The following is a 57,671-nucleotide window of genomic DNA, read 5'->3' on the forward strand; positions in this document are numbered from 1 at the left end:
TTCCATGCCGATGCCTGGTTCAACTTCTAAAAACTGTTTGCTGTCCTTACCAATGAGTTCAAGCCATCCTGTATTAAAAAGGACAACGTCCCCTTTTCTAAGGCTAATTCCCTGTTTTTTTAATACTGCTTTAATATCGGATGCTGTAAATTCTGTTCCTCCGGGAACAATGGATTTTCCGTAATAAGAGGTCATATCCAGTACAACCCCGCGGGTTACAAATGGAGGGACTTTTTCAATACCTAATTTTTTCACGCCCTCTACGGTTACAAAATCAGCAGCTTTATTTCCGTTGTAATAGGTATTGTTGATTCCGATATGTCCAATTCCATTAAGCTGTGTTCCGACACCAGTCCAGCCATTGACCAATTCATCATTGAATGTGAATTTATTGGTGCCAATACTTTGGCCACCCTGTTCCCCGGGTTGGATATTGTACAAATTAAAACTTCTATGGCGGAAAGCAGGAAGGTTTTTATCAATAGCAACAGCTAGTGGTAATGTTTTACCTTGTTTTACCAATGTAATAGCTCCTTTTACCACATCAGGAGTTAAAAGATTAGCTGCTCCTATTTCGTCATGAGCACCATATGAAGATGGATACCATGATTGATCTTCAGGGTTGATATATTGGTTTTGAGCTTTAATGGATATTGTATTAAAAGCCAATAAAGCTGCCAACCCGAACATTGTGATCAGATTATTTTTCATTTTCTGTAAATTGAGTGATTGAGAAGAAAGAAAAACTCTGCCAACATTTTCTGAGAAAAGAACCTGTTGACAGAAGTTTCTATATTATATTTTATTTAATGCTGAATTGATGGTATTCAATTCTTTCTGAGAAAGATCAACAGACATTGCCTGTGCATTTTCAATAGCTTGCTGAGCATTACGGGCTCCGGCTAATACAACACTTATAGCAGGCTGTAAGCTTGTCCAACGTAATACCAATTGAGAAACGCTGGCATTTTTTTCCTCTGCCATAACTTCCAGAGTTTCTAAGAAGGTTTTTACTTTTTCAAGATCAAACTGGGCAAAATACCCATTACGGTGATCATCAGCTTTTAGCTGAGCCTTTTTAAAATATTTACCGGTTAATAAACCTCTCTCCATTGGACTGTAAACAATAATTCCAGTATTGTTTTCCAAAGAATAAGGTACAATATCTTTTTCTATAGCCCTGTTCAGCATACTGTATGAAACCTGATTGCTTGCCAGTTGAATTGTTTTGGAAGCCTCTTCCATTTGTTCCACAAGGTAGTTACTAACTCCCGCAGTACGGATTTTTCCCTGTTGGATCAAAAGCTCTAAAGCTTCCATTGTTTCGCTGATAGGCGTAGAGTTATCTGGCCAGTGCAATTGTAGAAGATCAATATAATCTGTTCCCAAACGTTTTAAACTTTCTTCAACTTCTTTGATTATGTTTTCTTTAGAAGCAAATTTATATACCGGAAGTGTTTTACCAGCTTCTTCGGCATTAAAAAAGAACTCTCCTTTTCCATTATTACTTCCATCCCATACCAAACCAAATTTAGTTAATAACTGAATTTTTGAACGGTCTTTTCCTTTAATGGCTTCCCCGATCATTTCTTCACTTAATCCAAAACCGTAAAATGGGGCAGTATCAATAGAGGTTACTCCGTTATCCAAAGAAGCATGGATAGAGTTTATAGAATCTTGTTTTTCATTTCCACCCCACATATTTCCACCGATGGCAAAAGCACCGTGAGTAATGACTGATAATTCAAGATCAGTATTACCTAATTTTCTATATTCCATTTGTTGTCTTAAAATTTTTGAAATTTATTTGTTTAATTCTTTTAAAATAGCTTCACCAACAGCTTTTGCAGATTGCGGATTTTGCCCGGTAATGACTCTTTGATCTGTTACAACATGCGTCTGCCAAAGCCCTGATTTTTCGAATTTTGCGCCTCTTGCTTTTAACTGTTCTTCCAGAAGGAAAGGAACAACGTTCGTTAATTTTACTTCAGCTTCTTCCTCATTGGTAAAAGCGTTGATCTTTTTACCATCAACAAGGTATTTACCATCATTCAACTTGATATTTACCAAACCAGCCGGACCGTGGCATACTCCTGCTACAATTCCGCCGTTCTCATAAATTTTCGAAGCAATGGAAGCGAGTTCCGTATTGTCTGCAAAATCCCACATAGCACCATGACCGCCAGCATAAAAAATAGCTGAATATTCGTTTGGTTTTACCTGAGAAGGAGTAAGAGAATGGTCAATTTTGTTTTTGTATTCTTTATTTTCCCAGAACTCCTTATTTACAGGATCTTTAAGATCAAATCCATCAACTGGAGGAGTTCCTCCCTTAGGACTTACAAAATCGATATCATATCCTGCATGGTGAAGAACTTCCCAAGGATGAGAAACTTCTCCTAAATAATATCCGGTATTTTCTCCGGTATCTCCTTTTTTGTCATGACTTGTCACAACGAATAAAATTTTCTTTTTCATTTTAATTGATTTTTTTGTTTGTGAATTGATTAATCCTATCATGAATAGGCTAAGTACCAGAAACGCAAGTTTTTTCATGATTACAAAATGTTGGTTTTATAAATTTGAGGAATTTCCTGCAACTTTTCATCAATCAGAGCTCCAAAAGCCTGGATATAGGGTTGCTGATTGTGCTGTTGAAGTCCTGCAGCATCTTTCCATATTTCGTAGAATACAAATTCATTCTTATCCTCTATTCCCTGATGTAAACTGTAGAGCTCGCAGGACTCTTCTTTACGGGTTTCTTTTACCATATTTTGAAGAACTTCCAATACTTCTGCCTGATGTTCTTCTTTTGCTTTTATAATTGCTGTAAGATATATTTTCATAATAATTTAATTAAATAAAGTTTTCTATTGAAGAATATTGTGGATTCCAACCCAATTCTGTTTTTGCTTTATCAGCACTACATAAACTGTTAGAAGCAAAACCAAAATATCCTCCTGCAGGACCAAATTTATTGACTGCTTCCTGTACGTTTAAAGATTGTGCCGGGTTTAGATTATGTTTTCTACTGATGTTCTCAGCAATGTTTTTTATGGTTGATGAACCGTTCTCTGCATAGTAAATAGAACCCGCCTTTGCATTTTTTAAAGCTAGTACATATAAATCTGACAGATCTTCAATATGTACGTTTGACCATATATTCTCTCCTTTTCCGAAATAAATGCCAAATCCTTTTTCTTTTGAAAATTGAGTTAAGGCCGGAATCTGGATGCTGTCTTTTTTTAGACCTAAGCCTGTACCATATACCATTGTGGGTACAATAACAATACTTCGGATGTTTTTTTGAGCAGATCGTAAAACATAATCATTAATAAGAACTCTTGAAGCCATTTCCAGCCTGGGATTTAAAGGAATATCTTCAGTGAAGACAAAATCGCTTTTTTCTCCATTTTCCTTTCCGCCGAGAATTGCCGAACCTGAGGTGAAAATTAAGGTCTTACCACTTCCTTCCAAAGCATTGATGATACTGTCCACTGCATAAGCATCATCTGCAGAATCTGCGTTGTGGATAATGGCATCAGCATTCGCAATAGCAGATTTTAAAACCGATTCATCATGTATATTTCCTATAATGGATTCGATTCCTAATGATTCCAGTTCTTTTACTTGTGCGTTGTTACGAACTAAGCCAATTACATGATAGCTTTTTTCTTGTAGCTTCTTGGCAATTGTTCCACCAATATAGCCTGTAATTCCTGTGATCAGTACCTTTTTCATTACACGTATTGTGGTTTTAGTTCTTTTTCAAAAACATTTTTAATATGACTTTGGTAAAGTTTCATATCACGTTCTATATTAGCGTTCTTTTCTACATCATGGAAGTGGAAACTATCCATTTTTTGTAAAGAAACAAAGGCATTCATTCTATGAAACCCAAATAATGGTCCATCATCTACACTTGTTTCGCTGAAGAATTCTCCGGGTAATGTAAATGCAGTTTCAGGCGCATTCCAACTTGTTGTTACCATATATTTTCTTCCGCCAAGCATTCCTCCGGTTCCATAATTGATCTCAGGATTCTCTGCTGTTCTGCCATCACTCAGATAAATACCTTTGGCATGACCTGCAGTAAAAACATCATCGATGTATTTTTTAAATCCATTAGGAAGCTGAAACCACCAGATCGGAGTATGGTAAATAATATAATCTGCCCACACGAATTTCTGAACCTCTTCATTATTGTCATAACCTTCTGCAACATTAGTTACCTTAACTTCTACATTTTCAAAATATTTTAAAGCTTCTAATGTGTTGTCAGCGATTGTTTTATTATATTTTCCTCCAGAATGTCCAAAGTTTTGACCACCATTAATTATTAATACTTTTTTCATTGTTTTATGATTGTTTAAAATTGATAGTGCAAAGTTAGTTCCTGTCGTTCTATGATAAAAATAGTATAAATTATAGTTTAGTATCAGAATAATGATATATTAAATTTAAAGAATTATGGGTGAATATCATATTGTCCTTTAATCTTATTACGGTATTTCTCCAGTAATTTTGTTTAGCAAATTGAATGAAGTATGATACAGATAGCTATCTTTAGTGATGTCCACGGAAATCTTCCCGCTCTGGAAGTCGTATTGAATGATATTAATGAAAGAGGAATTACACAGAAATTCTGTTTGGGTGATTTGGTAGACTTTGCTCCATGGGGAAATGAAGTGATTGAGCTCATTAAAGAAAAAAATATTCCATGTATACTGGGAAATCATGACGAAAGGATTGCTTTTGATCTTCCTGTTGTTCCTTTAAATAAGCATTCTCAAGAAGAAACCATAGCCAGATTTTCAGCTATTGATCATTCTAAAAAATACATTACAGATGAAAATAAATCATTTCTGGCAGAGCTTCCTTTTCATTTAAAACTAAACTACAAAATAGGAAAGAAATATTGGAACATTCAATTGGTGCACTCGAGTTTACAGAGCAATGATACCTACTTGTATGAATCTGAAAATGATGAAGTTTTTATGGAAATGCTGAATGCTTCTCAGTCTGATGTTCTTGTAATGGGGCATACCCACTTATCCTTTAAAAAACAGATGGAAGGTAAATGGGCAATTAATAGCGGTTCTGTAGGTCGCTCGAAAGAAGAGAATCGATTAGCCTCTTATCTGATTCTTACCTTAGATGAAGAAAAAATAAATCCTGAAATTATTCAGCTGGAATATCCTATAAATGAGGTTATTCAAAAAATTGAAGCCAGTGAGATTCCAGATTATTATGCTTTTTTTCTAAGAAATGGGAACGTTTTATTATCTCAATAAAAAAGGAAACAAAATCTAAAAATTGATATTCTTTCTGATCCGGCTAAGAGATTGTTGGGTGATTCCCAAATAGGATGCAACATCACTTAATGGAAGTCTAAGCATAAGATCGGGGTACTCAGAAATGAATTTATGATATCTTATGGATGCTTCTTCACCCATTAAACGGTTTCGTACCTTTATTTTCTCCAGTAGGGTTTGCTGCGTAATGCTTTCCAGCATATTTTTAAAATAAGGAAGCTTTTCAAACAATTCATTTAATTTTTTCTTTGGAAAAACAAGTACTCTCACGGGAGTGGCAGCAATAATTTCCTCCCTGGAAATAACCTCTTCTGTGAAACTATATAAGATTGTACAAAACTTATTTTCTTTAATAAAAAATTGGATGACTTCATTTCCTTTTTCATTGGTAGAAACAATTTTTAAAATGCCATCTGCCACAAAGAAAAGTTCCTTTGCAATTTTACCTTCATGCAGCAGAATCTCTCCTGATTTGATTTCTCTGATCTCAGTATAATGATAGATAAGATCAAAGTCTTCTTTAGAAATTTCTCTGATGGAATTTAGAAACTTGTGAAATGTGTGAATGTCATCTTTCATTGTATAAGAATAGCCTTTATACAAAGATATTATAATTGTTAATTCGAAGCATAGGTATCATCTATCTATTAGTATTCTAATTATTTTGTAATTTCGCATTATAATTTAAATACTTTAATATGGTTAATTTAGAATGGTATCGCACCTTTAAAGAGATCTATAAGACTGGTACTTTGACCGGGGCCGCAGAAAGTTTATTTATTTCTCAGCCTGGGGTAAGTTTACATTTAAGTTCTCTGGAAGCCTATGTAGGATATAAATTATTTGACCGTACAGGACGTAAAATGATGCCCACAGAAAGAGGGAAAGTTCTTTACAATGCGGTTTTCGAGCCTCTTCAGAAACTTGAAAATGTAGAGAAGAATTTTCAGAAATCTACTGAAAAACATACCCCAACAATAAGTGTAGGAATGTGTTTTGAGACTTTTCAAACCACTTTAGAGCAGTATGTTTCTTCACTGCCTTTTAATTTGATTATCAGCTTTGGGCAATATCCTGAAATGATCGATCAGCTGGATAAAGGGATTTTAGACCTTATTATTACCCCTAAAAAAGGATCTTCTATAAATATTGAGCATGAAGCTTTTTCATCGGAGCAGATTATTTTGGTAGGGGGCAAAGATGTAGATGTGGAGAGCTTTAAAAAAGTATTAAAGACGAAGGATTTTACGAAGATCGAAGACTGGCTTAAACAGGAGAAATGGTATGGAACAACTGGTGATATGGAGCATCTGTTTCAATTCTGGATCTTAAATTTTGGACATAAACCGAATTTTCGCCCTAATTATATCGTTCCCAATCTTAATTCTATTATTCGCTGTCTGAAAGGAGGAACAGGATTAGCCGTAGTTCCTGATTTTTTATGTAAAAATGAAATTGAAAACGGTGATATTCAATTGATCTGGGAAGGAGATAAGATGTTAGAAAATACATTATACTTCGGATGCCGTAAAAAAACCAGCTACCAGTCAGAGATAGGTCATATTAAAAAATTATTCAGAGAAGTGATGAATTAAAAATTCTAAAACGATCATATCCCGCATCTGAATTCCATTTTCAAAAATAGGGGTAGAGTAGTTTTCAATAAAGAAATCTTTGCGTATTTCTTTTTTAACAAAATCATTTTTCTCGTAAAATCTGATCTGTTGGAAACCCGTATCTGAGGTGCCCACCAAGAGTGATGAAAAGTGGTTTTGCTTAGCTATTTCTTTTGCTCTATCAATTAAAAAAGTACCAATACCCTGACTGCGAAAGTCACTGATGACGGCCATATTTTTGATTTCTAATTCAGCATCATTGTTTTTATATAAAGCCATAACAGCGATATCCCTGAGGTTATCATGTAATATATAAATATCAGATTTGAAAATATATTGATCAATAGCTTCTCTTGTTTCATCAGCAAGCAATAACAGTTCATAAGGAATATCTGATTCCTGATCAACTTTATAGAATATAAAATCACTCATTTATAAACCCATATGAGTGATGGGGTAGTCTTTACCTGAACCGTCTTTTTCAGACCTCCCCACCTTGTTAAACCCCATTTTTTCATAAAAACCGATCGCTTGTGGGTTCTGTTCATTGACGTCCAGCTTAGAGAATCCTATTTGGTCTTTCATAAATTGATAAAGCTTTTTTCCATAACCTTTTCCACGAAAATCGTCATGAATGAATAGCATTTCTAAGGTATCTTCGGCTACAGATGCAAATCCTTTAGTTTCATTATTTTCCGTTATCAGATAAACATCCAATCGGGGAAGATAATCTTTTGGGATTACTTCTTTAAAATAATCAAAGTCCTTTTCACTAAGAAAATCATGCGTCGCCTTCACTGAAGATGTCCAAATTTCCATGATTCTAGGATAATCTTTTTTCCCCGCTTTTACAATGTGATAAGACATAATTTATAATTTCACACAAAAATAAACAAATTAAAAATTTCATAAAGGCGCGATGTATGGAGCAAAATTTCAATTTTTTGTTGCAAATTTGTTTAACCTTTACATTAAAATTAAAATAAAGAATTATGCAGAAAAAAACGTACATCGGGCAGCCAGTTGTTACTTTGAACAACGGAGTTGATATACCGGTATTAGGATTTGGTGTTTGGCAGATTGATGATTTAAAAGTTTGTGAAGATGCAGTGATAAAAGCAATTCATACAGGATATAGGATGATTGATACGGCATCTATTTACCTTAATGAAAAAGCAGTAGGAAGTGCTGTGAAAAATAGTGGTGTAAATAGGGATGATCTCTTTATCACCTCAAAACTTTGGGTACAGGATCACGGATATGAAAAAGCTAAAGCAGCATTTCAAAGAACATTGGACAGACTGCAATTAGATTATCTGGATATGTATCTTATTCATTGGCCATATGGAGATTTCTTAGGAGCATGGAAAGCACTGGAGGAATTATATAAAGAAGGAAAAATCAAAGCTATTGGGGTTTGTAATTTTACTGCTGAAAAATTGGACGAATTAAAAGCAAATTCCACCGTTCTTCCTGTGATCAATCAGATTGAATTACATCCAATTTTCCAGCAAAAAGAAATGCAGGTTTACGATCGCGAAAATAATATTGTGACTCAACCCTGGAGTCCTTTAGGGAATGGAAATGCAGAACTTTTACAAAATACATCATTGAAATCGATTGCTGAAAAATACCACAAAACGGTTGCTCAGGTGATTTTAAGATGGCATTTACAGGAAGGATTTGTGATCATTCCAAAGTCTGTAACTCCATCCAGAATTGAAGAGAACTTTAACGTTTTCGATTTTGAATTAACGGAAGAAGAAATGAATGTAGTACGATCTTTAGATACAGGGAAGAGATTGTTCTTTGATCCGAAAGATCCTGAATGGGAACAAAAAATGCTGAAATCTGTGGCTGATATTTAATTTTAAAAATTATAGTCATCGTTTTTAATTGAATGTGAAGATTCAGTTACAATAATGGGACTTAAAATTGTCTATCGAGATAAGATAGGATTAACCAGAAATAAATAAGATGAAATTTGGCAGGTTAAGGTAATTATGATCTCCTTCCTTTAAGGATTCAAATATATTTAGGTAATTTTAAATAAAAATATTCAATGGAATGGCCTACTATAATTGCTGAAAAACTAAGTATAAAATACCCTATTATTCAGGCTCCTATGTTTGGAGTAAGTACACCGGAAATGGTTGCCGCTTCAATGAATATCGGTTGTCTGGGAACTCTTGCTTTGGCAGATTTATCTGCTGATCAATCTGCTAAACTAATTCAGGAAACAAAGAAATTAACAGATCAGCCTTTTGCGGTTAACATTTTTGCCCACTATATTCCTGAAATAACGAATGATCTGCAACAGAAATTTATAAAAACCAAGCTCTTTATCGAGCAGCTGGCAAAAGAAAGCCATTTAGAAGTTAATCTTCCGGATCTTGAAAATATTAAAATAAATAGCTATCATGAGCAAATCGATGTGATTATTGATGAAGGCTGTAAGATCCTAAGTTTTACTTTTGGAAATCTGGATGGTGAGAGTATTCAAAAGCTAAAAGAAAATGGAGTACTGCTTATTGGAACCTGTACATCAGTAGAAGAGGCTCTGTTATTGGAGAAATCAGGAATAGATATTATTTGTGTACAGGGAATTGAAGCAGGAGGTCATAGAGGGACCTTTGATGCTGAGGACGTACCACAAATTGGTGGCTTGTCTTTATTGTCACAGGTATACGATCATGTTGCTATTCCACTCATTTATGCTGGAGGTCTTTATAATGCAAGAACATTATATGCTGCAAAAGAGCTCGGTGCAAAGGGATTTCAGGTAGGCAGTATTTTATTGGCTTCCCAGGAAAGTGCCTTGCGGCTATTTGAGAAAGAAAAGCTAAAAGCTGTAAACGAAAGAGACATTGTTTTAACCAAAAGTTTTTCAGGTCGCTATGCAAGAGGAATTAAGAATAAATTTATTGAAACATTAGATAATTCAGAATATGTTTTACCTTATCCTTATCAGAATAAATTGACCAATGAGTTGCGTAAAGTGGCCAAAACAATGTGCAATACAGATTTTGTAAACATTTGGTTAGGCCAGTCAATCCACAATTACAGTGAACTTTCAACAGTTGATATCTTAAAAAATCTTATTCTCGAAGTCAAGGAAATATAAGAAGAAATTGTTTTATTTTTGCAGGCTTTAAAGGAGAGTATATATGAAAAAAATATTTTTACCATTCGCTTTATTTTCAATGGCAGCCTGTGCGAGTGATAGTGAGGATTTTAATACTTCAAATGATGCATCGATAATCGGAAAATGGTATATTGAAAAAGTTGAAGTGTTTAAATCTAAAAATCAACAAACACAAACCATGACTTCAACTGAATGTAAGAAAAAAAGTACCCATGAGTTTAAGTCAACAAACATGACCTCTATAACCTTTGCCCCACAAGGTAATAATTGTATCCAAACTGATGTAGTAACCAGAAATTATACTTTTAATACGGCTAATAAGAAGTTTTGGTATGAAGGAGAGCAGGATTATCCTTACTATATTACTCAGTTGACACAGACAGACATGGTGATGGAAGATAGACTTGAGGATTTTGATAATGATGGAATCAATGATGTTATCACAAGATTTTTTAAGAGAATAGATTAAAACAAAAACTCCTTTCAAATCTGAAAGGAGTTTTTTATTATTTCGTTAAATCTAAACCACCAAAGTTACCTGAGCTCATCATCAGGAAAACACCTTGGGTCTTATCTAAGAGATCCCAGTAGGCGTGAAGCTCTTCAGCATTGGTAAAGACCTTTAAATGGTCGTTTTTAAATTTTTCCTTGATCAGGTCCGGTGAGATAGGGTCCATTCTTTTGATCTTTAAAGCATCTTCAGAATAGAAGACTATAGCTTCATCCAAACCATCCATTGCATGGTCGTATTGCTCCAGAAAAGCAGGGTTTAAGCTTGAATAAGTATGAAGCTCCAAGAAGCCATATTTCTTATCTTTCCTAAATTGTTCATTAAAGGCTTTTACAGCCGCTTTTACTTTGCTCGGAGCATGTGCAAAATCCTTATAAAGAGTAGCTTTATCTGCTCTTTCTACTTTTTCAAGACGTTTAGAAGCTCCTTTAAAGCTCATAATTGCTTCATAAAAATCCTCATCCATTATACCCAGTTGTCGGCAGATGTTTCTTGCACCCTCCATATTCAATAGATTGTGTGCTCCAAAAACAGAAAGAGGGATATCACCCATTTCAGTTTTTAGTAAAACTTTACCATTGCTGATTTCATATTCTGGAGTTTTATAAGGTATTTTTCTGAAAAAATTCTCTGCATTTTCAACGACTTTTACTACTTCTGGATCTTCCTCATTGTACACTAAAACACCACCAGGAGTTATGCTTGCTACGAATTTTCTAAACTGTTCTATATAATCATCGAATGTTTTGAAAACATTGATATGATCCCATGCAATTCCACTTAATAGAGCAATATTAGGCTGATATAACAAGAATTTGGAACGAAGATCAATAGGAGAGGAAAGGTATTCGTCCCCTTCCAATACCATAAAGTCATTGTCTTGAGTTAATTTTACCATACAGTCAAAACCTTCCAATTGTGCTCCTACCATAAAATCTACCTCTTTCTGATGGAAATTTAGAACGTGAAGAATCATTGAAGTAATTGTCGTTTTTCCATGTGATCCGGCAATAACGACGCGGGTTTTATTTCTTGACTGCTCGTAAAGGAATTCAGGATATGAATATATTTTTAAACCCAATTCTTTTGCTTTTGCTAATTCAGGGTTATCCTGATGAGCATGCATTCCTAAAATGATGGCATCAATATCAGAAGTGATTTTTTCAGGAAACCAGCCCATCTCCTGGGGAAGAATTCCTTTATTTTCAAGTCTTGATTTTGAGGGTTCAAATATAGCATCATCTGAACCTGTCACCTGATATCCTTTATCTTTTAATGCAATAGCAAGATTATGCATGGCACTTCCGCCTATAGCAATGAAATGGGTCTTCAACTTTACTTATTGTTTTTTAACGTTGTTATTAATGATTTCCTGGAAAGCATTGGTAATGTTTATCCAATTGGTCTTAAAATTTGGCATAATAAGACTTGCATCTGTTCTGCTTCCTTCGTTAGGACCTTTTTTTATATTAATAGAAGTTGTCACAGCATCGTATAATTTTTTGTGATCTTCCTGTATTCTTCTAAAATTATTTTGAGAAAGAACGTTATCAAGTTTTTTTAAGTCCTCATTTGAAACCTTAAAATCCTGTTTGATCTTTTTTCCTTCACCCTCAAAAGAATAATGTGCTGTATTATCTTTAATAAGCAAGTTTTCATAGACAGGAGCATATCCTCCGCTTTTAGAATAGCTTATATCGAAATCCGAATATACTTTTTGACTGTTACATGAAACTAATACTATGATTGTGAATAAGATCCCTATTATCCTTTTCATATTTAATTTGCCTTTTTTTAATTATCTGAATCCTTTTGTTCCAATTTTTTAGCTTTTAATTCTTCATCATATTGGTGCAGTAAATTAAAATCCTCCGTTTGTTCAATAGCTGTCATGATTTTTAAAAGAATCTGGTGGGCATTTTCTTTATCATAATCGATATCAAGCGGTGCTTTAAATTCCATAGTTGGTTTTACACCTGTTACTTTTACACGTAGTCCTTTTTTATCAAATGCTCTTCTAAAGCCATTGATCTTAATAGGAATTACAATCGGACGCTGGTTTTTTACCAACTTGGCAGTACCTCTTCGTCCCTGAGCAAAAGCAGATGTAGTACCTTGAGGGAAAGTAGCTACCCAACCATTATCCAAAGCTTTCATTATATTATCAACCTCTGTAAGGTCTACCATTCTGTTTACATTTTTCCCCTCAGCTCTCCATGTTCTTTTTACAGTTACAGCTCCGGCTATTTTAAAAATCTTAGGAAGAATACCTTTATTCATGGTCTCTTCTGCTGCTACATAGTAAAAATCGATCTTCGGATTAAGCAGATAGATCGGATTTTTAATAGTGTTTAAATAACCATTGTTTACAGCACAAAATGCGTGATACATTGCTGCTACATCTGCAAAATAGGTCTGATGGTTGGATACAAATAACACATTAGAATCAGGAAGATCCACAAGGTGTTCAGTACCCGTTATCTTTAGTTTATTAAAACCATTGAATCTTCTATAAGATACAAATCCTAAAATAAAAATAATTAACCTTTTCAAAAAGTAAGGTGTTCCGAATGCATCGGTGAAAATATTTTTCTTCGCCATCTCTCAATTAAACACGGTAGTGCAAAGTTACATTTTTTTCAGTAACTGACTGAATTCACTTAATATCATTGCTGTAGCGCCCCAAATAATGTATCCATTAAAATTGATCACCGGAACTTCTTGTCCACCAGCGCTGTCCAAAGCCATAATTTCTGGTTGATCCGGAAGATTTAAAAAAGAAGTGATGGGAAATTCGATCGTTTCTACAGCTTCACTTTGCTGTAAAATGAAAACAGGGTTCTTTTTGGTATATGAGATGTAAGTGTAAACGTAAAAGTTGCTTGGTGGAATATAAATAGGTGATATCTCTCTTATAACTCTTACATAATGTTTATCAATTCCTATTTCTTCCGAGGTTTCACGAACTGCTGTTTCAGCAAAATCTCTATCCATTTCTTCTCGTTTTCCACCAGGCAAAGATATCTGCCCGCTGTGTCTGTCATGTTCGTTTACAGTTCTTTGAATTAATGGGAAATACCATTCATCATCTTTTAAATATAAAACAATATTTACTGCGGCAAATTTTGGATTCTTTTTTAAGATTTCATCGTGGTTGAAAATAGGACGTGAGGGTATGGAAAATACCCCATGAGCATGCTCTCCAGGTAGCTCTACATTTTTAATTTTTCTTAATAAATCTTTTCCAAAACTTTCCATAGCTCAAATTTAGCAATATATCTTGAAGAAAAGAATAGCCATTAACATTAATTAACCATTGTTTTAAGCTTATTTTAGCATATAGGTTTATGATTTGCTTATGCTGTGGCTATCATAAATTTTATTTAACCGACACAGTTGGAACATGTTTTACTTCGAAGTTGACAGAGTTGGCAATAAAACAAAATTCATGTGCCTTTTCGTGAAGTTGTTTTGCTTTTTCTATCATTGATTCCGCCGTAATAATCACTGCAGGATTTAATATAACTTCTTTAAAACGACCACTGCCGTTCGCTGTTTCCTCCATAATTCCGGTTGCATTATCCATATAATCTGTTACAATGATTCCTGCCTCAGAACAAAAATGCAGATACCAGAGCATATGACACGAAGATATAGACGATAAAAGCATATCCTCAGGGTTATGCTTGGTCTTATCTCCCCGAAATGCAGGGTCAGAAGATCCTTCGATGATTGTTTTGTTGGCTATTGAAATAGTATGACTTCTTTCATAGCTACGATAATTGCTCGTGCCTGTTCCTTTGTTTCCTGTCCATTGGATGGTGGCTGTGTAGTGATGCTCTTTCATAGACTATTTTTTAGTGGTTTTGCTAATTTAAAAATAAAAAAGCCCCTAGAAAACTAGAGGCTATAATTTCGTATTAATTAGAATATCCTGATACTTCTTCTTTTTTAGAATTGTAAATTTTGTATTCTAAGTACTTAAAAGAATCCCTTGGGACGATGGTTACCCATTTTTTATATTTTACAAACCATTTCATCTGGATGCTTTTAATACCTTTAGTAAGGTAAGCTTCTACGAATGGGTGTACATGCAGATAAAGTTTCCCTTTATCCTTTTGCATAATATTTCTGATGGTTTCTTCCATCCTTTCCACAATAACAATAGGAGCTATTATTTCTCCGTCTTTATTAGGGTTTTCTTCTTTGGTTTCGATTTGTTTTTCCGGACGATTTCTCTGTCTGGTAATCTGTATCAATCCAAATTTACTTGGAGGTAAGATTTTGTGGCGAGCTTTGTCGCGCTTCATTTCTTCTTTCAGATGTTCATACAAATCTCTTCTGTGATCGGCGTTTGGCATGTCGATGAAATCGATTACGATAATTCCGCCCATATCACGAAGACGTAATTGTCTTGCAATTTCTGTTGCTGCCATTTTATTCACGTTGAGAGCGTGTTCTTTATTGGCTGCATTTCCGGTAGTAATATTATTTCCGGAATTCACGTCGACTACGTGTAAAGCTTCCGTATGTTCAATAACAAGGTAAGCTCCCTTAGAACTTGGAATGTTGACGTGTTTTCCAAAGCTTTGTTTAAGCTGTTTTTCAACATTGTAATATTCCAGAAGAGGAATGTGAGAATCGTAAAACTGGACAATATTTTTTCTTTCAGGAGCAATTACCTCTACATAGTTTTTCATTTCCTCTACCATCTGTTCATCGTCACAAATGATGCTTACGAAATCCTGATTGAAATTGTCCCTTAAAATAGATGAAGCTTTATCTTCTTCGCTTAAGACCTTAGATGGAACTTTATTTTTTTGAATATTTTTAAAAGTGCCTTCCCATTTCTGAATCAGCTGATTCATATCGTTGTGAAGGTCTGCAACTTTCTTTCCTTCTGCAACGGTTCTTATAATAACACCAAATCCTTCAGGTTTGATACTTTCAATAAGAGTCCGCAATCTTTCCTTTTCCTCAAAACTTCTGATTTTTTTAGAAATGGAAACTTTATTGTCAAAAGGTATTAAAACCAAAAAACGCCCTGTTAGGGAAATCTGGGTAGAAATTCTGGGCCCTTTAGTAGAGATAGGTTCTTTGGTAATTTGTAGCAGAACAATGTCATCTTTAGCAATGACTTTCTCTACCGTTCCGTTTTTGTCTATTTCGGGCTGTATCTCGAAATTTTTTAAGCTTGAAGTGCTTTGCTTTTTAGAAATAGTATCTTTTAAAAACTTTTTATACGTAAGATATTGTGGACCTAAATCCTGATAATGCAAAAAAGCATCTTTATCATAACCGATATTTACGAATGCGGCATTAAGATTAGGTGCCAGTTTTTTTACTTTTCCTATAAATAAGTCTCCAACTATAAAATCACTTTTGTCCTCTTCCTCATGAAGTTCACATAGTCTTCCGTCTTCCAGTAATGCAATCTTTGTAAGTTCATCCTCATGCGAAACTATTAGTTCTTTCTTCATTTTGTTATAAGATAAAATTGTTAAGATTATAGGGAATAGGCATGGTGTTTTGTAAATAAATTCATTTTTAAATTTAAGAATTAGTATTTAAAGTTATGCTATTTATTTCAATAAATAAAACCAATCCTGATTCCTTGGGAATCCTATAGTTACAAATAAAAATATAGTCGGTGTAAATTAAAAAATTAAAAACACCAACTATATTAATATATTATGAATCTCGAAAAAAGAGATTATTTTTTCTTATGTCTGTTCGCTCTTCTTCTTTTCTTTCTTTTGTGAGTTGCAACCTTGTGTCTTTTTCTTTTCTTTCCGCTTGGCATAATTTTAAATTTTTTAGTAACTAGTTAATATTCAGTTAATTTTTATTTTACTGCAACTTTAGTCTTTACTTTCTCAACAAAAGATTTTGATGGTTTGAAAGCAGGAATATTATGAGCAGGGATCTCAATTGCAGTGTTCTTAGAAATGTTTCGTCCTGTTTTAGCAGCCCTTGTTTTAATTATAAAAGAACCAAAACCTCTTAGATAAACGTTATCTCCATTATACATAGAAGTCCTGATCTCCTGCATAAAAGCTTCTACAACTTTCTGTGTTTCATTCTTTTCTGTTCCCAACTTATTTGAGATGGTGTTTACCAATTCTGCCTTTGTCATTTCCTTTTTTAATTTTAAATTTTAGGTGTGCAAATTTAGTTAAAAAAATTGAATACTAGCAAATTAGTGGCAAAAAAATTTCGATAAACGGTTGAGGTTTTTGTATTTACTCTATATGAATATTACGTTAAGATGTTTTTACATGCTGGAATTATAATATCCGTTTTCTACACAAAATCGGATCAGATGCAGTTTGGTTTTTAATCCAAGCTTCTCTGTTAGCCTGTTAATATAGGTGTCAATGGTTCTCGTACTTAGATTAAGTTTCTCACCAATTTCCTTATTACTAAAGCCTTCGTAGCAGAATTTCATCAATTGTATCTCGGTAGGAGAAAGCTCTTCCTGGCTCTTTTTCTGTCTGTCCATGTATTCCATTACAGCAAGAGGTTGCTGTTCCCATTCTTTGGAATACGCTTCGTAATTGAACGTATTTGAAGTAACCTGTCCTTTAATGATATCCCTTATTACGTTACTTTTTTTCTCGCAATAATAAAGGTTTGGGATTTTAGAAAGTATTTCAGCCATATCTTCCTGATAGGTCCCGGAATAGGTAATGATAGGCGTTTCAGTATTACTTTTTCTGATGTATTTTATAGCTTCAATTCCACTCAATATGGGCATGAAAAGCTCAATAATAAAGACATCTTCTTGTCTTCTGTAGATTCTGTTTACAAGTTCGTGCCCGTTATTACAATCATTAAGAAGCATGTAAAACGGATTTTCCAAAAGTGTTTTGACAAGTATTTTTTTAAAATAAAAATCACTGTCAGCTATTGAAAATCTCACGGTATTAGATAAAATTTTATTCACTTTAATATTTAATATCGATTTGGCCTATGATAATTAAATTTAGAGGCCTAAATTAAGAAAAACTTATGAAAGTTAAAATTAATCTTAATTTAAATGAGAAATTGGTGGGTATATCACGGAAAAGTTAGATATTGTGCAGGAATTTTTTTTTTTATACTTTCACAGACCCAAAACAAATCACAATTTATGTCTTCAAATAGAGAGAAAAAATTAAATAAGTCGGACGTCAGAGTAGGCATTTGGAAATTTGCTCTATCTTTTGTTGTCCTAGCCGCTGTTTCATTCACCAGCGTATTTTTCTTTTTTAAGAGTTACGATGAACAAACAGAGGGCGTGAGTCGAGATGCCGAAGCCTACAACGAATTATTGGGTCGTAGTGATATACTCAGAGTTCAGGTGGATACGATCTACAGTAGAATGGGTATGCTTAACAGAGCCGAAAATGATATTCTTCTAAGAAGAAATATTATTGATAACATAAATGATGTTAAAAACATCATGAAAAAAGATAGCATTGACAACTTTAAACAGTATGCTATTCTAATGAAGCAAATAGGTAGTATGCTTGCTTTGAAAAACCACATTGTAGATGTTTCCAATCATAAAAGGATTGCCATAAGAGACCTGAACAGCTGTACAGGTAAGGTAGGGCATGTGGAAAATATACTGAAAGAAGATCCTACCAGAAAGTTCACTGGAAGTAGAAGAAAAAGATAATAGTTATGCAAGGACAGATTACATTATCCAAAAAAGAAAAGCAGTATCAATTTTTCTATTTGATTTTAATGCTTTTAGCGGCACTTATATTTCTTGGAATCATCTTTTTGAAGAGGTTTAAATCACCTTTTTCGGAAGACGATATTATTTCAATTCAAAAGCTTGAACAAAAAGCAAAGTTTGATCAACAGCAAAAGGTTACCTTAAAATTACTGGATAGTACATTCGTTAAAATAACCCGACTTAAGGATGAAACCACTGAACCATTTGTTGAAAACGATATCCAGACGGGAATTCTGGATATTGATAACGTTTTTGGCAATGATTTTATTGATATCAGGAAAGAATCCTATTCCCAGATTTCTCTGTTTTACAAAATGTACTTTGATGACAAAAAGATTATTTCCACTACATCTGAGGATATTAAACTCTTTGAAAAAAAATATCAGGAATGCATGATCGGTCTTAAAGACAAAAAAGATCGGGTATTTCAACGGGAAAATGCATTAAAAGCAAGAAGCCAGTAAATCAAAAATTATTATTCACAAATCACATCACAATTATAACTATGAATTATTTTGAAAAGAACAAAAAGAACATTATTATCGGTGTTGTCGCGACATTGCTAATTGCGGCTCTTGTTGCATTATGGCTGCAGAAGAAAATCATTCATTCTGCAGATGATATTGTAGGAAGTGTTTATCCATCTACTTTAAGCGTAGGAGACACACTGGTATTTGAGGATACGACACAATTTGCCAAAAGTAAAAAATGGAACTTTGGAGATGGTCAAACTTCAGAAAAAAGCAGTGGTTTCCATTTTTACAGCAAACCGGGATATTATCCGGTAACGCTTATTATTGATAATAAATACTCCAAATCCTTTCCCGTATTAGTTTCTGCGAGAGCAATTCAGAAAGCAAAAGATACGGCGATGGTTAAAACAACAATAGAAGCTCCATCTCAGGCAATGCAGCATGAGAATGTGCAGTTTAGAGCAATTTCAGATGCAAAGGAGTTTAGCTGGAAATTTGGTGAGACTCAAAATACTGATTCCAGAGATAAACTGGCAATTTATTCTTATAAACAACCGGGTGATTATATCGTTACATTGTACACTAATCAAAGTCTGGAACCTGTTATTCACCATATCAAAATTCTTCCTTATTACGATGAGTTAGAAGATGGAGAAGTAAGTGTAGAAGATGCTTATGCCAAGATCGATGATGACTTTAAAAGACATTTGCAGCAAATTGCAAATGGAAGCAACTTCAATTCACACTATAATTATTTACTTCAAAAATATCTTTGTAATAACGAAAATACAGTAGTGAAAGTAAATGATAGTAAAGCGAACAACTTCTACATGTACTGTGCGGGACTTCAGTTTGACAAGAATACCATTATTCAAACTGTAAAAGTTAATTTTGATGATACACAGAACTGCGTAACCAAAGTTGATATCAACCAAAGTAAATAATTATAACCCTTTATTGGGAACACCAAATCATAAAAGAAAATTAGGATGAGAAATAAATTTCCTCTAGCAGCATATTATATTGGAGTTTCAGTTTTACTTATAAGTTGTCAAGTAAAATTACCATCAAAAAAAACTCCTGAACCGGCACAATACGGGCAAATTGATAATGCCTCAGTAATTAATGGCTATCCGAAAAAGTCAGCTCCTTGGATTGCCATTTCAGATCGATCCAGAAATACGGCGTATCTTGATAAGAATGATGAAAAATCATATAAAGAAGTTAAATTTTTAGAGCCTCTAATGGTTCTAAAACATAGAGATGGAATGGTAAAAGTAGCGGAATATGTTCCTGATGCTTTAATGAAAAAAATCTCATCAAAATCTATTAAAACCTACGGTTGGATTCCCGAATCCGAACTTCTGCTTTGGAACAGCTCACTAAAAGATGAGAAAACGGGTTATCCGGTAAGGGTGGCAGTAGTTCCTAGTAATAGTGATGTAATCAGAAGTGCTGAAAGATACTATAAAAATGATTCCATTATGGTTTTCAATTCTCCTAGTTTAATTGAAAATGCTAATGTGAAAATTCCTAATGGGCAGATCGTATATGTCTATAAACAAGCAGAGAATAATAAGAGATTTTTGGTCGGAAAAAGGCCAAATATTGATATTGACAGTATCAGCACAAGTTTATACGGCTGGGTAAGTTCAAACGTGATTTCAGCGTGGGGTGAGCGTTCTGCGGTAAAAATGAAAAATACAACAGAAGTTAAAGAGACTGCTTTAGGATTACACGAAGGCGCTCCTGGTGGGAGTGATGGAATAAACAGAACAGCAGTTCTTTTAACAGATGTTAATAAAAGAACACCGCTTGAAAATATTTACCCTGTTAAACTTGCATTAAAAGATACTCCGACTCCAGATTCGAAGACTAAATATTTCACTAATATTTTAGATTACAGTAAAAATTATGTTTTCAATGTACTTGGTGAGCCTATCTATTTTGATCGTTACCGAGAGATTACCGAGAGAAATAAAAGAATAAATATTGTATTTGTATTAGATATCAGCGGACCAAATACTCCGTATGCACCTATTGTGAAGTCTTTATTACAGGATTTACAGCTGAGATTTGAAAAACCTTCTTATTTCAATGCAGTAAAATATGGTGTTGTTCTATATAAAAACAATACATGTGGTGATAATGTAGCTGTATCTAATCTAAGTCAGGATTACAGTAAAATAACAACATTCATAGATCAAAAGTCTAATGAAATGAATTGTCCGACTAATAGTGGATATCAACCAGTTAGTGAAGGTTTAATAGCGGCGGGAGATCTTCTTTCTTCAGTTCCTGATGAGACCAACCTTGTAATTACAGTTGGTACATCTGCTAATCAGAGTGGAAATATGTTTGGTGTGATTAACTCTCTTACGCAAGCGCAGGCAAGGTTGATTATGTTCCAGACAAGTGCCAGATCTTCTGATACCTATAATGATTTTGTATTGCTCGGAGAAAATATTGTTGCGAATACTGCAAAAAATATTGCTGAACTTAAAAAACAAAAGATCATTAACCAGAGTGATGTTTTAACCAAAAATAACTTTAGTCTTATTGAAGGAGACGAAGGTTTCTTCTCTCTGGATTATCCAAAGCAAAGTATGTCACAAGGATTTGTAATTTTCCCTAAAAAGGGTGATATTGCAGCTCCTGGATATTTGAAAAAATCTGTTGACAGTTTAATTTCTCAGGTAACGCTTGACAATTCAACAATCGACCACTCTCTGAATGAATACTTCCATTCTTCAGTAGGAGCTGGAAAAACAGATGTAGATGCAAAATATAAATACTTATACACGGGACTTACGAATCCTGTTCCTGCAGGAATTGCTGCACAGTTGATCAATTATGGAAGTCCGTTCTTAGTGAAAGGTTATATTCCCAAAGAGTTAAAAGATTATCAGCCTGGCCTTGAAAAAGGTATTTTGATTTCTGAAACGGAATATGATAATCTTAAGTCTTTTTATAAAGAAGTTTATGAGAAAACAGGTGCTGAAAGATTAGATTTTAATCAGTCTAAAGCAGTTAAAGAATATGTTCGACTTCTCAAAAAGTATAATCCAACGACGAGATTTTTAGATAAAGGTGATCTGTATGAGCAGCCAATGTCTTATGCTGTGGGATTGACTACAGGTTTTGATAACTCAGATGAAGAGTTAATGTCTAAATACAAACTTAAAGGATGGAAAAAGTCTAAGATTGTTTTAAATGAGACGGTAAGAAAATATTTTCTGAATTATAAAAATTTGTCAGAAAGATTACTAACGCATAGAAATAATCCGGCGGTTAAGATTCAGCAAAATGGACAAACATTCTATTGGCTGAACGAATATTTCATGCCGACGATGCTTCCTGTGGAAGAACCGGAATATACTAAACATTAATCACTCACGATAGGTAAAAGGGCGGAAATTTATTTCCGCCCTTTTTTATGTTTAATTTAAAGGAAATTAGAGGCTTATATTTCGTAATTTGACTTAAAATGTTTCCTGGTATTAAAAATTTTTAAGTTGCTTTAAACTATTCATATGAGGCATATTTGAATATTTTGACAGGTCTTTTATCATATAATTAAAACATTGAATCGTAGAACTACTACAAAAAATAAAAATTGCATTTAAAAGCTTTTAAGAAAGGAATAAGGATGTTATCTTTGTTTCACAATCACTGAGTCACAAAATACTATTAACGATAAAAAATTTACAATAATGGCAGCAAATTCAAGAGGAATTTTAAAATTCAACGGAGGCGAAGGTCAAAAGTTATTAAAACTTAACTACAGTGTTTCCAGATCTACAGATGTATCAGGAAGAGTAGCATCCGATCCCTCAAACGCACTTATCAAAATTACAGTAGAAGCTACGGATAAATCTGATATCCTTGAAAGCTTGCTAAATGGGAAATATAAACCAACAACAGGAGAAGTTACATTTAATAAGTCTCACGAAGAAGGCACTCTGATTACTTTAAAGTGGGAGAATGGATATGTAATCCAACATGAAGTAGATTTTGATGCAGTAGACGAAAACAGCATGTTGATCAGCTTTGTAGTAAGTGCAGAGAAGATCGATTATGGTTTGGCTGCTTTCGAAGGTTTATGGCCAATGAGCTAATTAAAAGCGACACATTTAATCCACATTCATAAGAAAAAGACTGTCCATCAAAAGACAGTCTTTTTTGCCTGAGATGATGCATAGTCATGTTCACTATAGTCATAGTAATAGATATAATATAGATATAATATTTTTATAAAGTAATACTTTAAACAGATTAAATATTTTTTTTTACCTTTAAACTTCACCACAATCACAAAGTTATGTCAACCACACTTGAAAAAATGCACGGTTCATCTTTTAATATTTCACAGAATACAGATGACGTTCTGATGGATTTTCATATAAGTGACGGATATCCGATGCAGTTGCTGCTGGTGAAATTTAAGAGAGATTCTCTTCTAAGAAAGACTATCTTTTTACACTGAAATTATTTACACTAAACAACATATATTAATAAGAAAACTATCAATGGGAGTACTAGTAACCAACGAAACAGTAAAACAGCTTTTTCATATTGCACAATCGATAGCAAGAGAAAATTACAATGCCACTTATGGTGGTCCGCATCTTTTGCAAGCTTTAATGCATAAAGACATCGGACTCAATGAATTCTTGAAAAACATTGATAAAGATCCGGGTTATTTTTATGAATGGGCGGATGTACGTCTTGAAGATTATCCTAAGACAACTCATCTTCCTGACGAAGTGAGACAGGATGAGCATGTGGATCTAATTACAGAGGAAGCAGATGATATAAGGCTGAAACTAGGTTTAGATGAAATTACCCCCATCTGTATACTTACAGCTATCGTGAAACCTCAGGTTGCATTTTCATTACAACAGTTGAAATCTTTGCCATTAAGAGAGCATGAGATATTCAATTTATATAGAAAAGATTCGCCTTTCAGTACATCTGAAAATGGTGAGATTTCTTCACTTTTTTCTAATACATCAGATTTTACAGATTCCTCTTTTCCGTCCATCAAAAATTATTGTGTGGATCGGACAGCACAAGCAAGAAAAGGAACCCTGGAAAATATCATTGGCAGGGATAAAGAATTAAGAATGCTTGTTGAAATTCTTTGCCGTAGAAGTAAACCGAATGTTATTATAATTGGTGAACCGGGAGTTGGTAAAACAGCCTTGGTAGAAGGTTTTGCTACTGAAATTACAAAAGGGAATGTTCCTGAAATGCTTAAAAACGGAACTCTTTTGGAGTTGGATACCGGAGCTTTGCTTGCGGGAACTTCATATAAAGGCGAAATTGAAGACCGCCTGAAAAAAGTAATCAACGAATGTAAAAAGATAGAAAAAGCTATTTTGTTCATTGATGAAATTCATACCCTTTTAGATCCTAAAGGGAGTATTGGAAATGTTGCCAATCTTCTGAAACCTGAATTGGCAAGAGGCGAGATTACTGTTATCGGTGCCACAACGCAGGAAGAGTATAGAAAAATTATCGAACCGGAACAAGCCTTCAACAGACGTTTTGAAGTGCTTACCGTAAATGAACCTGATGAGAAGACGTGTGTAAAAATGATCGATGTTCTTTTAGATGGATATAAAAAGCATCATAATATTGAAGTTGAAAAAACAGCTATACCTGAATGTGTTCGATTGGCGAAACGATATGCAAAAGGAAAAAAATTACCCGATGCAGCAATTGACTTGTTAGACAGAACAATGGCTGCTATAAAAATGCTTGATGAGCTTTCTGAAAAAGAACTGGAAAGCTGGAAAACAATCTATGAAACAATTTTAAAAGAAGAATATCTGGATAGTAAAGATCAGGCTGACGAGCTGATCTGGAACTATAATTTATTAAGAGATAAGATCAGTCCTATTTTGTGGGGTTCTTTGAGCGAGCAACCTGCTATTGATAATTCAATGCCGGTTGATCAGATCAAAAAGATCATTGATGATACATTTACAGAGCTGCTTGAACATGCTTCAAAGAAAAGAGAGAGAGTAAGTAAGCTTGAGTTGGCAGCAGTGATGGCAGCAAAAACTAATATTCCGATCGGTAAGATCCAGGCTCAGGAAAAAGAAAAACTTCTGAATATGGAATCGCTTTTACTGAATAGAGTGGTAGGTCAGGACCATGCCTTAAAAATACTTTCCGATGCTATTGTTGAGAACCGAAGCGGACTTAACAAACCAGGTCAGCCAATAGGATCTTTCTTTTTACTGGGACCTACAGGAACAGGAAAAACAGAATTGGCAAAATCGATGGCTGAACTTCTTTTTAATGATGAAAAAGCCATGGTTCGTTTTGATATGTCAGAATTTAAAGAAGAACATTCAGCAGCATTATTATATGGAGCTCCTCCAGGATATGTAGGATATGAAGAAGGAGGAATGCTTGTCAATAAGATCAGACAGCAACCTTATACTGTAGTTCTGTTTGATGAGATCGAGAAAGCACATCATTCTGTTTTTGATGTATTTCTTCAGATTATGGATGAAGGAAAAGTACATGATAAACTTGGAAAAGAAGGAGATTTCAGTAATGCTATAATACTATTTACCTCCAATATTGGAAGTGAAGAAATTGTAAAACAATTTGAAGAAGGAAAGGTTCCCGGATCTTCAGCATTAATGCAGATTATGTCTAATTCAGGGAGATTCAGACCAGAATTTTTAGCAAGGATTACAGAAATTATTCCTTTTGCACCTATTACGGAATCTATTGCCGAACGAATTTTCAATATCCAGTTAAAGTCACTTCATTCTTCATTAACGAGATTGGGAATGACACTTAAAATCAGTGATGAGGCTGTTAAAAACCTTGCCCTTGGAGGATTTAGCAGTAAATATGGTGCAAGACAGATCTCAGGAGTTATTCGTGCCCAATTGGCAAGACCTATTTCAAAAATGATTGTTCGTGAAGAGGTAAAAACAGGGCAGACGATTCATGTAGACTGGAACAGTGAAGAAGACAAATTAACGTGGAACGTAGTATAAGTCTGTAAAAAATAAGGTAAAATTAAAAATGTTTTATTTTTAGTTTTACCTTAAAATATATTTAATTATTAAATATTACAATGAAAATTAATTTCAAACATATTGTAACGGGATTATTATTGGTGGTCTCCACTCATTTTGTTAATGGGCAATTTCTTTCTGCTTCTGATACTTCCGAAAACAGTGTGAAAAGATATAAAAATATCATTAACTCAAACAAAGAGATCGTTGATTTTATAGAGTATTCACTTTCTCAAAAAGGTCTGCCTAAGCATTTAAGAAATCTGGCGTTGATCGAATCAGGGTTTGATAGAAGACAGGTTTCAGGAGCTGGAGCAGTAGGGGTCTGGCAGTTTATGACCGCTCACGCCAATCAGTATGGTCTTTCTGAGCAAAGCCGTACAGATTTATATAGAAGTACAAAAACAGCAGTTGTTTCATTAGCTAAGCTATATAGAAAATACAACAATTGGGTTACAGTAGTAGCTGCTTACAATTGTGGTGAAGGAAATATTTCTAAAGCAATGGCTGCTGCGGGATCTCCACAATATCATATTTTCAGCAAATATCTACCTGGGGAAACGATCAATCATGTTAAGAAATATTTAAATGCTTGCTATGCAACAGGTGAATTACAAAATGTATTGAATGATTACAATAACTCCAGGATGAATATGGTCTTCCAGAATGGGACTGGACAAAATTCGGGAACTGTTTCACTTGCAGAAACGGATATTAATGCTGGATTCGATCTGAGTATTGTGGCTGATGAGCTTGATGTAGATGTTGATAAAATCCTGGCATGGAACCCTGGTATAATGGAGGAACTTCAGCAAAGTGGCGAAAGTATATTCTACCTGCCAATTGATTTAATGCCTGATTTTTTACTAAAGAAAAATAAGATACTTAGCCGCTCTATTAAAGGAGGGAATAAAACAGCTACCCAATGAAAATGCTAAACGATAAAGTTTAATCCAAATGAAGTTAATATGAAATTAGAATCACCAAATATACCACAAACCCCTTCTTTTCGTCCTTCACAAAATGCAGATGGAGTCTCTGATAGTCACCACACAGGCATCAATCGTCTTGTAAAATTATCCCTTGTTATTGAAGGTAATGTAATTAGCTATTATAAGCACTTTAAGCTAAAGCAGAGTGCTCAGCGTCACCATGAGTTTACACTTACTTTAGCTCATGATACATTAGGAAACCGGCAAACACATACGTTGGAGGAAGCTAATAAATTTTTAGGGAAAAGACTTACTGCTGTTATTTCTTATAAAGACATAGAAAACAGCCCCGAAAGAACTTTCGTAGGGATCATTACCGGAGTAGGGTTCAGTCAGGAAAAAATGAGTTTAGGGAATATTGTTTTAACTGGTTATAGCCCTACGATTCTCTTGGATGGTGCACCTCATGTCCAAAGCTTTGGCGGCGATCAACCTGTTAATATGGGAATTATCGCTGAAGAGGTCATCAAGCAGGGCATCGATAAAAGCCGTTTTGATATTAGAGTAGATACCAATGATTATTCGCAGATTATTTACAGTAGTCAGTATGATGAAACCCATTATAACTATCTGGCGAGAATGGCTGAAGCTTATGGTGAACAGTTTTACTATGATGGCGAAGTGCTCCACTTTGGAAAGCTTCCGGCACAAAACAAACCTATTAAACTTACCTATGGTAGCAATGCAAATGATATTAAAGTAGAGCTGAAGGCAGTTCATACCAAACCTCAGTTTTATGGATATAATAGCAGCAAAAATGAAAAACTTACTTCAGCTGCAACGCCTATCCAACATGTAGGTGATCTGGCAAAAACGGCTTATGCTCATAATGACAAGATCTTTAAAACTCCAGCATTACAGGTTGCTCCTGTAAAAGCTTCAACGCACCTTGATGTAGAATACTCCCAAAAGAGTTATTCTGGAAGTGAGGCTGTAAGTGTTTTTTCACTTTCTGGAAATACAACCGTACCATTTTTACATCCCGGATGTGTTGTAGATGTACAAATGCGTAAGCCCGACACGAATGAAAGTGATTATTTCACAAGAATTATGATTACTGAAACAACCCATGAAATAGATACAATAGGCCATTATCAGGGGAGTTTTGATGGAATTGCCTCAGATACCGGATTTTTACCAAAACCGGATTTTAAAATACCTAAAGCAGAGCCACAGATCGCTACCGTAATCTCAAATACCGATCCTGAAGGTCAAGGTCGTGTACAGGTGAGGTTCGACTGGCAGACTAATGATATCACTCATTTTATCCGTGTTATGACTCCTGATGCTGGAGGAACGGATCAGATCACTCAAAACAGAGGTTATGTAGCCATACCTGAGGTAGGAGATCAGGTGATGATCAACTTTGTACACAGTCATCCGGATAGACCGTTTGTGATGGGCGGGATGTTCCATGGAGGTATTGGTTTAGGTGGTGGTGTAGATAACCGTGTAAAATCTATTCAGACCAGAAGCGGACATCGCATAATTTTCACTGAAGATGAAAGCATCATCATTACGGATAAATCAGGAAACAAGATTCATTTAGATACGACGGGAAGTAATATTACTATTACAGCGCCAGAAACAATGACGTTTAACTGTAAGAATATGAATATTAACGTAGGAGAAAATATGAATACCAATGTTGGAATGAATAAAACAGATACTGTCGTGCTTAACAACACAGAAAGTGTAGGTTCCATGAAATACGTTACTACCGGCGCAGATTTTACAACGAATGTTGTTGGAAAAATGAGCCATTATGTAAAAGGTGATATGGAGGTTTATGGTGAAAAAGAACATAAATTGACAAGCCTAAAAGGAGTTGAAGTTAATAGTGAAGGAAAAGTTGAACATCACGCTGAAAAAGAAGTTCAAAATAATAGTGGTGAGAAATCTAAAAATCACTAACGATGAGTATCGAATATTTTGTAGAGGGTAAAACCACTACGAGAACAGGTGGAAACTATCTGACCTATGCTAAAGAAGGCATAGATCATAATAGTTCTGTATCAGTTGAACAAAAGGGAAATGAAGCAGGAGTGAGCTATAATAAAGCTCAGAAAGTGAATCCTAATGATAAACCTATTAACACAATAGATATTAGTCTGAATCTTTTTTTTGATGGGACACAGAATAATAAAACAAATACCAGTCTTGGGGGAGATTTTAAAGAAGCTAGTAGTGATAAAGATGATAGCTATAATAATGAATTTACTAATGTAGCAAAAGGTTATGATGCCATTGATCCCAGTGCAGATAATCAGGTGTCATGGTATATTGAGGGAATAGGAACTGAGGACAAAGAAAGTGATAGTATACTGAAAGGTGTAGCACAGGGGACTGGAGATACTGGAGTGGTAGCAAAAGTAACCAAAGGCTGTTTAAAAGGAGCACAGGCTATCGTTGATAAATTAAAAGGCAACATAAAACCAATCAATATTCTTACTGTTAATGTATTTGGCTTTAGTAGAGGAGCTGCTGCTGCAAGGCATTTTGTACATATTGCCAATTCAAATGCTGCGGTAATATATACTAACTCTAGAAAAGTTATACAGGTTTCTCCTCCCGAATATATCAAAGACGGATATTTGATAATCAAAGATAAAGATGGTTCGAAAGATAAATTTATCAGCCAGCATGGTTATTTTGGAGCTTGTCTTCTAGCACAAGGGTTGGAAGTGAAAGAAATAAGATTCAGATTTGCTGGTTTGTATGATACTGTAGCATCTTTTGGATTGAATCATAGAGGAGGTTTTGGTATTGGTAATGACACGGAGCAGTTAGGATTGGATGCAATTGGTAGCGGTAAAGTGCAATTTGCCTTACAACTTGCTTCTGATGATGAATATAGAGATAATTTTGACCTTACGAATATCAATAGTACAGGGCTGTATGGCTTAGAATTTACTCTTCCAGGTGTTCATTCGGATATTGGTGGATCTTATGGTATTGGAGAAGAAATTTCTGTACTATATTGTGATCCTTATGACCCTTATGATAATGTAAATACCCATAAAGAATGTGAGACATTTAAAAAAATATTAATAGAAGAAGGCTGGTATAACGAAGAACAATTAAAGATTAAATATTTCTACCAAAGTGATGTCAATTATGACAGATGGTGGAACAAGGGTGCACAATATTATGGTCTTGTTGGAACGAGAAACCTTTCCAATAAGTATGATAAAATTCCTTTAAACCAAATGTTTCATTATTCCAAAAATAATGAAGTAAAGTATATGGAAAATAGAATAACCGAAGATCATGCAATTACGGATGATTTTCTTAAGGCTATCTATTCACAATTATCACAATATATGAATGCTTGTAATGATGTTAGGAATAAATATGTTAATAATTATCAGGCTGGAAATAAACCGTCTGTATCTCAATATATAAAAGATATTAAAGCACTTTCTTATTTGAGGCATATCGATAGTGAAAATCTTAGTAAACTAAGAAATAAATATCTACATTGGTCTGCGAAAACTAATCAGATTGGTCTTGATACAAGACCTAATGATGATGCTCCAAAAAGGACAGGAGCATTAGAGGCCAAATTCCGAAAAAGATTTATACAAGATGGATAAAACATTATTAAGATTTTTGTTTTTTTTTACGCTCCTTACTCAAAATATTAGCTGTCAGAAAATGGAAGAAAAGAAGTTGCCAGAATTTCAGGTGGAAATAAGTCACCCTAAAAATGATATGGATGTAAGTCCGGTTGAAGATAAAATAATAACTTTAGAAGGAGTTCCTGCCAGTTTACCTTATGGAAGTACATCTGGGGAATGGGGGACATCTGGAAAAGGTTGGACTGAACAGCACGGAACGCCTATTGGTGCAGATATAACTTATTTCTCGAGATATGAAGATACATTTTACCATTTAAAGGCTGATTTTTCTATTGAAAAAATAAAAGATTATATGCAGCGTGCTTACTCTCAAAGAGAAGCTTTTCTTTATTCTAACCCACTTCAGGAGTATAAAAACTTGGGAAGAGATGAAAAATTTAGCGGTGCAGAGAATCCTTACAATAGTTTTTCAACTTTAGTTTTTGGCTTTGCACCAAAAGGGATGGTGGTAGTGTGGTTAAGATTTAGGGCTGTTCAAATAGAATTGGGTAGATTTCAGGCCGAAAAAGTAAAAGATGATAAAGAACTCGAAAAGAAATTTTTCTCCAAATTATCTGTAACGCGTGAAGAAATGAAAAAGAAAAGGTTTTTAGAGATTAGCTCAAAAGAATGGGATGATTATCGAATAAAGTATTCTTGGAAGCCAGTCATTACCTCTGAAAATAAAAATTTAAGATTGTTCGAAATGAATCTGAGCTATTTTAATGCAGAGGAAGAAGTGATATTGCGTCCCATGGTTGATAATATTCCGATAAAAGAAAGAGCCATTCCAAAAGAATTAAATTTCACATGGGAAACCGGAAAAGATCAACAATATATTGGGAGGGCATTCTTTAACTGGGAAAAAGCGAATGAAGCATTTAAAAAATCTGGAAACAAAGGAAATTTAGAATTTAAGATAGCCCCTGACAATAGTGGATTTCAAGTATATCTTAATGGAGAGTCTTTTCCAGTAGATAGCGTAAGGATCTTCAAAACCGAAAGAGAATTTCATGAATCCTATAAGTAGTTTTAATTGAGGGTTTTTATATTATATCTAATGCTTTTCTTTCATATACTCAGCTGTCAAAAGATGAAAGAAAAAGAAGTACCCGAATTTCATGTAGAAATATGTGCGCCGGCTAATCAATACCGTATAGAGTTTGTTGATGATAAGATTACTACTCTTGAAGGAATTCCCGCAAATTTACCATATGGCGGCACATCGGGAGAATGGGGCACATCTGGAAAAGGCTGGACAGAGCAACACGGAACTCCTATAGGGGCAGATATTACTTACTATGCAGGATATGAAGATACTTTTTACCGTCTGAAAGTAGATTTTCCCGAAGATAAAGTAAAAGATTATATGGAAAGAGCCTATGCTCAAAGTGAGGCTTCTTTGTATACAAAAGAACTTGAGGAGTATAAAAATTTAGGGAGAAATGAAAGTTTCGGAAGTGCAGAAAACCCCTACAACAGTTTTTCAACTTTAGTTTTTGGATTTGCACCAAAAGGAATGGTTGTAGTTTGGCTTCGTTTTCGAGCGGTACAAATAGAATTGGGTAGATTTCAGGCGGAAGTGATAAAAAATGATAAAGAGCTGGAAAAGAAACTATTTGCTAATTTGAGTATGACCAGAGATGAAGTTAAAAAAAGAGATCTTAATCCTGAAGCATTACCTTTAACATGGGATCATTATAGAACCCGATATTCTTGGAAGCCTTTAATTACCTCAGATAACAAAGGACTTCGGTTATTTGATATGAACCTTGATTATTACAATGGTGAAACAGAAGTGATGCTTCGTCCATGGATTAATAATATTCCCGTTAAAGAACGTGCTGTTCCTAAAGAATTAAATTTCACATGGGAAACCGGAAAAGACCAACAATATATTGGGAGGGCATTTTTTAACTGGGAAAAAGCGAATGAAGCATTTAAAAAATCTGGAAACAAAGGAAATTTAGAATTTAAAATAGCCCCTGACAACAGTATTTTTCAAGTGTTCCTAAATGGAGAACCCTTTCCAGTGGATAGTGTAAGGATCTTCAAAACCGAAAGAGAATTTCATGAATCCTATAAATAGTTTTAATTGAAGTTTTTTATATTATATCTAATGCTTTTCTTTCATTTACTCAGTTGCCAGAAAATGAAAGAAGAAAGACTTCCTGAGTTCCATGTTGAAATAAGCAGCCCAAATAATGATTTGATTATAACACCAGTCAAAGATAAAATTCCAACAATAGAAGGAGATTTTGCAACTTTGCCATACGGAAGTTCTTCTGGTTCCTGGGGATCGTCTGGAAAAGGCTGGACAGAACAACATGGAACCCCAATAGGAGCAGATATTATCTATTTTTCAAGATACGAAGACACTTTTTATCATTTGAAAGTGGATTTTCCTGAAGATAAAATCAAAGATTATATGAAGCGTGCCTATGCAGAGGGAGAATCTTCTTTATATAAAAAACCTCTTGAAGAATACAAAGATCTTGGCAGATTTCAGCATTATGGAAGTGCAGAAAATCCATATAGCAGCTTTTCAACCTTAGTTTTTGGTTTCGCCCCGAAAGGGATGGTTGTTGTCTGGTTGCGCTTTGGAATTATCCAGATTGAACTGGGTAAATATCAATCGGAAGTTATTAAAGATGATAGAGAATTAGAAAAGAAATTCTTTGCCGATTTATCTGTTAGCAGAGAAGAAATGAAAAAGAAAAGGTTTTTAGAGGTTAGCCCCAAAAAATGGGAAGATTACAGAAGTAAATATCCATGGAAACCCGTCATTGCCTCTGAAAATAAGGGTTTGAAAAATTTTGAAATGAACTTAAGATATTACAATGGTGAAACAGAAGTGATGCTTCGTCCATGGATTAATAATATTCCCGTTAAAGAACGTGCTGTTCCTGAAGAATTAAATTTTACATGGGAAACCGGAAAAGATCAACAATATATTGGGAGGGCATTCTTTAACTGGGAAAAAGCGAATGAAGCATTTAAAAAATCTGGAAACAAAGGAAATTTAGAATTTAAGATAGCCCCTGACAATAGTATTTTTCAAGTGTTCCTAAACGGAGAACCTTTTCCAGTGGATAGTGTAAGGATCTTCAAAACCGAAAGAGAGTTTCATGATTCGTACGAAAAACAATAGGGAAAAAATCAACGATTTTTAAGATTTGATTATTGAGATATCGGGCTGTGAATTTTCATAGCTTTTTTGTTTTCTTATTCTTAAAACTTAAAACAGAATTTTTTCACTTAATCATAATGAAATGTAAAATTGTCTTAAATTTTTGTTAATATTTCTCTGTTTAGTGTTAAAAAAAAATTGTGTAACGTGTGTTTTGTATATTTAATGCATTGTTTTACAGTTGTTTATGAGTTTATTTATTTCTAAAGTAGTAGAATTACTACACCAAATCGTAGAATTACTACAAAAATTCAGATTACCCTTTAAAAACTTTCAGCTTTAAAATTAGGAGTATATATTTGCTACATAATTGAACACCACATCACAAAATATTAACGATTAAAATTTACAAATCATGGCAGCAAATTCAAGAGGAATTTTAAAATTCAACGGAGGCGAAGGTCAAAAACTTTTAAAGCTTAACTACAGTGTTTCCAGATCTACAGACGTTTCAGGACGTGTAGCATCAGATCCATCAAACGCACTTATAAAATTAACGATCGAAGCTACAGAGAAATCTGATATCTTAGAAAGTTTATTAAATGGTAAGTATAAGCCAACAACTGGAGAAGTTACATTCAATAAATCTCACGAAGAAGGAACTCTAATTACTTTGAAGTGGGAGAATGGATATGTAATCCAACACGAAGTAGACTTCGATGCTGTTGACGAAAACAGTATGTTGATCAGCTTTATCGTAAGTGCAGAGAAAATCGACTACGGTAATGGTATATACGAAGGAGTATGGCCAGGTGGAAGCGGTAAATAATCCGAATCATCTTAGTAAAAATAAAATTGGTACAGAATAGTTTACTCGTCTAGAGTTGACTATTCTGTTTTTTCGTTTTGAGATACGTTAATCTAATAATTTTTCATATATATCTGTTAATTAGATGTTTGTGATTTTGCTTTAGATAGAATTGAGAAAGTTATCTGAACAATAATCAGATATTTGAATTCGTAACACCAGTTATATAAACCTAAATACTAAGGCTATGTTTAAGGATGATAAATCGTCAAAAATGCCAGCTCCAAAAAATATAAAGAGCCCAATTGAACAATTAGGAGATACAACCAAAACACAAGCGATACAAAAAGCTAGTGAAAAAATACAAGAAAAAACAAGCGGTAAGACTCAAAAAGTAACTCAAAAGCTGGCTCAGGCACAAGCTTATTCCGGTATGGTTCAGAATGGTTCCAACCTTTTTATGAACCAGGTTTTACAACCTAATACTCCTTCAATTGTAGAAGATAAAGTATGGTCGAAACAACCTACCTCTAAAATTCATAATGCTAATGCGATCCCTGAAAATCAGTTAATGGGTATTAATCGGGTTGTAAAACTTGAGATTATAATCGAGGGAAAAATCGTTAAGCATTTCAAACATTTTAAATTACGACAAAGTGCAATAAAGCATCATGAATTTGATCTGATGCTTGCTCACGATACTCTAGGTAGTGCTGAAAACCATAATCTGGAAGAAGCACAGAATTTCTTAGGAAAACGAATCACAGTAGTATTCAAATACAAAGATGTTGAGGACGGTCCTGAGAGAAGTTTTGTTGGAGTTATCACTGAAGTCGGTTTTAGTCAGGAGAAAGGAAGTCTCGGAAATATTGTGCTTACAGGATCCAGTCCTACTGTTCTTTTAGATGCAGCTCCACATATTCAAAGTTTTGGAGGAGCTCAGGAAATAAGTTTGAATAGTATTGCCGATCAGGTAATCAGAGAAGGTCTGGGACAAAATAAATTTGATTTCAGAGTCGATTCACAACACGGAAATGTCTCTTATAGCTCCCAATATGAAGAAACCCACTATAATTACCTTGCAAGAATGGCTGAGGCATATGGAGAGCAATTCTATTATGATGGAGAAGTGTTGCATTTCGGAAAACTTCCACCACAGGAAAAACCTATTAAACTCACTTACGGAAGTAGTGTAAACGACGTAAAGATCAGGATGAAAGCCCAGCACGTTAATCCTACTTTTTATGGCTATAACAGCAGTAAAAACGAAAAATTAACAACAGGCAATTCAAAAATAAATCACAGTTCAGATATTGCTAAAAGAGCATATGAAATTTCCGAGAAAACTTTTACGACACCATCACTTCGAGTAGCACCTATTAAAGCTTCTTCGTTTATGGATATTGATGCTTCCCAAAAAGGAACTGCGGGAAGTAAAGCTTCTGATGTTTTCATCACCTCTGGGAATACCACAGTTCCGTTTCTGTATCCTGGATGTATTGCAGATATAGAAATGCGTAAAACAGATAGTAATCAGACCTCTTATTTTACGAAATTAATGATCACGGAGGTGAATCATGAAGTTGATGCCAGAGGATATTATACCGGTACTTTTGATGCTATTGCTTCTGATACGGGATTTATTCCGCGTCCGGAATTCGTGGCTCCGAAAGCGGAAGCTCAATTTGCAAAAGTAATTTCAAATACAGATCCCCTGAACCAAGGCCGGGTACAGGTACAATTCGACTGGCAAAACGGATCTACGACTACAGAATTTATCAGAGTGATGACTCCGGATGCAGGTGGCAGTGATAAAGTAAGTAAAAACCGGGGATTTATGGCTATTCCGGAAGTAGGAGATCAGGTAATCGTTAACTTCGTTCATCAGCATCCCGACCGTCCTTTTGTAATGGGCGGAATGTTCCATGGTGGTGTTGGAGGTGGTGGCGGAGCCGGAAATAATATCAAAAGCTTAAGTAGTAGAAGTGGAAATAAACTGGAATTGGATGATGGTGCAGGTTCTGTCTTTTTAACGGACCAAGGAGGAGCTAATATGAAGTTTGATGGAGCTGGAAATGCAACAACAAATGCCAATAATGATAAAACAGTTAAAGTAGGAAATAATAATACAGTAAATACAGGCAGTAAAAATACCATCAACGTTGGAAGTAAAGACGGCGGTGGTTCAAATTCTATGTTTTCTATGGATAAAGCCGGAAACATTTCTCTGGAATGCGATACGAATGTTACCATTAAAACAGGAGCGAGTTCAATTACGTTAAAATCTGATGGAACCATTATTCTCAGTGGAAAAATAATTGGAATTGGTGGTGAAGGAATAGGTCTTTCAGCTTCAAAAGGAATTGATGTGTCTTCTCCTGCCAATCATATTGGAGGCGGTCAGACAAAAATAGATGGTGGAGATGCCTTTATTAATTAAATATAAATATGAGTGATTCTCTTAAAATAAAGAATACATTTTCTGAACAATATACTTTAATAATAGATTCAGATATTAAAGCTGTAAACGTACATATGACTTCCCGTTCACAGTTAAGGTGGGATTTTACAGTTTTAAAAATAAACGAAGATCATATCGAAATAAAAATAATATTGCTGGATCATATTTTACTGGAAGCAAATAATCCATTAATTAAAGAAGTAGCGGCTTTAACAAATGCTTTTTCAAGATTGTATAATGAATTATATTTAAAAGTAAACACTGAAGGTAAGGTAACGGAGGTACTCAATATGAATATTATTCGATCCAAATGGAAGCAAACAAGAGCTGAAATGGAGAAGATTGCAGAAATTAATCCCGACATTAAAAATGCTATTGTTCTCAACGATAATATTTTTGAAGATGAGACGAAATTAATGGAAGGCATTCAGAATAATGAATTTTTCCTTATGTATTTCAATAAAATTTATGGGAGAAAGATTCCAGGAAATTATAAAGGAAATGCATTAAACTTCTTTAATTCTGCTAACGTGCATTGGAGTTTCGATCTGAAAAATATAAGTAATCCTTTGCTGTCTTCAGATGAAATGATTGTGGAAATTTCTGGAGAACCTTCTGTTTTATTGAATATAGGATTTTATAACAGAGCCTACATTCAATTTTCCAATCAGATCGATGTCTCAAAACTGGAAACAGCATTGCAGGAAAAAGGAATATACAGAGTAGATCAATATACAGGGCGGATTATAGAAGCTTCTTTGACCAGAGAAGAAATTGCTGATCCTGAAAATCTTTATACAAAATTGAAATATACATTTTATAGCGACGAAATTTTTAAATATAAAATGTCGAATGAACACAATACAGCGAATTCCTGATGTAAGATCTTATATTAAAGGTATTTCTATAAGAAACTATAGTTTCGGATTTATTTTAAAATCCGATAAGAAAAACTGTATTAGAAGTTTTTTCATATTCATTGAGAAAGAATATGAAAAGGAACAAGAAAAATTTATCAGAAAAATCGGTTATGGTATCGAGCATCAATTGATTAATGATAGAAATAGAATAAAAGCCCATAGGAGAAAACAAATTCTAAAAAAACTGTGATATGGGACATAAAATTATTACAGAAAAAGATTTTTGGATGTGCTCAAGTGGAGCCATGCCTGCTCAATTACAAGGAACCAGGAAAAGTAATAAAAAGAGCTCAGGTGAAGTCTACATTACCGTGGCAGATACCGCTACAAGCAGCTGGATAGATTTCGGATGTACAAAGAATATGCTTTGGGCAGCTCTTTTAACGGCTGTTGCCGTTGTGGTTGTTGTTGCATTAATCGTAGGTACAGGTGGAGTTGCTGCCATTGGTCTTATCGGAATGATGGCTATTGGTGCCGCAGCAGGAGTTGCCGGAGGTGTTATTGCCGCAGTTGATGGTGCATTGAAATGTGGACAAAAAAATGCTACTGCCAGAACCTGGGATGCAAGTAAAGATAACCTTCTTCTTACAGGCACTCCAGGTATTACCGGCGATAGAACAATGACCTGTTCTATTGGAGGGGTTGTAAAATTTGCTCCGGAGATAAAAAGCTGGGGTCATGCTTTGGCTTTAGGAGGTTTTAACTATGTTACTCAATTAGCAGGCTGTGCACTGGGTGGCGCTGCAGTCGGTGCCGGAGGTTTTCTGGTATCAGGTTTGGCTGGAGGGTCATTAGCAATAGCAGCACCAACGTTCTCAAGTGTTTTATCGAATGTTGCCGGAAGTTTCACCGGGATCTGGGGTGGAAGCAGAGCTCTTTTTGGACTTAATTCTTTAGCCAATGAACACGCATATGGAAATGTACAGGATGCCGGAGATGCTGGAGCCGCTTTAGTTAACGGAGGCGTGCCGGAAATAGGTATGGGTCAGCGTATATTTTCAGGACAGGCGCATCCTTCAGATTATCTTCTTTTCTTATATTTGTTAAACATACGGACAAAAGGACCTACTCCTATAAAAGAATCCAATGCAGGAGGTGATAAGGATGGAAATACACCTTCTGATAAAGATGGAAATACCAATAAAGAAGAAGGACAATCAAAAGAAGAAAATAAAAAAACGCCCGAAGATGAAGGGGTTACAGCAAATAAAAATGAGAATGAACCGGCTCAGCCTAAGAAAGATGGTAAAGGAGATGCTTTTGCTGAATCTGATGGAAAAAGTATTCCACCTAAAAAACCAAAACCTTCAAAACCAGAACCGGGTTCACCAGAACATAAAGCAGCAAGATGGGAAGCTTATCAAAATAATCCTAAGGTTAAAAATAAAAAATCTTATGAAGAATGGAGCAACCGTTATGAGGCAAATATGAAGAATGCAAAAAAAGGGAACAAATCTGCAGATGAATATCAAAAAGAAATAGGATGGGGAGAAAGAGAGGTTCCAATGAAGATCGATGAAAATGGAAATCCGGTTCAGGTGAAAAAAGGACAGGAAACCCGAAATTTAGATATTGGAGATGCCGCAAACAAAAAGGCTGTTGAAGTAAAAGATTACTCCAGTAAAAAAGTTCCTTACGATAAAGATATTAAAGCAGAAGTGGACTTTGATAAAAAACTTGCAGAGAATGGATGGGATGTCGAATGGGTATTTAAAGATAAAGGGCCATCAAAAGCTCTGGAAGAAGCGCTAAAGAGCCCACCACCTATTAAAATAAAAATCATAAAATAAAGGCACATGGAATTCGAAGATTTAGAACAAGAGTTACAGTCTGAAGTGGAAAAAGCAGAAGAAGTAGCCATTGAAAATATTCAAAATGGTATTAATTTCTCCCCGTTTATTTACTTTGGTGAAAAAAGTATCAAAAAAATGGTAGCTGATTCTTTGGATGAAGCTATAGAAATGGCAGAAGAAGAAATAGAGGACATCGGTGAAGAAACAGTCGTTTTGATCTATAAAAATAATATTAAACTTAATGATGGCAGTTTCGATGCCATCGTTTCTCAAGTATATAATGTAGATGAAGATTCCGGATATTCTTTTGGACTCGTTTATAAGATAGAAGACAGTAAAATAAAATTTCTTAATAAAAGAGTATTCTTGGGGAACGTAAGGAATTGTCTGATCTTCTAATAACACAGCAAATTTGGAAGAATTGAATATAAAATTTATCTGCATTCAGATAAGTGATAGGATAAAATTGTATATAATTTAGACAACATTAATTGGGGAAGGTGATCAGAAATGGGAAACAAAATTATCACAGAAAAAGATTTCTGGATGTGTTCCAGTGGAGCAATGCCCGCTCAATTACAAGGAACCAGAAAAAGTAATAAAAAAAGTTCAGGCGAAGTCTACATTACTGTAGCAGATACTGCTACAAGCAGCTGGATAGATTTCGGATGTACAAAGAATATGCTTTGGGCAGCTCTTTTAACGGCTGTTGCCGTTGTGGTTGTTGTAGCATTAATTGTAGGTACAGGCGGAGTTGCTGCCATTGGTCTTATCGGAATGATGGCTATTGGTGCCGCAGCAGGAGTCGCTGGAGGTGTTATTGCCGCAGTTGATGGTGCATTGAAATGTGGACAAAAAAATGCTACTGCCAGGACCTGGGATGGAAGTAAAGATAACCTTCTTCTTACAGGTACTCCGGGTATTACAGGAAACAGAACAATGACCTGTTCTATTGGAGGGGTTGTAAAATTTGCTCCGGAGATAAAAAGCTGGGGTCATGCTTTGGCTTTAGGAGGTTTTAACTATGTTACTCAATTAGCAGGCTGTGCACTGGGTGGCGCTGCAGTCGGTGCCGGAGGTTTTCTGGTATCAGGTCTGGCTGGAGGATCATTAGCAATAGCAGCACCAACGTTTTCAAGTGTTTTATCGAATGTTGCCGGAAGTTTCACCGGGATCTGGGGTGGAAGCAGAGCTCTTTTTGGACTTAATTCTTTAGCCAATGAACACGCATATGGAAATGTACAGGATGCCGGAGATGCCGGAGCCGCTTTAGTTAACGGAGGCGTACCGGAAATAGGTATGGGAAAGCGTATATTTTCAGGACAGGCACATCCATCAGATTATCTTCTTTTCTTATATTTGCTTAATATACGGGCAAAAGGGCCTGCTCCCATTGAAGAGCCTAATACAGGGGGTGATAAAGATGGAAATACACCTTCTGATAAAGATGGTAACAATACCAATAAAGATGAAGGCCAACCAAAAGATGAAGATGGAAATCAAAGCCCTGAAGAGGAAGGACAGCCAAAAGAAGAAGGAAATAAGACTCCAGAAGATGAGGGTGCAAATGGAAATAAGGGTCAAGGAGATGAAGGACATAATAATTCTGGAGAAAACAAAAAAGGAGATGCTTATGAAAGCACCCCTCAAAAACCAAGTGACAAATTAATAGCAGATACTGAAGCTAAGGCTAAAGAAATTGTAGAAACTCAAAGTGCGAAAGAAAGGGGGCCTTGTTTATCCGGAGTATATGATCCGGTGACTGGAAAAACTTTTTATGGACAAAACTTTAAAAATAATGTTACAGGTAAAGCTGCCTATGAAAAATGGCTAAGTGATCCTCCAGAATTAGGAGGTGCTGATCCACTTATTAAACAGAAAGTCGCAGAATATGAGGCTAAAATTAAAAATGGTGAGATAGAACTTCCTGAAACCGCCGACAACAGATTGGCCGCACATTCAGAAATCAGAGCTTATGATCAGGCGTTAAAAGCTAGACGAGAAGCAGGGCTTCCAGTGGATGAAAATTCAATCAGAGAGATGGATCTTCATAATAGAGATTTACAAAATAATGCGATTAAAAATAATGGCGGAACGCCACCGCCTAAAGTAAGATGCCCACATTGTGGATTCTTAACTGATGGAATAAACACCCATGGACATAATTAATAAATTTATGATTAATAATAATGTAGAATTCAGATTTGAAGATATTGATGACCGTTTATACACTAAAAATGATATTAACGGATATGCTATCTATTTTTTAGATGAAGAATTCAAAAAACCTTTTACTGGTGAGATTTATGTGAGATTTAATGATGATATAGAATCTGAGGCTGAATATAAGAATGGCTATAAAAATGGAATTGAACATCTTTATAATTCAAACGGGGATATAGAACAAACCAATGAAAACAGAGGAAACGTGATGTTTGGTATTTCAAAAGAATATGATGAAAATGGGAACATAGCAGTAGTCAGTATAGTTTATAATAATGATTATCTTAAATCGGTAGAAATGAGCAACGGTGCTATTCAGGAAACGAGTTCCTATAATAACAAATTTGGTGAATCTTTGCCTGAGTATATTAAAGGCCTTTTAAAACTTTCCAATGAGGAACTATTTAATTATGAATTTAAAATCAATAATCCATATCTGAATTACAATCCATAAGGAAGAAGAATTAAATAAAAAGATCTCATTTAAGGTCTTTTTTTTATTTTTTAAAACTCAAATTGTAGAACATAAATATTCCTATTTTCTTATATTTGTTCATTATAGAAAATATGGACGCAACTCAAGATAAAAGGTTATTTCTCATCGATGCTTATGCGATGATTTTCAGAGGATATTACGCATTAATTAGAAATCCAAGGCTAACGAGTACGGGAGTAGATACTTCTGCTATTTTTGGTTTTACCAATTCTTTGATCGAATTGATCAGAAGAGAAAAACCATCCCATTTAGCCGTTGTGTTTGATGTTGGAAAAGCAAGTGTAAGAACTGATGATTATGCCGACTATAAAGCCAATCGAAGTGAAACTCCGGAAGCTATTAAAATTGCTGTTCCATATATCCATAAGATTTTAGAAGCGATGCATATTCCTAATTTAGGAGTAGAAGGTTACGAAGCTGATGATGTGATCGGGACTATTGCTTGTAAAGCGGAAAAAGAAGGATATACTACTTTCATGGTAACCCCTGATAAAGACTTTGCCCAACTGGTTACAGATAAAATTAAAATCTATAAACCGGGTTTAAAAGGTGGAGATATTGAAATTTTGGGTGTAGAGGAAGTGAAAGCCAAATATGAAATTGAAGATCCAAAACAAGTCATTGATTTTCTTGCGATGATGGGTGATGCTGTGGATAATATTCCGGGGTTGGAAGGGGTAGGAGAAAAAACAGCTATGAAATTCCTTAAAGAATATGGAAGCATTGAAAACCTTCTGGCTAATACTCATCAGTTAAAAGGAAAATTAAAAGAGAAAATAGAAGCTTCGGCAGAAAGAGGAATTTTATCTAAAAAATTAGCGACCATTATTTGTGATGCTCCAATCGAATTCCATCAGGAACAATACGATCTTGAAACTCCGGATTTTGAAAAAGTAAAACAAGTTTTTGATGAAATAGAATTCAGAAGATTGTATGAAAATCTGTATCGTGCTTTTGCTCCTACAGAAACTGTAGTAGTCGCAGAGGTTGAGGTATCTGAAACATCAAAAGGAACTATTGTTAAAGGTCAGGTTACCCAGCTTGATCTGTTTGCTACTTATGAAGAGCTCGATCAGGCAACTTCTACAAAAGCAACTATAGAACATAATGAGCACTTATATCAATTCGTCGATAATCCAAAAGCTCAAAAAATTCTTGTTAATAATTTATTGAAACAAAGAGTGGTTTGTTTCGATACAGAAACAACTTCTTTAAACGAGTTGGAAGCTGAATTGGTAGGAATGAGTTTCTCCTATAAAAAAGGATTGGCCTATTATATTCCTTTGTCAGAAGATAAAGGTGAGGTGCTACAGACATTGGAGATTTTCAGACCGTTTTTTGAGAAAGAAGATTTACTGAAAGTAGCCCATAATCTGAAATTCGATTATAAAATTTTAAAACAATATGACATCACTGTAAAAGGAGCAATGTTCGATACGATGATTGCCCATTATCTTCTGAGTCCGGATGGGAGACATGGAATGGATTATCTTTCAGAGGTGTACTTAAATTATAAGCCAGTTTCTATTGAAACCATTATCGGAAAGAAAGGGAAAAATCAGGGAACTTTCAGGGATGCCGATTTAAGGACACAAACGGATTATGCTGCAGAAGATGCAGATGTTACTTTCCAGTTGTATGAACTTTTTGCTCCCCAATTGAAGAAAGAGAATCTGGAAGATCTGTTCTTTAAAATAGAAATGCCTTTGATGGAAGTTTTAGCTAAAATGGAACTTGAAGGAATTTCTCTCGATGAAAAGTGGCTGGCTCAGGAAAGTATTGATTTAGAAAATGATCTAAGAGAATTAGAGTCTAAGATTTTTGAATTTTCTGGTGAAGAATTCAATATGAACTCGCCAAAACAATTGGGTGAAATTTTATTTGAAAAAATGCAGCTCGATCCAAAAGCTAAGAAAACTAAAACCGGACAGTATGCAACTTCTGAAGATGTTTTACAAAAATTGTCTTCAAAGCATGAAATTATAAAATATATCCTTGAATACAGAACTTATCAGAAACTGAAATCAACGTATGTAGATGCGTTGCCATCTCAGATTGATAAGGATGAGCGTGTACATACCAACTTCTCTCAGACAACTGCGGCAACAGGTCGTTTGGCAAGTGTGAATCCGAATTTGCAGAATATTCCGATCAGAACCCTGAGAGGACAACAGATTCGTGGAGCATTTGTTTCAGGAGAAGGAAAGAAAATTATCTCTGCCGATTATTCACAGATTGAACTTCGTTTAATCGCTGAAATTTCCGGGGAAGATAATATGATCAAAGCATTCCAGGATGGTGAAGATATTCACGCTTCTACAGCGGCAAAATTGTTTAAAATTCCTTTAGAGGAAGTTTCAAAAACACAAAGAAGTCAGGCTAAAACGGTAAACTTTGGAATCATCTATGGTCAGGGTGCTTTTGCATTGGCTGAACAAACTGGCTTATCAAGATCAGAAGCTAAGCAGATGATCGAGGCCTATTTTGAGACCTATCCAAAGTTGAAAGAATATATGGCCGAGCAGGTGAAAAACGCACGTGAGATAGGTTATGTGGAAACTATTTTAGGCAGAAAACGCCACCTAAAAGATATCAACTCTAACAATTTCGTTGTACGAGGCCACGCAGAAAGAAATGCTGTTAATGCTCCAGTACAAGGAAGTGCAGCTGATGTAGTAAAGATGGCAATGATCAAAATTGATCAGCAACTGGACCAACAAAAACTTAAGACCAGAATGTTACTTCAGGTACATGACGAATTGGTATTTGAATCTCCAATTGACGAGATTGAAGTTGCTTCAAAACTAATCAAAACAGAAATGGAAAGTGCCATTGAAACACAGGTTCCTTTATTGGTTGAAGTTGGAGTAGGGAACAACTGGCTGGAAGCACATTAAAAAAATAAAATTCTTTATAAAGAAAACCTTTCACTTTGATGGAAGGTTTCTTTGTTTTTTCAAAGATGGAAAAATTTAATTAAAAAGATTACCGCCTTCTTGAGGGGCTACTTCTTGTATGTGGCCTAACATATGTTCCATCCTTTCTAGTATATCCCTTTACCTTTACAGACCCTCCCGAGCTTGAGCTACTTGAATTATAGTTGTATGATGAACTTGGTGATGATTTTAAAGGTGTATAATTGGTGTATGATGTATAGATCGGATTGTATGTCCATCCAGAATAATTCCCCCATTTTATTTTCTTATAATTCTTTTTATTTGATTTAGACGATAGATAGACTGGTGTATCTTTGGGAATTATAGTTATTACATTGGTAGAGTCTGATGAATTATAAACCTTTGCATCTTCAGATAGTAAAACAGTATAATAATTTGTTGAACATGATACTGCAATAATGCAGATTATTATAAGGCTAAATACGTTTAAAATGTTTTTCATGGTTACTTTTTATTAAGTATTTCAAATCTAGAGAATATAACCATAAATTAATTACGGTTTCCCGCAGTCATCAAAAAGCTTAAAGTTCTTTTTCTATTTCGCTTTCGAAAGCGCCATTTTCACAGCAAGAAAGGTAAGCACACTCGCCATAAACCATTTTTGCACTTTGATCCAGATAGGATTTTTAGCAAAAAATGAAGCTGCCTTTGCTGCCGTTAAAACAATAATGAAATTGACCGTAAAACTTGTGAAAATCTGTATTAATCCAAGCTCTAAGCTTTGTGTAAAGATAGAACCGTACTGAGGTTTTATAAACTGAGGAAAAAAGGACAGATAGAAAACAGCTACTTTTGGATTAAGAACATTCGTTAAGAAACCGACTGCAAATAATTTTTTAGGTCCATCTGCTGTCATATTTTTATCTACTTCAAAGATATTTTTACCGTTTGGTTTAATAGCCTGGTAAGCGAGATATAAAAGATATATTGTTCCCAGAATTTTTAAAACGATATAAGCATAAGGTACAGCAAACAACACTGCAGTTAGTCCAAAAGAAACCATGACAATGTGAAATAAAAAACCGCAGACAACACCTGCAAGTGAGGTTAATCCCGCTTTTTTTCCTTGTGTAATGGATCTTGAAATCAGATAAATCATATTAGGTCCCGGACTTATGACCAAAATAAACGCGGCTAAGAGAAAGAAGAAAAGATCATGGATAGGAATCATAATTTATTGCAAAGATAAGAAATCATTGAGATCCATTTACTTTGAATTTATAAATTCTTCCAAATCCTTAATCTCTCTGATTACAAGATCTGTATACTCAATATTAAAAAATATAATATCCCTATCATTCGAATCTTTTGCTACTTTGATTGTTATTACATCATGTATTAAAAGTGTAAACCAAAGGTTTTGTTCGCCATCGGTGTAATGGAGTTCATATTTGACCAATTCATTATCGACAGTAAGGGGTAAGTTAATTTTTCTATGAAAAAAGTCAAGAAGATCAAAGAGACCTTCTTTAAAAATCCAAAATCCATAATGATGTATTTTCATACCTACTTTTTATTCACCTTTAATTTTCTTCCTGTCCACTTTATAATTATCAAAATTAGGATGATGCCAGAATTTTTCAAGACCAATATTTTCATAAACTTCGATCTCATCTGAGTACATTGGATAAAGACTTGCGATACTTACCTTATAATCTGCTCCGATGTCGATGTGCAGATAGTCTTCTTTATCAATTGTACTTGGTGCAAAGATAAAAAATGCGTCCATTTCAGAATCGTCACTTATCTTTTCTTCGAAATTGATAAGTTGGCCATAAGAAAAAGGACAGTCTCCACGAAGTTTATTCGCAATATATCCCATAGCTTGCGCCCAATCTAAGCGAGGTGAACTGACAGAAATGCAAAGTTCTGCTCTGCCTACTTTCCAGGCAGGATGCTGAACCAATGACAATCCATAAGTGAAAGCTGTTGTATATCCTTTTTTAGGAATGTCCCGATACACAATAGTAGTGACACCCGGAATACCTTCTATGAGGCTTTTCTCCATATACAATTCAGGTTCTTGCTGAAAAATACGGTCAAGATGATTCAGATATTGTTCTGCCGGCGGAAGTTTTTTTCCTGCCTTCTTTTTCATGAAGTCAAATATTCCCATGGTCTTAGTCTTTTATTTGGATCAGGTTTTAATTCTCAAGACGAATATACTCAATTATATCTTTTTAAGGATAAACGCTTTAAGCCATAAATAAGAATGAGTTCTGAAATTTTAAAAAAATATCAAATAAATTATTTTCGTTTTGACAAAATTTGTAAATTTGTCAAATATTTCAGAAGCAGATTCCAATATATTAAAGTAAATGAGCCAATCCCTTTCCCAGGAAGAACTATTAAAAAGTCAGATTTTGCAGACCGCACAGGAGCTGTATCAACGTCATGGTATTAAGAAAGTGACAATGGATGATGTGGCGAAAGCGGTGGGAAAGACGAGAAGTGCTCTTTATTATTATTTTAAAAATAGGGATGAGCTTTTCGAAGCGGTAATGATTTCCCTTGTGGATGAGGTGAAAAGTGAACTTGAAAAGATTATCTATAAAGAGAAAACATTAGAATCGCGTATTCAGGCATTCTGCTTTGCTAAGGTAAAAGGTTTCAACAAAACGAGGAATTTTATTTCAACTATTGAAGCAAATATGGATAAGGAAGAACGTTCCAAGTATTCAAGTATTATATGGGATATACATCAGAGAATGATGCGTTCTGAAACGGTATTACTGAAAAAAGTAATCAGTGAATCAGTAGAAGCAGGTGATATTACAGAGCCGGATTCGAAAACTATGGATACATTGATATTTGTATTATTAAGCAGTATTCGTGGTATCCGTCGCGAATCGATAAGCGAAAATTATAAAGATCAATGGGAAGAAGGGGCTGAAATGCTAGCCAGAATGATTGTCGAGAAAATTAAAGGATAAATTTTTTTAAATAAAATTTGACGTTTTGATGTTTTTTGTCAAATAGTTAGATTAAAGTATTAAACTTAATTGAATTAAAATGTACCATGAGTATTAGTAGCGTAAGCACATTCAGAGCTTTTAAAAGTGAAAATTTTAAATATTATTTTGCAGGCCGTTCTATATCACAGTTTGGAACATGGATGCAGCGGACGGCAATAGTATGGTTGATCTATTCACTTACCCACTCTTCTTTTATGCTGGGTGTTACGGTGTTTGCCGAACAGTTTCCTTCGTTCCTTTTTTCATTTGCCGGTGGGGTGGCAGCAGACCGTTTCAACCGAAGTACGATCATACGATGGACGCAAATTGCTGCGGTGCTGCAGACTTCATTATTGGCATTTTTATTTCTGACCAATCATATCATTGTTTGGCAAATCCTGGCTTTAAGTGTTGTATTGGGGATTATCAATGCCTTTGATGTTCCGGCAAGACAGACCATGATCAGTCAGGTGGTTAGGGAGGACAGTGATGTTCCAAGTGCACTATCTCTCAGTTCTGCGACAGCAAGCGTAAGTAAAGTATTGGGACCAGCAGTGGCTGGTTTTGTATTGGAACACTGGAATGTTGGTTTCTGTTTTGTGATGAATGCTATAAGTTTTATTGTAGTAATCGTTTGCTTTTCCATGATGAAGCTTCCTGCTTATGAGAAGAAAACAACCAACAAAAAAGTAATGTCAGAATTTAAAGAAGGTATTGTTTACCTTAAAAATGAGTCAAGAATCGGTTTGGTCATCCTTATGCTTTCTTTGATGGGATTATTGGTTTTGCCTTATGATACCTTAATTCCGGAAGTTGCCAAAATAACTTTTCAAGGGAGTGCTTCCACTTTCGGCTATATCTCTGGATTTATAGGATTGGGAGCCGTCTCAGGAACCATATTACTGGCTTCCTTAAAAAGAAATGATAAGCTCCGGTTTTATCTCGTTCTCAGTACTGTTGTGCTAGGACTTGGTCTCATCTTTTTTTCTCAAACTACCGATTTTTACGGGGCGATGTTATTTGTTGTTCTAACAGGATTCGGAAGTGTCATGCAATTGACCAGCTGTAACATTATCGTTCAATCCGAAGCTGCGCCTCATATGAAAGGAAGGGCAATCAGTATTTTACTCACTGCTATTTTTGGAATGCTACCTTTAGGCAGCTTACTTACAGGATATGCATCTGAACATATTGGAAGCAGTAATACGCTATTGATTCAGGGGATTTTGGCTATTCTCATTGCTATATGTTTTTACAGACTATTTGCTGTTCCTAAAAAGGATCAATTATCTTCCTTACAGACGGAAGAATTCACTAATAAAACAATTTAATATTTAAAAAAATGCAAGAATCAAACAAAACAGCTTTATTAGTTATGGATTTACAAAATTCCATTTTACAGAATCTTGAAGACCCTAAGCCATTACTTGATAAGGTTTCAAAAGCAATTTCCCATGCGAGATCAAACGGAATTCCTGTTATTTACGTCGTGGTTTCCTTTCGACCGGGGGCTCCTGAGATCAGTGAGTCTAACAAAGCCTTTTCCAGATTTGGAAAGGATATGTGGACACCGGAGTTTGTGGCTCAATGGCAGGAAATCCATCAGGATGTAAAGCCTGATAATGATGAGGTCATCGTAACAAAACGTCGCTTCAGTGCCTTTACAGGAAGTGATTTGGAGGTCGTATTAAGAGGGCAGGGAATTCAGCATCTTGTGCTTACAGGTATAAGTACTTCAGGAGTGGTTCTTTCTACACTCCGGGAAGCAGCAGATAAAGATTATCAGTTAACGGTAATTGAAGATTGTTGTGAGGATAGGGATCCTGAAATTCATCAGGTATTAACCACCAAAGTTTTTCCGTCCCAAGCAGAGGTTATCAGCCTTGATCGTTGGATCAAATAAAAATAAAAGACCGGATTACTGATAAGCAATCTGGTCTTTTATTTTCTGATTTTATTAAAAAACATCTTTAGCAAGAATCTTTTACAGATCATAAAACTCTTTGATCACATATTTTAGATCGTTTATTTTTTTCAATTGCTTAATAATGTAATAGCGGTGTAAGAAACCAGTTAAAATAACTATTTTTTTTCCTGGATTTTGTGCTGCCACTTTATAAATATTAGCAGCCATCGTTTGATTTCTAAGATCCCAGAATCCGGACATCAATTTAAATCCTTCTCTATAGCTTATTTTTTCTCCATTGGGCTTGGTAACAAATCTTTTAGCAAATTCAGGTCTTTTGTCAGTGATTTTAGTCAATTCATGGTATTGCTCGTTTTGTCTTTTCTCACAAATTTTATCGTTTTCAGCGTTGTTAAAATTCTTAGGAGCTAATTCAGCAACTTTTTTTAATTCTTCAGTTGTGTTAATAAAACTCTCATATATTTTCGTGTCTGCTGCATCCAGACTTTTAGTTTTATATAAACTGTCAATTAATTGTACCGCTAAATTATCTGTAGGAACCATTCCTTTGTCTTTCCTGTATTGATTTCTTCCTTCAAAATCAAATGAAGCCCGCAGTGTTTTAGGATATTTTTTAAAATACTGAGTACTGGCAGTAATTTCGTTTTCTTTAAATTCAGTCGCCTTTTCATACTCCTCCATTCCTTTGCTATCTACTTCATGCAGTATAATATCTGGTTTTATTTTCTCCAGGATTTCTAATAAAATGGGTGGATTATAATTGGGAACGCTCTGATGGATATTTCCGATCACATAGATCTCCGTTTTATCTTGGGAAAAATAAGTGTGGCTAAATATGAAAAGACTAAATGCAATAATATATTTCATAAATTAAGTAAGAGTTAATAAACTGGTTAATAGATTTTAATTTGGCTAAAGTATGGAAAAGCTTTGGAGTGGACAGGTTTAATCAGAAAATATACAATAAGTTTAACCTTACAGATTTAATTTGAAAAACCAATGGCTAAAAAGACGGTTAACATGAAACCGGTAATCAACGAGATGAAAATAGCTAGTTTTTTAATGTCTTCGAAACTTCGTCCTTCTTTTAAGATAAATCTTCTGAAACCAGATGATACTAACGAAAGTATAGCCGAAATAAAAATAAATCCCAAAGCAGAGCATACCCCCGGGCCAGGAAATACTGGCGGGGAAGTTCCGTTTCTGAAAATGGGAAAGAAATCAGAAATAAAAAAAGCGTTCCAGACAACAATAAAAAAAACAGAAACAAAAGGTTTTAAAGGAAATCCACCCTGTATCTGTTGTTCTATAATTTTGGAATCCCTTGAAATGAGTGTAGAATTTTTGTTTTCTAAAAATCCAGTACTCTTAATTTCATTTATGACTGTTTCCGGATTTTTAAGAGTCCAGAAAATAACATTTGAATTATAATTTTCCACTCGATGATTGATCTTAATACCTTGACCAATTAGCGGAATAGAGGTGTAAGGCTGAATAGAAATAACATCCTGCGGTTGAAAAACTAGATTGCCCACAAGAGAGGCATTGATCTTCAATATGTTTTCATCAACATAAAGATCTGCAAAAGGATAGGTAGCATTGGCAAGGCCGATTCTTGCACCGCCTGTTAGTTTAAATGTTTTTTCCATGGAAATATTAGACTACTCGTTTTTCTTGTTCACTTTCTCTGATCGTTTTTTCTAATCTTGATATCTGTGTTTTTTCCTGCTTGGCAGACATAATCCAGTGTAGCATTACCTTTTTATAAGAAGGAGCCTGGTTGTTGAAAAAATCCCAGGCCTTTTTATTGTCTTTAAATTGTTTCTCAAATTCAGGACTAAGGCTTGCAAGTTCTCTTTCGTGAGAATACATTGAGGTTTTTTCTTGTTTTTTTAATTCAAATGCTTTGAGACCTGCTGGTGTCATTAATCCGGCTTTGGTCAGGTCTTCAACTTTTTTTATGTTGATGGCACTCCAGATACTTGTCGGTTTTCGTGGTGTAAAACGATTACAGTAGCTGTCTTTATCTATGGATCTTCTTACACTATCGATCCAGCCAAAACATAAAGCCTGATCTACAGATTCAGACCAGGTCATGGATGGTTTTTTAACCCCAACTTTATAGAAGCCTACGATGACTTCTGTCTCTGTAGTATGGTTTTTCTCCAACCATTTTCTGAATTCTTTGGGTGTTTCGAAAAAAAGTGCTTCCATGGATATTATTTATCCTAATTTACTCAAATTATTTATATGAAAAAGGCGAATGAAATTTCATTCGCACATCTATTTTTAATCTATTAAAAGTCCCTATCATTTTTTCTTTTTGCTCATATCTTTTGTTGTATTAAACAAAATAATATTACTTGTTTTTAGCCTGTTAGCTAACCATGCTTTCAGTTTTTCTTCATCTATCTTAGTTTCGGATTGATATATAAAAGCAGTCTCTAAACTTGTTGAATCAGCTGTGATATAATTTTGAAGTTTTCCGATGGCCATTTCCTGGACTTCCGGGAAAAGGATTTTCACTTCTTTTACCAATTCAGGATTATCCATTTTATATATATACAATTCATTCTTCAACTCATTAACCTGGAGATCTTTTTCGGTGATATTTGTTTTTTGAAGATTGATCTCACTTAGAATTTCCTTTTTTATGTCGCTGGTGTTTTGTTTAATGACCAGATTGGTATTTTTTATTCCGAAATCTTGTAATGAAGAATTGAAGTTCTTTATTTCCGTGCTATCAAATTTAGTAGATAAAAAAACAAGTTCAATCAATTTTGGATTACTATTATAATCTACTTTTTTATAAATCACGGTATATCCTTTCTTTGAAAACTCACTATCGATAAAATTTTCAACATTTTGATTGTATTTTTTCTGATTAAGTAAGTTGTAAGCTAAATAACAACTGGGAACGATCATCACAATGATCAATATTGAAATTCCATAACGGATCCTTTTTTCAAAAGCTTTATTAGTAGTTTCTACTGCCTGATATTTAAGGAACTTGATAATCAGGAATGTAGAAATACAGATGAAGAAGCAGTTGATTGTATAGAGATAGAATGCCCCAGCGACAAAAGACCAATTGCCTGTTGCAATACCAAAGCCTGCAGTACACAATGGCGGCATTAAAGCTGTTGCAATAGCAACTCCCGGAATTGGGTTTCCTTTCTCAATTCGTGTTATGGAGACTGCCCCAACAATTCCACCAAAAAATGCAATCAGAACATCATAGATATTAGGTGAGGTTCTTGCCAACAGCTCGGACTGGATATCTTTAAAAGGGCTTAAATAAAAATACAGACTGGAAACCGTTAAGCTGACAACCGTGGCAATCAGCAAATTTTTCATGGATTTTTTTAATAAACTAAAATTAAAAGTAGCCAAAGCAAAACCCGCTCCTACAATAGGGCCCATAAGAGGAGAAATTAACATGGCACCGATAATTACCGCCGTTGAATTTACATTGAGTCCTACTGACGCAATAAGTATCGCGCAAGCCAGAATCCATAGATTAGCACCCCTAAAAGATACATTACTCGTTACATTTTCGAGAACAATGGTGGGATTTTCTTCTCCGGTGTGAAGGTTTAAAAAATTGGAAATCGTCTTTCTCATTTCATTGTGTGTTAAGGTAAATAAGGTAGAATAATGTGTTAATTCAATTCACCTTTCGCAAATATATAATTAATTCCAAAAATAAATATAAATGCAAAAAAACACTTTAAATAATCAAGACAGCAACCCATTGTAAACATCCGTTCTTTAAGATTACATAACTGTTTACCTTCTATTCACCACTGAACATCTTCATCAATTTTTCAATTGCTTGCGGACCATGCATTAAGACAGTATTGTCCAGGGTAATTTTGGTTACTTCCGATGCTCTGGTTTGCATCTGCTTTTCATAACAGGAAAGAGCAGTTTGCACATCCTTAGATTTCCCGTCTGTTAAGCATTCTGCCAGTTCATAGGCATCCTGCATTGCCATATTAACCCCTTCTCCTGCATAAGGAGGCATTCGGTGGGCAGCATCACCAAGCATCGTTAAATTTGGTAGTGTTTCCCAGGTTTGATCTAGAGGATAATGATATTGAGGACGTACCACAAATGAAGAATCATTGGTCTCAAATAATTCCTGCCAGATCTCATTCCATGTTTCATATTCTTTTTTAAACCATTCAAAGATCTGTTCTTTATTGCTGAAATCAATTCCGGATTCCTGTGCCCAGGTTTCATTCACCTTACATCCGGTATAAAAGGTCAGTGTACCATCTGCTTTGGTGCTGAATAATAAAGTCTTTTCCTCATCCATGGCAAAAATTTTCCCTCCATCAACAAGTTCCCAAAGCTTTGGAACATTCATTTGTGCATTATAAATATTACCTTCAATAATTGTGACACCAGAATATATTGCCTGAACATCTGTGATGTAAGAACGTATTTTTGAATTAGCTCCATCTGCAGCAATAACAATGTCTGCATAGTAGGATTTACCGTTTTTGAAATGTAAAATCCAACCATCTTCTTGATTCTCCATAGAAAAAAACTGACTATCCCAAATCACCGTTTCTGGTTCCAATGTTTCCAATAGAATTTTTCTAAGGGGTGCTCTGTCGATCTCCGGACGATCTTCATCATGAAAGCTCCCTGAATCATGTTCATTGAGATATTGATTAAGATCTTTATCTAAAATTTTTAATTTCCCTGCATCAGGTCGGTAATTTGCTTTGAAGGCATCCATTAATCCTGCTCTTCGAAGTGCTTCCAATCCTGATTCTTCATGCAGATCCAAAGTAGCACCCTGTACACGGACATCTTTATGTTTATCACGCTCATAGACATGAACCTGAACATTTTTAAGTTGTAAAAGCTTTGCTAAAGTAAGTCCTCCCGGACCACCGCCAATAATGGCTATTTTTTTATTTTGTGTAATCATCATCTTTAAAATTATGATGCAAAATTACTTCTTGGGAAGGACGGAAAATTGTATAAATCGGTCGTTTTTGTTTTGACTGAGTTCTTTGGGTAGAAATCCTGAAAGTCTTTTGATTTCCTTAATAAAGTGAGACTGGTCACTAAAGTTTTGTTCGGGAAATAGTTTTCCTTCTTTAATATGTTTAAAGGAAGCTCTGAAGCGTAGAATTCCACAATAAGCCTTTAAGGAAATACCATATTGCTGATTAAAATACCGGTTGATCTGTCGTTCGCTCCATATCACCTTTTCTGACAGTTCTTTGATCGGGATGGCACCATTCGAGGAATAGATAAGATCAAAAAGTTTTCGTTTCCGTTCATCAATTTTTTGATTCGAAAGTTCACCTTCTATTTTCTTGGATGCTTTTATACAGAATTGGTCAAAATCCGATATGTCATTCGCACTGAATTCCCAAAAATCGATAGGTAGATTTTTCGCATAGTTCAGAAGATCGGATACACTCTCATGAAGGATATATTCCGTAGCCAGTAGATTAAAGCTTATAGCAAAGGTTTTGGTTTTTTCAGCAATAACAACCTCTTCAGGATGAGTTCCGATTCCTAAAAGAACAATATGAAAAGGCTCTGTTGGGGACTGTGAAAATATGATATCTATCCTTCCGTCGGGTAAAAGAACGACTTCTTTATTTTCCGATGGATTATCCAGCATCCAGAAACTCTCAACAAAGTCTTTAAGAGAAACGGGTGGAGCAGAGGATGTATACATCAGATCATTCATGAAACCTATCAGATATTAAAGCTTTTTAAAAATCAAAATAGTATATGGATCGTTAGGTTCTCCAGTCTTAGGGGAAATGAGTCTGATGTGATCTTTGTTTTTAAAATAATCAACATAGGTTTCTCCTCCCGGTATCTTTCCGGTCTCAGTTTGTTTATATCCTAAACCGGTAACTGCCTTTAGATATTGATTATATTCATTTTTTGCTTTGAACTGAAACTCTATTCTGTCTGATGATTTATCGGTTGTATATTGAAATTTTCCAATCTTATATTGATAATCGCTGCTGTCATATTCATATAAAACAAATTCAGAGCTTTCTGTTTTGTCATAATATTTGTAATTAAGTTTTTTGATCTCATTTTTAAATGAATCCATACTTAATTGATTGAATTTTTCCAGTTCATCTAACTTGAATGCCTGAGCAACGATCTTAGAATTCAGTGCTAGTATTAATAAAACAGTTGAAATAATTTTTAATTTATGCATGAATTTATTTTTAAATTAAACTTTATAATTTTTTAATTCTATCGATATAATCACTCAATTGATCACTTTTCACTTCAATATCAGCTGCAATCCCCTTTCCAACTTCTTTATATGCGTATTTTTGTCTGTTGATGAGAGTTCCAGTAGTAAGAACCAGAAAAGCATTGTCAGGCAATTTAAATTCGGAGTTGTCAGAGGTCAATCCCATTGTATTACATCCCACTATTTTTACATTTTTTTGTCCGACAAAGCTTGCCACAACAAATTCCCCTGAACTTGCCGTTCTTTTATTTGTTAAAATGTAAATAGGTTTGTTTTTATTTTTTAATGTGATATCTGGAATTGGAATACTTGCTATTTTTTGCTTTCCAAAGTAGATATCTGAATTTTTATAAGAATAAAAACTGGCTCCTTCAGAATTATCAATGGAACCAACTACCTTTTCAGCATCTAAAAATGGATAAATTGCTTTTAACATGGGTGAAAACATGCCTCCTTCATTATTTCTAAGATCTATTATCCATATCGTTGGGTTGCTTTTATCTAAATTTTTCACCTTATCATAAAACGAATGTACATACTCATTCCAATCTTCCTGGTTGAAGTTAGCAATAGCAGGAACGGAGATATAAGCTATTTTCTTGTCAATAAGACTATCCTTAGGATATGGAAACGGCAGTCCTACATCTTGATGTCTTTTTAAATAATCTGCAACAACCTCCGGTTCATATAATTTTGAATGGTGATCACCTAATTTTCCTAAAATATCTCTGATTATCGGATAAGTTTCTTTGATTTCCTTTTTCTCCTGAACAGTCTTCAAAGCATCTTTTTTGATCGTTGCCCAATCGATGCTTTTTTTATTAACGGAATTTTGCTCCATAATCTGAATAGCTTTTTCAACGTAGGATGCAGGAATTTCTTGAGCGTAAACCTTGTGGGTGAAAATGAAGCTCAACAAAGCAAATAATAGAATTTTTTTCATAAGTAATTACCAATAGCTTTTAAGCGAACCAAGATACTTATAATATGGGAAAGCAATGGTTTTTAATAATGATAAGGGACTGGTTGTAATTTATCTAAAATTGGAAAGAGCTTTTAGCTATTCAATTTTTTATTTAATATTTTTAGTAATTCACTCGTTTTAATATTCAACATATCAGTCTGTATCATATTTTGAGCACTAGAATATACGGGAAATTTTTTCTGTGGAACATTTTTAGGATACTTAATAACGATATTGATGTATTCAGTTGTTTTCATTCCTCGAAATTTCGTATTAGATATAAAAAATTTTGAAATTTCTTTAAATTTTACTGAAACAGATTTTCTCAATAAATAATAAAT

At 34.7% G+C, this 57,671-nt stretch carries 60 protein-coding genes (2 of these 60 cut by a window edge); 30 read left to right on the forward strand and 30 right to left on the reverse strand.

Going from position 1 to position 57,671, the window contains the following annotated elements; all coding sequences use genetic code 11:
* From J7E44_RS10375 to J7E44_RS10400, 6 genes are all read right to left on the reverse strand, one after another.
* On the reverse strand, positions 1 to 711 hold the 5' portion of the coding sequence (locus tag J7E44_RS10375) for a cyclase family protein (protein WP_214829041.1). The gene continues 261 nt to the left of window position 1, outside the view; only the first 711 of its 972 coding nucleotides appear in the window; the start codon lies at positions 709 to 711; its stop codon lies beyond the left edge, outside the window.
* 84 nt (positions 712 to 795) lie between these two features.
* The gene (locus J7E44_RS10380) at positions 796 to 1,779 is read right to left on the reverse strand and encodes an aldo/keto reductase (RefSeq protein WP_214829043.1); all 984 of its coding nucleotides are present in this window, start codon (positions 1,777 to 1,779) and stop codon (positions 796 to 798) included.
* A gap of 24 nt (positions 1,780 to 1,803) precedes the next feature.
* Complete coding sequence (locus tag J7E44_RS10385; protein ID WP_251040543.1) at positions 1,804 to 2,478, reverse strand: type 1 glutamine amidotransferase domain-containing protein; 675 nt, start codon at positions 2,476 to 2,478, stop codon at positions 1,804 to 1,806.
* Between the two features lie 80 nt (positions 2,479 to 2,558).
* On the reverse strand, positions 2,559 to 2,846 hold the full coding sequence (locus tag J7E44_RS10390; RefSeq protein WP_214829047.1) for a putative quinol monooxygenase: 288 nt from the start codon (positions 2,844 to 2,846) through the stop codon (positions 2,559 to 2,561).
* Positions 2,847 to 2,856: 10 nt separating this feature from the next.
* The gene (locus tag J7E44_RS10395; protein WP_214829049.1) at positions 2,857 to 3,741 is read right to left on the reverse strand and encodes an NAD-dependent epimerase/dehydratase family protein; all 885 of its coding nucleotides are present in this window, start codon (positions 3,739 to 3,741) and stop codon (positions 2,857 to 2,859) included.
* A complete protein-coding gene (locus J7E44_RS10400) occupies positions 3,741 to 4,355 on the reverse strand; it encodes an NAD(P)H-dependent oxidoreductase (protein WP_214829051.1) in 615 nt (204 codons plus the stop codon). Before J7E44_RS10400 ends, J7E44_RS10395 begins: the two co-directional genes overlap by 1 nt.
* Positions 4,356 to 4,547: 192 nt before the next feature.
* Between J7E44_RS10400 and J7E44_RS10405 the strand changes: the two genes are divergently transcribed.
* Positions 4,548 to 5,294, forward strand: coding sequence for a metallophosphoesterase family protein (locus J7E44_RS10405; RefSeq protein WP_214829053.1), 747 nt, complete (start codon positions 4,548 to 4,550; stop codon positions 5,292 to 5,294).
* Between the two features lie 15 nt (positions 5,295 to 5,309).
* Here J7E44_RS10405 and J7E44_RS10410 read toward each other — a convergent pair whose 3' ends face one another.
* A complete protein-coding gene (locus tag J7E44_RS10410; protein WP_214829055.1) occupies positions 5,310 to 5,894 on the reverse strand; it encodes a Crp/Fnr family transcriptional regulator in 585 nt (194 codons plus the stop codon).
* A gap of 119 nt (positions 5,895 to 6,013) precedes the next feature.
* Here J7E44_RS10410 and J7E44_RS10415 point away from each other — a divergent pair, with 119 nt between their 5' ends.
* The gene (locus J7E44_RS10415; RefSeq protein WP_214829057.1) at positions 6,014 to 6,910 is read left to right on the forward strand and encodes a LysR family transcriptional regulator; all 897 of its coding nucleotides are present in this window, start codon (positions 6,014 to 6,016) and stop codon (positions 6,908 to 6,910) included.
* Here the strand turns inward: J7E44_RS10415 and J7E44_RS10420 are convergent.
* A complete protein-coding gene (locus J7E44_RS10420; RefSeq protein WP_214829059.1) occupies positions 6,887 to 7,363 on the reverse strand; it encodes a GNAT family N-acetyltransferase in 477 nt (158 codons plus the stop codon). The genes J7E44_RS10415 and J7E44_RS10420 overlap by 24 nt on opposite strands.
* Complete coding sequence (locus tag J7E44_RS10425) at positions 7,364 to 7,798, reverse strand: GNAT family N-acetyltransferase (RefSeq protein WP_214829061.1); 435 nt, start codon at positions 7,796 to 7,798, stop codon at positions 7,364 to 7,366.
* Positions 7,799 to 7,923: 125 nt separating this feature from the next.
* On the opposite strand from J7E44_RS10425, the gene J7E44_RS10430 reads away from it, so the two are divergent.
* From J7E44_RS10430 to J7E44_RS10440, 3 genes are all read left to right on the forward strand, one after another.
* Entirely contained in the window at positions 7,924 to 8,799 is an 876-nt protein-coding gene (locus J7E44_RS10430) for an aldo/keto reductase (RefSeq protein ID WP_214829063.1), read from the forward strand.
* A gap of 194 nt (positions 8,800 to 8,993) precedes the next feature.
* Complete coding sequence (locus tag J7E44_RS10435) at positions 8,994 to 10,055, forward strand: NAD(P)H-dependent flavin oxidoreductase (RefSeq protein ID WP_214829065.1); 1,062 nt, start codon at positions 8,994 to 8,996, stop codon at positions 10,053 to 10,055.
* 43 nt (positions 10,056 to 10,098) lie between these two features.
* Complete coding sequence (locus J7E44_RS10440) at positions 10,099 to 10,545, forward strand: lipocalin-like domain-containing protein (RefSeq protein WP_214829067.1); 447 nt, start codon at positions 10,099 to 10,101, stop codon at positions 10,543 to 10,545.
* Between the two features lie 37 nt (positions 10,546 to 10,582).
* On the opposite strand, the gene J7E44_RS10445 is transcribed toward J7E44_RS10440, so the two are convergent.
* From J7E44_RS10445 to J7E44_RS24250, 8 genes are all read right to left on the reverse strand, one after another.
* Positions 10,583 to 11,920 (reverse strand): UDP-N-acetylmuramate--L-alanine ligase, encoded by a 1,338-nt coding sequence (locus tag J7E44_RS10445; protein WP_214829069.1) that lies wholly within the window; start codon positions 11,918 to 11,920, stop codon positions 10,583 to 10,585.
* Between the two features lie 6 nt (positions 11,921 to 11,926).
* Positions 11,927 to 12,364: a hypothetical protein gene (locus J7E44_RS10450; RefSeq protein ID WP_214829077.1), complete on the reverse strand. Its 438-nt coding sequence runs from the start codon at positions 12,362 to 12,364 to the stop codon at positions 11,927 to 11,929.
* A 17-nt stretch (positions 12,365 to 12,381) separates the two neighbouring features.
* Positions 12,382 to 13,188, reverse strand: a complete 807-nt coding sequence (locus J7E44_RS10455) for a lysophospholipid acyltransferase family protein (protein WP_089029229.1) — start codon at positions 13,186 to 13,188, stop codon at positions 12,382 to 12,384.
* A gap of 27 nt (positions 13,189 to 13,215) precedes the next feature.
* Positions 13,216 to 13,845, reverse strand: coding sequence for an NUDIX hydrolase (locus J7E44_RS10460; protein ID WP_214829083.1), 630 nt, complete (start codon positions 13,843 to 13,845; stop codon positions 13,216 to 13,218).
* A gap of 121 nt (positions 13,846 to 13,966) precedes the next feature.
* The gene (locus J7E44_RS10465) at positions 13,967 to 14,434 is read right to left on the reverse strand and encodes an OsmC family protein (protein ID WP_214829085.1); all 468 of its coding nucleotides are present in this window, start codon (positions 14,432 to 14,434) and stop codon (positions 13,967 to 13,969) included.
* A 73-nt stretch (positions 14,435 to 14,507) separates the two neighbouring features.
* A complete protein-coding gene (locus tag J7E44_RS10470) occupies positions 14,508 to 16,067 on the reverse strand; it encodes an Rne/Rng family ribonuclease (protein WP_214829086.1) in 1,560 nt (519 codons plus the stop codon).
* A gap of 365 nt (positions 16,068 to 16,432) precedes the next feature.
* Positions 16,433 to 16,723: an HU family DNA-binding protein gene (locus J7E44_RS10475; protein WP_002984212.1), complete on the reverse strand. Its 291-nt coding sequence runs from the start codon at positions 16,721 to 16,723 to the stop codon at positions 16,433 to 16,435.
* A gap of 138 nt (positions 16,724 to 16,861) precedes the next feature.
* Positions 16,862 to 17,533, reverse strand: a complete 672-nt coding sequence (locus tag J7E44_RS24250; protein ID WP_214829088.1) for a LuxR C-terminal-related transcriptional regulator — start codon at positions 17,531 to 17,533, stop codon at positions 16,862 to 16,864.
* Between the two features lie 186 nt (positions 17,534 to 17,719).
* Here J7E44_RS24250 and tssO (J7E44_RS10485) point away from each other — a divergent pair, with 186 nt between their 5' ends.
* The 22 genes from tssO (J7E44_RS10485) to polA all read left to right on the forward strand — a co-directional run bounded on the left by tssO (J7E44_RS10485) (position 17,720) and on the right by polA (position 45,172).
* Positions 17,720 to 18,250 carry a type VI secretion system TssO gene (gene tssO / locus J7E44_RS10485; RefSeq protein WP_214829090.1) on the forward strand — a complete coding sequence of 177 codons (531 nt, stop codon included), beginning with the start codon at positions 17,720 to 17,722 and terminating at the stop codon, positions 18,248 to 18,250.
* Positions 18,251 to 18,255: 5 nt separating this feature from the next.
* Positions 18,256 to 18,777 (forward strand): type VI secretion system TssO, encoded by a 522-nt coding sequence (gene tssO / locus J7E44_RS10490; RefSeq protein WP_214829092.1) that lies wholly within the window; start codon positions 18,256 to 18,258, stop codon positions 18,775 to 18,777.
* Between the two features lie 41 nt (positions 18,778 to 18,818).
* On the forward strand, positions 18,819 to 19,730 hold the full coding sequence (locus J7E44_RS10495) for a PKD domain-containing protein (protein ID WP_214829094.1): 912 nt from the start codon (positions 18,819 to 18,821) through the stop codon (positions 19,728 to 19,730).
* Positions 19,731 to 19,775: 45 nt separating this feature from the next.
* The gene (gene tssR / locus J7E44_RS10500; RefSeq protein ID WP_214829096.1) at positions 19,776 to 22,175 is read left to right on the forward strand and encodes a type VI secretion system protein TssR domain-containing protein; all 2,400 of its coding nucleotides are present in this window, start codon (positions 19,776 to 19,778) and stop codon (positions 22,173 to 22,175) included.
* A 324-nt stretch (positions 22,176 to 22,499) separates the two neighbouring features.
* Positions 22,500 to 22,904 (forward strand): type VI secretion system tube protein TssD, encoded by a 405-nt coding sequence (gene tssD / locus J7E44_RS10505; RefSeq protein WP_214829098.1) that lies wholly within the window; start codon positions 22,500 to 22,502, stop codon positions 22,902 to 22,904.
* A gap of 203 nt (positions 22,905 to 23,107) precedes the next feature.
* On the forward strand, positions 23,108 to 23,272 hold the full coding sequence (locus J7E44_RS10510; protein WP_214829100.1) for a hypothetical protein: 165 nt from the start codon (positions 23,108 to 23,110) through the stop codon (positions 23,270 to 23,272).
* Between the two features lie 43 nt (positions 23,273 to 23,315).
* The gene (locus J7E44_RS10515) at positions 23,316 to 25,811 is read left to right on the forward strand and encodes an ATP-dependent Clp protease ATP-binding subunit (protein ID WP_214829102.1); all 2,496 of its coding nucleotides are present in this window, start codon (positions 23,316 to 23,318) and stop codon (positions 25,809 to 25,811) included.
* An 80-nt stretch (positions 25,812 to 25,891) separates the two neighbouring features.
* Positions 25,892 to 26,761 (forward strand): lytic transglycosylase domain-containing protein, encoded by an 870-nt coding sequence (locus J7E44_RS10520; protein WP_214829104.1) that lies wholly within the window; start codon positions 25,892 to 25,894, stop codon positions 26,759 to 26,761.
* Between the two features lie 39 nt (positions 26,762 to 26,800).
* Complete coding sequence (locus J7E44_RS10525) at positions 26,801 to 28,738, forward strand: type VI secretion system Vgr family protein (protein ID WP_214829106.1); 1,938 nt, start codon at positions 26,801 to 26,803, stop codon at positions 28,736 to 28,738.
* A gap of 2 nt (positions 28,739 to 28,740) precedes the next feature.
* Positions 28,741 to 30,420, forward strand: coding sequence for a T6SS phospholipase effector Tle1-like catalytic domain-containing protein (locus tag J7E44_RS10530; RefSeq protein ID WP_214829108.1), 1,680 nt, complete (start codon positions 28,741 to 28,743; stop codon positions 30,418 to 30,420).
* A gap of 61 nt (positions 30,421 to 30,481) precedes the next feature.
* A complete protein-coding gene (locus J7E44_RS10535) occupies positions 30,482 to 31,474 on the forward strand; it encodes a DUF2931 family protein (RefSeq protein ID WP_251040545.1) in 993 nt (330 codons plus the stop codon).
* A gap of 63 nt (positions 31,475 to 31,537) precedes the next feature.
* Positions 31,538 to 32,533, forward strand: coding sequence for a DUF2931 family protein (locus tag J7E44_RS10540; protein WP_251040546.1), 996 nt, complete (start codon positions 31,538 to 31,540; stop codon positions 32,531 to 32,533).
* 63 nt (positions 32,534 to 32,596) lie between these two features.
* A complete protein-coding gene (locus J7E44_RS10545) occupies positions 32,597 to 33,595 on the forward strand; it encodes a DUF2931 family protein (RefSeq protein WP_251040547.1) in 999 nt (332 codons plus the stop codon).
* Between the two features lie 394 nt (positions 33,596 to 33,989).
* Positions 33,990 to 34,403: a type VI secretion system tube protein TssD gene (gene tssD, locus J7E44_RS10550; protein ID WP_214829116.1), complete on the forward strand. Its 414-nt coding sequence runs from the start codon at positions 33,990 to 33,992 to the stop codon at positions 34,401 to 34,403.
* A 253-nt stretch (positions 34,404 to 34,656) separates the two neighbouring features.
* Positions 34,657 to 36,822 (forward strand): type VI secretion system Vgr family protein, encoded by a 2,166-nt coding sequence (locus J7E44_RS10555; RefSeq protein ID WP_251040548.1) that lies wholly within the window; start codon positions 34,657 to 34,659, stop codon positions 36,820 to 36,822.
* Between the two features lie 8 nt (positions 36,823 to 36,830).
* Entirely contained in the window at positions 36,831 to 37,721 is an 891-nt protein-coding gene (locus J7E44_RS10560) for a hypothetical protein (RefSeq protein WP_214829120.1), read from the forward strand.
* Positions 37,696 to 37,953: a hypothetical protein gene (locus J7E44_RS10565; protein ID WP_214829121.1), complete on the forward strand. Its 258-nt coding sequence runs from the start codon at positions 37,696 to 37,698 to the stop codon at positions 37,951 to 37,953. Before J7E44_RS10560 ends, J7E44_RS10565 begins: the two co-directional genes overlap by 26 nt.
* A gap of 1 nt (position 37,954) precedes the next feature.
* Positions 37,955 to 39,553: a hypothetical protein gene (locus J7E44_RS10570; RefSeq protein ID WP_214829128.1), complete on the forward strand. Its 1,599-nt coding sequence runs from the start codon at positions 37,955 to 37,957 to the stop codon at positions 39,551 to 39,553.
* 6 nt (positions 39,554 to 39,559) lie between these two features.
* On the forward strand, positions 39,560 to 39,955 hold the full coding sequence (locus J7E44_RS10575) for a hypothetical protein (protein WP_214829130.1): 396 nt from the start codon (positions 39,560 to 39,562) through the stop codon (positions 39,953 to 39,955).
* Positions 39,956 to 40,066: 111 nt separating this feature from the next.
* Positions 40,067 to 41,725 carry an ICP22 family protein gene (locus tag J7E44_RS10580; protein WP_214829132.1) on the forward strand — a complete coding sequence of 553 codons (1,659 nt, stop codon included), beginning with the start codon at positions 40,067 to 40,069 and terminating at the stop codon, positions 41,723 to 41,725.
* Between the two features lie 7 nt (positions 41,726 to 41,732).
* Positions 41,733 to 42,233: a hypothetical protein gene (locus J7E44_RS10585; RefSeq protein WP_214829134.1), complete on the forward strand. Its 501-nt coding sequence runs from the start codon at positions 41,733 to 41,735 to the stop codon at positions 42,231 to 42,233.
* A gap of 113 nt (positions 42,234 to 42,346) precedes the next feature.
* Complete coding sequence (gene polA / locus J7E44_RS10590) at positions 42,347 to 45,172, forward strand: DNA polymerase I (protein ID WP_214829136.1); 2,826 nt, start codon at positions 42,347 to 42,349, stop codon at positions 45,170 to 45,172.
* A gap of 88 nt (positions 45,173 to 45,260) precedes the next feature.
* Here the strand turns inward: polA and J7E44_RS10595 are convergent, their stop codons facing one another.
* From J7E44_RS10595 to J7E44_RS10610, 4 genes are all read right to left on the reverse strand, one after another.
* Positions 45,261 to 45,674 (reverse strand): hypothetical protein, encoded by a 414-nt coding sequence (locus J7E44_RS10595; RefSeq protein WP_214829138.1) that lies wholly within the window; start codon positions 45,672 to 45,674, stop codon positions 45,261 to 45,263.
* 93 nt (positions 45,675 to 45,767) lie between these two features.
* Positions 45,768 to 46,403, reverse strand: a complete 636-nt coding sequence (locus tag J7E44_RS10600; RefSeq protein WP_214829140.1) for a LysE family translocator — start codon at positions 46,401 to 46,403, stop codon at positions 45,768 to 45,770.
* A 36-nt stretch (positions 46,404 to 46,439) separates the two neighbouring features.
* Complete coding sequence (locus J7E44_RS10605) at positions 46,440 to 46,736, reverse strand: hypothetical protein (protein ID WP_214829142.1); 297 nt, start codon at positions 46,734 to 46,736, stop codon at positions 46,440 to 46,442.
* Positions 46,737 to 46,745: 9 nt separating this feature from the next.
* Positions 46,746 to 47,330 carry a suppressor of fused domain protein gene (locus J7E44_RS10610; protein WP_214829144.1) on the reverse strand — a complete coding sequence of 195 codons (585 nt, stop codon included), beginning with the start codon at positions 47,328 to 47,330 and terminating at the stop codon, positions 46,746 to 46,748.
* 220 nt (positions 47,331 to 47,550) lie between these two features.
* Between J7E44_RS10610 and J7E44_RS10615 the strand changes: the two genes are divergently transcribed.
* The 3 genes from J7E44_RS10615 (at position 47,551) to J7E44_RS10625 (ending at position 50,089) form a co-directional block, all read left to right on the forward strand.
* On the forward strand, positions 47,551 to 48,165 hold the full coding sequence (locus J7E44_RS10615; RefSeq protein ID WP_214829146.1) for a TetR/AcrR family transcriptional regulator: 615 nt from the start codon (positions 47,551 to 47,553) through the stop codon (positions 48,163 to 48,165).
* Between the two features lie 86 nt (positions 48,166 to 48,251).
* Entirely contained in the window at positions 48,252 to 49,517 is a 1,266-nt protein-coding gene (locus J7E44_RS10620; RefSeq protein WP_214829148.1) for an MFS transporter, read from the forward strand.
* An 11-nt stretch (positions 49,518 to 49,528) separates the two neighbouring features.
* The gene (locus J7E44_RS10625) at positions 49,529 to 50,089 is read left to right on the forward strand and encodes a cysteine hydrolase family protein (protein ID WP_214829150.1); all 561 of its coding nucleotides are present in this window, start codon (positions 49,529 to 49,531) and stop codon (positions 50,087 to 50,089) included.
* Positions 50,090 to 50,170: 81 nt separating this feature from the next.
* Here J7E44_RS10625 and J7E44_RS10630 read toward each other — a convergent pair whose 3' ends face one another.
* The 9 genes from J7E44_RS10630 to J7E44_RS10670 form a co-directional block, all read right to left on the reverse strand.
* A complete protein-coding gene (locus J7E44_RS10630; protein WP_214829152.1) occupies positions 50,171 to 50,980 on the reverse strand; it encodes a TraB/GumN family protein in 810 nt (269 codons plus the stop codon).
* A 116-nt stretch (positions 50,981 to 51,096) separates the two neighbouring features.
* Positions 51,097 to 51,762 carry a hypothetical protein gene (locus J7E44_RS10635; protein WP_214829154.1) on the reverse strand — a complete coding sequence of 222 codons (666 nt, stop codon included), beginning with the start codon at positions 51,760 to 51,762 and terminating at the stop codon, positions 51,097 to 51,099.
* Between the two features lie 7 nt (positions 51,763 to 51,769).
* A complete protein-coding gene (locus J7E44_RS10640) occupies positions 51,770 to 52,327 on the reverse strand; it encodes a YdeI/OmpD-associated family protein (protein WP_214829156.1) in 558 nt (185 codons plus the stop codon).
* A gap of 96 nt (positions 52,328 to 52,423) precedes the next feature.
* A complete protein-coding gene (locus J7E44_RS10645; RefSeq protein ID WP_214829158.1) occupies positions 52,424 to 53,737 on the reverse strand; it encodes a DUF389 domain-containing protein in 1,314 nt (437 codons plus the stop codon).
* Positions 53,738 to 53,909: 172 nt separating this feature from the next.
* Positions 53,910 to 55,061, reverse strand: coding sequence for an FAD-dependent oxidoreductase (locus J7E44_RS10650; protein WP_251040549.1), 1,152 nt, complete (start codon positions 55,059 to 55,061; stop codon positions 53,910 to 53,912).
* Positions 55,062 to 55,082: 21 nt separating this feature from the next.
* Positions 55,083 to 55,835, reverse strand: a complete 753-nt coding sequence (locus J7E44_RS10655; protein ID WP_214829160.1) for a helix-turn-helix domain-containing protein — start codon at positions 55,833 to 55,835, stop codon at positions 55,083 to 55,085.
* A 15-nt stretch (positions 55,836 to 55,850) separates the two neighbouring features.
* Positions 55,851 to 56,324: a hypothetical protein gene (locus tag J7E44_RS10660; RefSeq protein WP_214829162.1), complete on the reverse strand. Its 474-nt coding sequence runs from the start codon at positions 56,322 to 56,324 to the stop codon at positions 55,851 to 55,853.
* Between the two features lie 22 nt (positions 56,325 to 56,346).
* Positions 56,347 to 57,309 (reverse strand): S41 family peptidase, encoded by a 963-nt coding sequence (locus tag J7E44_RS10665; RefSeq protein WP_214829164.1) that lies wholly within the window; start codon positions 57,307 to 57,309, stop codon positions 56,347 to 56,349.
* Positions 57,310 to 57,422: 113 nt separating this feature from the next.
* Positions 57,423 to 57,671: the 3' portion of a hypothetical protein gene (locus tag J7E44_RS10670; RefSeq protein WP_214829166.1), read on the reverse strand. It continues 234 nt past the right edge of the window; only the last 249 of its 483 coding nucleotides appear in the window; the start codon falls outside the window, past its right edge; it ends in the stop codon at positions 57,423 to 57,425.

It is taken from the genome of Chryseobacterium sp. ISL-6, assembly GCF_018613715.1.
In the GTDB taxonomy this organism is placed as follows: Bacteria; Bacteroidota; Bacteroidia; order Flavobacteriales; family Weeksellaceae; genus Chryseobacterium; species Chryseobacterium paludis.

What these genes read in the sequence shown, in the direction of transcription:
- J7E44_RS10380 (WP_214829043.1), bottom strand. Translation starts at nt 1,779, where the DNA reads ATGGAATATAGAAAATTAGGTAATACTGATCTTGAATTATCAGTCATT.
- J7E44_RS10385 (WP_251040543.1), bottom strand. Translation starts at nt 2,478, where the DNA reads ATGAAAAAGAAAATTTTATTCGTTGTGACAAGTCATGACAAAAAAGGA.
- J7E44_RS10390 (WP_214829047.1), bottom strand. Translation starts at nt 2,846, where the DNA reads ATGAAAATATATCTTACAGCAATTATAAAAGCAAAAGAAGAACATCAG.
- J7E44_RS10395 (WP_214829049.1), bottom strand. Translation starts at nt 3,741, where the DNA reads ATGAAAAAGGTACTGATCACAGGAATTACAGGCTATATTGGTGGAACA.
- J7E44_RS10400 (WP_214829051.1), bottom strand. Translation starts at nt 4,355, where the DNA reads ATGAAAAAAGTATTAATAATTAATGGTGGTCAAAACTTTGGACATTCT.
- J7E44_RS10405 (WP_214829053.1), top strand. Translation starts at nt 4,548, where the DNA reads ATGATACAGATAGCTATCTTTAGTGATGTCCACGGAAATCTTCCCGCT.
- J7E44_RS10410 (WP_214829055.1), bottom strand. Translation starts at nt 5,894, where the DNA reads ATGAAAGATGACATTCACACATTTCACAAGTTTCTAAATTCCATCAGA.
- J7E44_RS10415 (WP_214829057.1), top strand. Translation starts at nt 6,014, where the DNA reads ATGGTTAATTTAGAATGGTATCGCACCTTTAAAGAGATCTATAAGACT.
- J7E44_RS10420 (WP_214829059.1), bottom strand. Translation starts at nt 7,363, where the DNA reads ATGAGTGATTTTATATTCTATAAAGTTGATCAGGAATCAGATATTCCT.
- J7E44_RS10425 (WP_214829061.1), bottom strand. Translation starts at nt 7,798, where the DNA reads ATGTCTTATCACATTGTAAAAGCGGGGAAAAAAGATTATCCTAGAATC.
- J7E44_RS10430 (WP_214829063.1), top strand. Translation starts at nt 7,924, where the DNA reads ATGCAGAAAAAAACGTACATCGGGCAGCCAGTTGTTACTTTGAACAAC.
- J7E44_RS10435 (WP_214829065.1), top strand. Translation starts at nt 8,994, where the DNA reads ATGGAATGGCCTACTATAATTGCTGAAAAACTAAGTATAAAATACCCT.
- J7E44_RS10440 (WP_214829067.1), top strand. Translation starts at nt 10,099, where the DNA reads ATGAAAAAAATATTTTTACCATTCGCTTTATTTTCAATGGCAGCCTGT.
- J7E44_RS10450 (WP_214829077.1), bottom strand. Translation starts at nt 12,364, where the DNA reads ATGAAAAGGATAATAGGGATCTTATTCACAATCATAGTATTAGTTTCA.
- J7E44_RS10455 (WP_089029229.1), bottom strand. Translation starts at nt 13,188, where the DNA reads ATGGCGAAGAAAAATATTTTCACCGATGCATTCGGAACACCTTACTTT.
- J7E44_RS10460 (WP_214829083.1), bottom strand. Translation starts at nt 13,845, where the DNA reads ATGGAAAGTTTTGGAAAAGATTTATTAAGAAAAATTAAAAATGTAGAG.
- J7E44_RS10465 (WP_214829085.1), bottom strand. Translation starts at nt 14,434, where the DNA reads ATGAAAGAGCATCACTACACAGCCACCATCCAATGGACAGGAAACAAA.
- J7E44_RS10470 (WP_214829086.1), bottom strand. Translation starts at nt 16,067, where the DNA reads ATGAAGAAAGAACTAATAGTTTCGCATGAGGATGAACTTACAAAGATT.
- J7E44_RS10475 (WP_002984212.1), bottom strand. Translation starts at nt 16,723, where the DNA reads ATGACAAAGGCAGAATTGGTAAACACCATCTCAAATAAGTTGGGAACA.
- tssO (WP_214829090.1), top strand. Translation starts at nt 17,720, where the DNA reads ATGTCTTCAAATAGAGAGAAAAAATTAAATAAGTCGGACGTCAGAGTA.
- tssO (WP_214829092.1), top strand. Translation starts at nt 18,256, where the DNA reads ATGCAAGGACAGATTACATTATCCAAAAAAGAAAAGCAGTATCAATTT.
- J7E44_RS10495 (WP_214829094.1), top strand. Translation starts at nt 18,819, where the DNA reads ATGAATTATTTTGAAAAGAACAAAAAGAACATTATTATCGGTGTTGTC.
- tssR (WP_214829096.1), top strand. Translation starts at nt 19,776, where the DNA reads ATGAGAAATAAATTTCCTCTAGCAGCATATTATATTGGAGTTTCAGTT.
- tssD (WP_214829098.1), top strand. Translation starts at nt 22,500, where the DNA reads ATGGCAGCAAATTCAAGAGGAATTTTAAAATTCAACGGAGGCGAAGGT.
- J7E44_RS10510 (WP_214829100.1), top strand. Translation starts at nt 23,108, where the DNA reads ATGTCAACCACACTTGAAAAAATGCACGGTTCATCTTTTAATATTTCA.
- J7E44_RS10515 (WP_214829102.1), top strand. Translation starts at nt 23,316, where the DNA reads ATGGGAGTACTAGTAACCAACGAAACAGTAAAACAGCTTTTTCATATT.
- J7E44_RS10520 (WP_214829104.1), top strand. Translation starts at nt 25,892, where the DNA reads ATGAAAATTAATTTCAAACATATTGTAACGGGATTATTATTGGTGGTC.
- J7E44_RS10525 (WP_214829106.1), top strand. Translation starts at nt 26,801, where the DNA reads ATGAAATTAGAATCACCAAATATACCACAAACCCCTTCTTTTCGTCCT.
- J7E44_RS10530 (WP_214829108.1), top strand. Translation starts at nt 28,741, where the DNA reads ATGAGTATCGAATATTTTGTAGAGGGTAAAACCACTACGAGAACAGGT.
- J7E44_RS10535 (WP_251040545.1), top strand. Translation starts at nt 30,482, where the DNA reads ATGGAAGAAAAGAAGTTGCCAGAATTTCAGGTGGAAATAAGTCACCCT.
- J7E44_RS10540 (WP_251040546.1), top strand. Translation starts at nt 31,538, where the DNA reads ATGAAAGAAAAAGAAGTACCCGAATTTCATGTAGAAATATGTGCGCCG.
- J7E44_RS10545 (WP_251040547.1), top strand. Translation starts at nt 32,597, where the DNA reads ATGAAAGAAGAAAGACTTCCTGAGTTCCATGTTGAAATAAGCAGCCCA.
- tssD (WP_214829116.1), top strand. Translation starts at nt 33,990, where the DNA reads ATGGCAGCAAATTCAAGAGGAATTTTAAAATTCAACGGAGGCGAAGGT.
- J7E44_RS10555 (WP_251040548.1), top strand. Translation starts at nt 34,657, where the DNA reads ATGCCAGCTCCAAAAAATATAAAGAGCCCAATTGAACAATTAGGAGAT.
- J7E44_RS10560 (WP_214829120.1), top strand. Translation starts at nt 36,831, where the DNA reads ATGAGTGATTCTCTTAAAATAAAGAATACATTTTCTGAACAATATACT.
- J7E44_RS10565 (WP_214829121.1), top strand. Translation starts at nt 37,696, where the DNA reads ATGAACACAATACAGCGAATTCCTGATGTAAGATCTTATATTAAAGGT.
- J7E44_RS10570 (WP_214829128.1), top strand. Translation starts at nt 37,955, where the DNA reads ATGGGACATAAAATTATTACAGAAAAAGATTTTTGGATGTGCTCAAGT.
- J7E44_RS10575 (WP_214829130.1), top strand. Translation starts at nt 39,560, where the DNA reads ATGGAATTCGAAGATTTAGAACAAGAGTTACAGTCTGAAGTGGAAAAA.
- J7E44_RS10580 (WP_214829132.1), top strand. Translation starts at nt 40,067, where the DNA reads ATGGGAAACAAAATTATCACAGAAAAAGATTTCTGGATGTGTTCCAGT.
- J7E44_RS10585 (WP_214829134.1), top strand. Translation starts at nt 41,733, where the DNA reads ATGATTAATAATAATGTAGAATTCAGATTTGAAGATATTGATGACCGT.
- polA (WP_214829136.1), top strand. Translation starts at nt 42,347, where the DNA reads ATGGACGCAACTCAAGATAAAAGGTTATTTCTCATCGATGCTTATGCG.
- J7E44_RS10595 (WP_214829138.1), bottom strand. Translation starts at nt 45,674, where the DNA reads ATGAAAAACATTTTAAACGTATTTAGCCTTATAATAATCTGCATTATT.
- J7E44_RS10600 (WP_214829140.1), bottom strand. Translation starts at nt 46,403, where the DNA reads ATGATTCCTATCCATGATCTTTTCTTCTTTCTCTTAGCCGCGTTTATT.
- J7E44_RS10605 (WP_214829142.1), bottom strand. Translation starts at nt 46,736, where the DNA reads ATGAAAATACATCATTATGGATTTTGGATTTTTAAAGAAGGTCTCTTT.
- J7E44_RS10610 (WP_214829144.1), bottom strand. Translation starts at nt 47,330, where the DNA reads ATGAAAAAGAAGGCAGGAAAAAAACTTCCGCCGGCAGAACAATATCTG.
- J7E44_RS10615 (WP_214829146.1), top strand. Translation starts at nt 47,551, where the DNA reads ATGAGCCAATCCCTTTCCCAGGAAGAACTATTAAAAAGTCAGATTTTG.
- J7E44_RS10620 (WP_214829148.1), top strand. Translation starts at nt 48,252, where the DNA reads ATGAGTATTAGTAGCGTAAGCACATTCAGAGCTTTTAAAAGTGAAAAT.
- J7E44_RS10625 (WP_214829150.1), top strand. Translation starts at nt 49,529, where the DNA reads ATGCAAGAATCAAACAAAACAGCTTTATTAGTTATGGATTTACAAAAT.
- J7E44_RS10630 (WP_214829152.1), bottom strand. Translation starts at nt 50,980, where the DNA reads ATGAAATATATTATTGCATTTAGTCTTTTCATATTTAGCCACACTTAT.
- J7E44_RS10635 (WP_214829154.1), bottom strand. Translation starts at nt 51,762, where the DNA reads ATGGAAAAAACATTTAAACTAACAGGCGGTGCAAGAATCGGCCTTGCC.
- J7E44_RS10640 (WP_214829156.1), bottom strand. Translation starts at nt 52,327, where the DNA reads ATGGAAGCACTTTTTTTCGAAACACCCAAAGAATTCAGAAAATGGTTG.
- J7E44_RS10645 (WP_214829158.1), bottom strand. Translation starts at nt 53,737, where the DNA reads ATGAGAAAGACGATTTCCAATTTTTTAAACCTTCACACCGGAGAAGAA.
- J7E44_RS10650 (WP_251040549.1), bottom strand. Translation starts at nt 55,061, where the DNA reads ATGATGATTACACAAAATAAAAAAATAGCCATTATTGGCGGTGGTCCG.
- J7E44_RS10655 (WP_214829160.1), bottom strand. Translation starts at nt 55,835, where the DNA reads ATGAATGATCTGATGTATACATCCTCTGCTCCACCCGTTTCTCTTAAA.
- J7E44_RS10660 (WP_214829162.1), bottom strand. Translation starts at nt 56,324, where the DNA reads ATGCATAAATTAAAAATTATTTCAACTGTTTTATTAATACTAGCACTG.
- J7E44_RS10665 (WP_214829164.1), bottom strand. Translation starts at nt 57,309, where the DNA reads ATGAAAAAAATTCTATTATTTGCTTTGTTGAGCTTCATTTTCACCCAC.